The sequence below is a fragment of the Kitasatospora sp. NPDC058406 genome (genome assembly GCF_042722765.1).
Classification (GTDB): Bacteria; Actinomycetota; Actinomycetes; order Streptomycetales; family Streptomycetaceae; genus Kitasatospora.
The window spans coordinates 1-57671 of sequence record NZ_JBHXKE010000020.1 but is presented as its reverse complement, the minus strand read 5'-3'; the positions used below and the strand labels follow the sequence as shown (position 1 = coordinate 57671).

51 protein-coding genes, 1 pseudogene and 1 riboswitch are annotated in these 57671 nt (G+C 72.9%); of the genes and pseudogenes, 43 read left to right on the top strand and 9 right to left on the bottom strand.

The window, feature by feature from the left end; all coding sequences use genetic code 11:
• Positions 1-42: 42 nt before the first annotated feature.
• Positions 43-810 carry an exonuclease domain-containing protein gene (locus ACFWOG_RS06570; protein WP_380355403.1) on the bottom strand — a complete coding sequence of 256 codons (768 nt, stop codon included), beginning with the start codon at positions 808-810 and terminating at the stop codon, positions 43-45.
• Positions 811-963: 153 nt separating this feature from the next.
• Between ACFWOG_RS06570 and ACFWOG_RS06565 the strand changes: the two genes are divergently transcribed.
• From ACFWOG_RS06565 to ACFWOG_RS06550, 4 genes are all read left to right on the top strand, one after another.
• A complete protein-coding gene (locus ACFWOG_RS06565; protein ID WP_329949827.1) occupies positions 964-1518 on the top strand; it encodes a DUF4365 domain-containing protein in 555 nt (184 codons plus the stop codon).
• A gap of 32 nt (positions 1519-1550) precedes the next feature.
• Positions 1551-2723, top strand: coding sequence for a hypothetical protein (locus ACFWOG_RS06560; RefSeq protein WP_380355400.1), 1173 nt, complete (start codon positions 1551-1553; stop codon positions 2721-2723).
• A 99-nt stretch (positions 2724-2822) separates the two neighbouring features.
• On the top strand, positions 2823-4802 hold the full coding sequence (gene thrS / locus ACFWOG_RS06555) for a threonine--tRNA ligase (RefSeq protein WP_355404251.1): 1980 nt from the start codon (positions 2823-2825) through the stop codon (positions 4800-4802).
• 79 nt (positions 4803-4881) lie between these two features.
• Positions 4882-5442, top strand: coding sequence for an HIT domain-containing protein (locus ACFWOG_RS06550; RefSeq protein ID WP_329882271.1), 561 nt, complete (start codon positions 4882-4884; stop codon positions 5440-5442).
• Positions 5443-5509: 67 nt separating this feature from the next.
• Here ACFWOG_RS06550 and ACFWOG_RS06545 read toward each other — a convergent pair whose 3' ends face one another.
• Positions 5510-7156 (bottom strand): hypothetical protein, encoded by a 1647-nt coding sequence (locus ACFWOG_RS06545; protein ID WP_329882270.1) that lies wholly within the window; start codon positions 7154-7156, stop codon positions 5510-5512.
• Positions 7157-7360: 204 nt separating this feature from the next.
• Between ACFWOG_RS06545 and ACFWOG_RS06540 the strand changes: the two genes are divergently transcribed.
• The gene (locus ACFWOG_RS06540; protein ID WP_329949830.1) at positions 7361-7828 is read left to right on the top strand and encodes a DUF393 domain-containing protein; all 468 of its coding nucleotides are present in this window, start codon (positions 7361-7363) and stop codon (positions 7826-7828) included.
• A gap of 75 nt (positions 7829-7903) precedes the next feature.
• On the opposite strand, the gene ACFWOG_RS06535 is transcribed toward ACFWOG_RS06540, so the two are convergent.
• Entirely contained in the window at positions 7904-9958 is a 2055-nt protein-coding gene (locus ACFWOG_RS06535) for an elongation factor G-like protein EF-G2 (RefSeq protein WP_380355395.1), read from the bottom strand.
• Positions 9959-10215: 257 nt separating this feature from the next.
• On the opposite strand from ACFWOG_RS06535, the gene pgsA reads away from it, so the two are divergent.
• The 16 genes and pseudogenes from pgsA to ACFWOG_RS06455 all read left to right on the top strand — a co-directional run.
• The gene (gene pgsA / locus ACFWOG_RS06530) at positions 10216-10863 is read left to right on the top strand and encodes a phosphatidylinositol phosphate synthase (RefSeq protein WP_327683718.1); all 648 of its coding nucleotides are present in this window, start codon (positions 10216-10218) and stop codon (positions 10861-10863) included.
• A 15-nt stretch (positions 10864-10878) separates the two neighbouring features.
• On the top strand, positions 10879-11841 hold the full coding sequence (locus ACFWOG_RS06525; RefSeq protein WP_380355391.1) for a phosphatidylinositol mannoside acyltransferase: 963 nt from the start codon (positions 10879-10881) through the stop codon (positions 11839-11841).
• Positions 11842-11883: 42 nt separating this feature from the next.
• Positions 11884-13068 (top strand): glycosyltransferase family 4 protein, encoded by a 1185-nt coding sequence (locus ACFWOG_RS06520; RefSeq protein WP_380355408.1) that lies wholly within the window; start codon positions 11884-11886, stop codon positions 13066-13068.
• Positions 13069-13171: 103 nt separating this feature from the next.
• A complete protein-coding gene (locus ACFWOG_RS06515) occupies positions 13172-13540 on the top strand; it encodes a 5-carboxymethyl-2-hydroxymuconate Delta-isomerase (RefSeq protein WP_380355388.1) in 369 nt (122 codons plus the stop codon).
• Positions 13541-13569: 29 nt separating this feature from the next.
• Positions 13570-14115: a hypothetical protein gene (locus ACFWOG_RS06510; RefSeq protein WP_329882264.1), complete on the top strand. Its 546-nt coding sequence runs from the start codon at positions 13570-13572 to the stop codon at positions 14113-14115.
• 323 nt (positions 14116-14438) lie between these two features.
• Positions 14439-15350 carry a pyridoxal 5'-phosphate synthase lyase subunit PdxS gene (gene pdxS, locus ACFWOG_RS06505; protein WP_329882263.1) on the top strand — a complete coding sequence of 304 codons (912 nt, stop codon included), beginning with the start codon at positions 14439-14441 and terminating at the stop codon, positions 15348-15350.
• Positions 15351-15439: 89 nt separating this feature from the next.
• A complete protein-coding gene (gene pdxT / locus ACFWOG_RS06500) occupies positions 15440-16057 on the top strand; it encodes a pyridoxal 5'-phosphate synthase glutaminase subunit PdxT (RefSeq protein WP_329882262.1) in 618 nt (205 codons plus the stop codon).
• 107 nt (positions 16058-16164) lie between these two features.
• On the top strand, positions 16165-16923 hold the full coding sequence (locus ACFWOG_RS06495; protein WP_329882261.1) for a YebC/PmpR family DNA-binding transcriptional regulator: 759 nt from the start codon (positions 16165-16167) through the stop codon (positions 16921-16923).
• A 157-nt stretch (positions 16924-17080) separates the two neighbouring features.
• Positions 17081-17680: a crossover junction endodeoxyribonuclease RuvC gene (gene ruvC, locus ACFWOG_RS06490; RefSeq protein WP_329949835.1), complete on the top strand. Its 600-nt coding sequence runs from the start codon at positions 17081-17083 to the stop codon at positions 17678-17680.
• A complete protein-coding gene (gene ruvA, locus ACFWOG_RS06485) occupies positions 17677-18288 on the top strand; it encodes a Holliday junction branch migration protein RuvA (protein ID WP_329949836.1) in 612 nt (203 codons plus the stop codon). Before ruvC ends, ruvA begins: the two co-directional genes overlap by 4 nt.
• A 183-nt stretch (positions 18289-18471) precedes the next feature.
• Complete coding sequence (gene ruvB, locus ACFWOG_RS06480; protein ID WP_329882258.1) at positions 18472-19548, top strand: Holliday junction branch migration DNA helicase RuvB; 1077 nt, start codon at positions 18472-18474, stop codon at positions 19546-19548.
• Positions 19549-19795: 247 nt separating this feature from the next.
• On the top strand, positions 19796-20203 hold the full coding sequence (yajC, locus tag ACFWOG_RS06475; RefSeq protein WP_329882256.1) for a preprotein translocase subunit YajC: 408 nt from the start codon (positions 19796-19798) through the stop codon (positions 20201-20203).
• Between the two features lie 144 nt (positions 20204-20347).
• Positions 20348-22177: a protein translocase subunit SecD gene (secD, locus tag ACFWOG_RS06470; RefSeq protein WP_380355381.1), complete on the top strand. Its 1830-nt coding sequence runs from the start codon at positions 20348-20350 to the stop codon at positions 22175-22177.
• A 4-nt stretch (positions 22178-22181) separates the two neighbouring features.
• Positions 22182-23288, top strand: a complete 1107-nt coding sequence (gene secF, locus ACFWOG_RS06465; RefSeq protein WP_329882255.1) for a protein translocase subunit SecF — start codon at positions 22182-22184, stop codon at positions 23286-23288.
• A gap of 26 nt (positions 23289-23314) precedes the next feature.
• The gene (locus ACFWOG_RS06460; protein ID WP_329949838.1) at positions 23315-23866 is read left to right on the top strand and encodes an adenine phosphoribosyltransferase; all 552 of its coding nucleotides are present in this window, start codon (positions 23315-23317) and stop codon (positions 23864-23866) included.
• 368 nt (positions 23867-24234) lie between these two features.
• Positions 24235-26559 (top strand): annotated as a pseudogene (locus ACFWOG_RS06455) (RelA/SpoT family protein); the annotation flags it as partial.
• Between the two features lie 101 nt (positions 26560-26660).
• On the opposite strand, the gene ACFWOG_RS06450 reads toward ACFWOG_RS06455, so the two are convergent.
• On the bottom strand, positions 26661-27890 hold the full coding sequence (locus tag ACFWOG_RS06450; protein ID WP_329882253.1) for a DUF349 domain-containing protein: 1230 nt from the start codon (positions 27888-27890) through the stop codon (positions 26661-26663).
• Between the two features lie 264 nt (positions 27891-28154).
• Positions 28155-28991 carry a peptidylprolyl isomerase gene (locus ACFWOG_RS06445; protein ID WP_329949839.1) on the bottom strand — a complete coding sequence of 279 codons (837 nt, stop codon included), beginning with the start codon at positions 28989-28991 and terminating at the stop codon, positions 28155-28157.
• A gap of 273 nt (positions 28992-29264) precedes the next feature.
• Between ACFWOG_RS06445 and ACFWOG_RS06440 the strand changes: the two genes are divergently transcribed.
• From ACFWOG_RS06440 to ACFWOG_RS06425, 4 genes are all read left to right on the top strand, one after another.
• A complete protein-coding gene (locus ACFWOG_RS06440; protein WP_329949840.1) occupies positions 29265-29972 on the top strand; it encodes an MBL fold metallo-hydrolase in 708 nt (235 codons plus the stop codon).
• An 11-nt stretch (positions 29973-29983) separates the two neighbouring features.
• Positions 29984-31246, top strand: a complete 1263-nt coding sequence (hisS, locus tag ACFWOG_RS06435) for a histidine--tRNA ligase (protein WP_329949841.1) — start codon at positions 29984-29986, stop codon at positions 31244-31246.
• Entirely contained in the window at positions 31243-33033 is a 1791-nt protein-coding gene (gene aspS / locus ACFWOG_RS06430; protein WP_329949842.1) for an aspartate--tRNA ligase, read from the top strand. The genes hisS and aspS overlap by 4 nt, the downstream gene beginning before the upstream one ends.
• Before the next feature lie 102 nt (positions 33034-33135).
• Positions 33136-33642 carry an N-acetyltransferase gene (locus tag ACFWOG_RS06425; RefSeq protein ID WP_329882246.1) on the top strand — a complete coding sequence of 169 codons (507 nt, stop codon included), beginning with the start codon at positions 33136-33138 and terminating at the stop codon, positions 33640-33642.
• A gap of 90 nt (positions 33643-33732) precedes the next feature.
• Here the strand turns inward: ACFWOG_RS06425 and ACFWOG_RS06420 are convergent, their stop codons facing one another.
• Positions 33733-34638 (bottom strand): LysR family transcriptional regulator, encoded by a 906-nt coding sequence (locus ACFWOG_RS06420; RefSeq protein ID WP_329949843.1) that lies wholly within the window; start codon positions 34636-34638, stop codon positions 33733-33735.
• Between the two features lie 295 nt (positions 34639-34933).
• Between ACFWOG_RS06420 and ppk2 the strand changes: the two genes are divergently transcribed.
• The 4 genes from ppk2 to rpsD all read left to right on the top strand — a co-directional run bounded on the left by ppk2 (position 34934) and on the right by rpsD (position 38928).
• Positions 34934-35722 carry a polyphosphate kinase 2 gene (gene ppk2 / locus ACFWOG_RS06415; protein WP_329882375.1) on the top strand — a complete coding sequence of 263 codons (789 nt, stop codon included), beginning with the start codon at positions 34934-34936 and terminating at the stop codon, positions 35720-35722.
• 200 nt (positions 35723-35922) lie between these two features.
• On the top strand, positions 35923-36543 hold the full coding sequence (locus ACFWOG_RS06410) for a hypothetical protein (RefSeq protein ID WP_380355374.1): 621 nt from the start codon (positions 35923-35925) through the stop codon (positions 36541-36543).
• Between the two features lie 105 nt (positions 36544-36648).
• Positions 36649-37998, top strand: a complete 1350-nt coding sequence (locus ACFWOG_RS06405) for a replication-associated recombination protein A (protein ID WP_329882243.1) — start codon at positions 36649-36651, stop codon at positions 37996-37998.
• Between the two features lie 315 nt (positions 37999-38313).
• The gene (gene rpsD / locus ACFWOG_RS06400; RefSeq protein WP_063346792.1) at positions 38314-38928 is read left to right on the top strand and encodes a 30S ribosomal protein S4; all 615 of its coding nucleotides are present in this window, start codon (positions 38314-38316) and stop codon (positions 38926-38928) included.
• A 108-nt stretch (positions 38929-39036) separates the two neighbouring features.
• Here rpsD and ACFWOG_RS06395 read toward each other — a convergent pair whose 3' ends face one another.
• Positions 39037-39330: a tetratricopeptide repeat protein gene (locus tag ACFWOG_RS06395; RefSeq protein WP_329882373.1), complete on the bottom strand. Its 294-nt coding sequence runs from the start codon at positions 39328-39330 to the stop codon at positions 39037-39039.
• A gap of 190 nt (positions 39331-39520) precedes the next feature.
• A complete protein-coding gene (locus ACFWOG_RS06390; RefSeq protein WP_329949845.1) occupies positions 39521-41713 on the bottom strand; it encodes an AAA family ATPase in 2193 nt (730 codons plus the stop codon).
• A gap of 229 nt (positions 41714-41942) precedes the next feature.
• Between ACFWOG_RS06390 and ACFWOG_RS06385 the strand changes: the two genes are divergently transcribed.
• The 13 genes from ACFWOG_RS06385 (at position 41943) to ACFWOG_RS06325 (ending at position 55626) form a co-directional block, all read left to right on the top strand.
• The gene (locus tag ACFWOG_RS06385) at positions 41943-42419 is read left to right on the top strand and encodes a DUF948 domain-containing protein (RefSeq protein WP_329882241.1); all 477 of its coding nucleotides are present in this window, start codon (positions 41943-41945) and stop codon (positions 42417-42419) included.
• Positions 42420-42423: 4 nt separating this feature from the next.
• Complete coding sequence (locus ACFWOG_RS06380) at positions 42424-42864, top strand: DUF6167 family protein (protein ID WP_329882240.1); 441 nt, start codon at positions 42424-42426, stop codon at positions 42862-42864.
• Positions 42864-45533: an alanine--tRNA ligase gene (alaS, locus tag ACFWOG_RS06375; RefSeq protein ID WP_329882239.1), complete on the top strand. Its 2670-nt coding sequence runs from the start codon at positions 42864-42866 to the stop codon at positions 45531-45533. Before ACFWOG_RS06380 ends, alaS begins: the two co-directional genes overlap by 1 nt.
• Positions 45533-46018, top strand: coding sequence for a Holliday junction resolvase RuvX (ruvX, locus tag ACFWOG_RS06370; RefSeq protein WP_329949847.1), 486 nt, complete (start codon positions 45533-45535; stop codon positions 46016-46018). Before alaS ends, ruvX begins: the two co-directional genes overlap by 1 nt.
• 107 nt (positions 46019-46125) lie before the next feature.
• Positions 46126-47367, top strand: a complete 1242-nt coding sequence (mltG, locus tag ACFWOG_RS06365) for an endolytic transglycosylase MltG (protein WP_329949848.1) — start codon at positions 46126-46128, stop codon at positions 47365-47367.
• A gap of 285 nt (positions 47368-47652) precedes the next feature.
• Positions 47653-49446 (top strand): endolytic transglycosylase MltG, encoded by a 1794-nt coding sequence (gene mltG, locus ACFWOG_RS06360; protein WP_380355369.1) that lies wholly within the window; start codon positions 47653-47655, stop codon positions 49444-49446.
• Between the two features lie 23 nt (positions 49447-49469).
• Positions 49470-50300 carry a shikimate dehydrogenase gene (locus ACFWOG_RS06355; protein WP_380355366.1) on the top strand — a complete coding sequence of 277 codons (831 nt, stop codon included), beginning with the start codon at positions 49470-49472 and terminating at the stop codon, positions 50298-50300.
• Between the two features lie 164 nt (positions 50301-50464).
• Complete coding sequence (gene aroC, locus ACFWOG_RS06350; protein ID WP_355404217.1) at positions 50465-51649, top strand: chorismate synthase; 1185 nt, start codon at positions 50465-50467, stop codon at positions 51647-51649.
• Positions 51646-52167, top strand: coding sequence for a shikimate kinase (locus ACFWOG_RS06345; protein WP_329882232.1), 522 nt, complete (start codon positions 51646-51648; stop codon positions 52165-52167). Before aroC ends, ACFWOG_RS06345 begins: the two co-directional genes overlap by 4 nt.
• Positions 52160-53248: a 3-dehydroquinate synthase gene (aroB, locus tag ACFWOG_RS06340; RefSeq protein ID WP_329882231.1), complete on the top strand. Its 1089-nt coding sequence runs from the start codon at positions 52160-52162 to the stop codon at positions 53246-53248. The genes ACFWOG_RS06345 and aroB overlap by 8 nt, the downstream gene beginning before the upstream one ends.
• Before the next feature lie 8 nt (positions 53249-53256).
• Positions 53257-53685 carry a type II 3-dehydroquinate dehydratase gene (gene aroQ, locus ACFWOG_RS06335; RefSeq protein WP_329882371.1) on the top strand — a complete coding sequence of 143 codons (429 nt, stop codon included), beginning with the start codon at positions 53257-53259 and terminating at the stop codon, positions 53683-53685.
• Between the two features lie 98 nt (positions 53686-53783).
• Positions 53784-54707, top strand: coding sequence for an AAA family ATPase (locus tag ACFWOG_RS06330; RefSeq protein ID WP_380355406.1), 924 nt, complete (start codon positions 53784-53786; stop codon positions 54705-54707).
• Positions 54708-54816: 109 nt separating this feature from the next.
• Entirely contained in the window at positions 54817-55626 is an 810-nt protein-coding gene (locus ACFWOG_RS06325; RefSeq protein ID WP_380355362.1) for an Fpg/Nei family DNA glycosylase, read from the top strand.
• Positions 55627-55742: 116 nt separating this feature from the next.
• Here ACFWOG_RS06325 and ACFWOG_RS06320 read toward each other — a convergent pair whose 3' ends face one another.
• Positions 55743-56162 carry a metalloregulator ArsR/SmtB family transcription factor gene (locus tag ACFWOG_RS06320; protein ID WP_329949852.1) on the bottom strand — a complete coding sequence of 140 codons (420 nt, stop codon included), beginning with the start codon at positions 56160-56162 and terminating at the stop codon, positions 55743-55745.
• Between the two features lie 81 nt (positions 56163-56243).
• Positions 56244-56435, top strand: a riboswitch (cobalamin riboswitch).
• Positions 56436-56466: 31 nt separating this feature from the next.
• Between ACFWOG_RS06320 and ACFWOG_RS06315 the strand changes: the two genes are divergently transcribed.
• Positions 56467-57627, top strand: a complete 1161-nt coding sequence (locus ACFWOG_RS06315; protein ID WP_380355359.1) for a HoxN/HupN/NixA family nickel/cobalt transporter — start codon at positions 56467-56469, stop codon at positions 57625-57627.
• The last annotated feature ends 44 nt before the right edge of the window (positions 57628-57671 follow it).

Sequence of the window (57671 nt, the reverse complement as noted above, 5' to 3'; positions counted from 1 at the left end):
CGCGCACACCGAACGCCGGGCGCCCGGACCGGCCCCGCCGCGCTACGCCGCCATCTCGCACCTGTGGTCCGGGGACAGCCGTCGCCCGCATCCGCACCGGGCCGGCCGCAGCGGCCAGGACAGGTCCACCCGCTCGTCCGCCCCCGACCGGTCGAACCACGCCTGCAACCCCCGGGCCTGTGCCGCGTGCCAGACCGCCTGCCGCAGGTGCAGCTCCGCCACCGTCAGCCCGCCCAGCGCGGCCGGATGGCGCGCACCGATCGTCCGGACCACCGCCAGCGTCGCCGCCGCGTCCTCCGCCGCGTCGTGCGCCCCGGCCAGCTGCACCCCGTAGTGCGTGCACAGGTCGGTCAGCGTCCGGCGGCCCTTGCGGTACCGGTCCACGTGCTTGTCCAGCACCCGGGGATCCAGTATCAGCAGGCCGGCCGGGCCCACCGCGTCCGTCAGCGTGACCCCGCGGTGCCGGCGCAACTCCCGGTCGAGCAGGGTCAGATCGTAGGGCGCGTTCATCACCGCGACCGGGCGGCCGGCCCGGGCCTGCGCCGCCAGCGCGGCGGCGATCTCCGCCACCACCGTCCGCGCCGGGCGGCCGAATGCCCGGACCCGTTCGTCGGTGATGCCGTGCACGGCGCGGGCACCGTCCGGTATCGGCACGCCGGGGTCGGCCAGCCAGGTGGTCGCCTGCGGGGCGGCGCCCGGGGCGAGTTGGACCACCAGGGCGGCCGACACGATGCGGTCGGTCTCGACGTCCACGCCGGTGGTCTCGGTGTCGAAGGAGGCGATCGGGCCGGTGAACCAGTGCTGCTGCATGACTGCCCCTCGGATACAGCGCGTTCCCGCCCTGGTGATACCCGCTCCTGACGTCCCCTCAACCGTTTGGCGCACCACCGGCCGGGCACCCTGCCGACAGGTGCCCTGTTCGAATCGGGACGGGCCCGGGGGGACGGGGGGAGGAACCCGGCGATGGCACTGACCCAGCCGCAGCCCGACGAGGCGGAGGCCGCCCTGCGGGGCAACCTGGCGGTGACCGCCTGCATGGAGACCCTGCAGGTCGGCTACCTGCACGCGGTCGCCGCCGCGGCCGGCTGCTCGCTCTCCCAGCCGTTCCCCGACAACGGCATCGACTGGCAGGTCAGTCACGGCTCCCGGGTCCACGAGATCGACGACGAGGTGACCGTCAAGATCCAGCTGAAGGCCACCCAGCAGATCGCCCCCCATCCGCGCGGCCCGTACTTCAGCTTCACCCTCGACAACGACCACCTGCGCAAGCTCGCCCGCCCCCGGGTCGCGGTGCCCCGCATCCTCGTCGTCATGCTGCTGCCCCGCCGGGTCGACCACTGGCTCGCGGCCCGGCCGGACGCGCTGGAGCTGCGGCACTGCTGCTACTGGGTCAACCTGGCCGGCCACCCGGTCACCGGGCAGCGCCGGACCAACGTCCGGGTACCCACCGCGAAGGTCTTCGACGACCGCGCACTGTGCGACATCATGGCCAGGGTCGGCGCGGGCGGCAGCCCGTGACGGCCCGGCCCCCGGCCGGGAGGAGCCGCACCATGACACTGCCCCACGGGCCACTGCGCCCCGGTCCCGGCGAGCCGCAGGCCCGGGCGCTGCCCGACCCGGCCGCCGTCGACCCCGCGGTGCTCGCCACCCTGCTGGCCCGGCACGGCTGGGTCCGGCGCGGCGGGCCCTCCGCCCGGTACGGCCGCTGGACGCCCCCCGACGGCACCGACCCCGGCACCAGCCTGATCGTCCCCGCCGGTGACGGCTTCGACGACGCCGTCGACCTCCTCACCGACGCCGTCACCGCGCTCTCCCGCTCCGCCAGCCCCTCCGCCCGCGCGATCCTGCTCGCCCTGGCCGTCCCCGGCGACGAGCTCCAGTGGCACCGCGACCTCGCCGGCCCGCCGGGCTCCGCTCCCGCGACGGTGCCCTGGGACGACACCGAACGGCTTCAGCGGGCGGCGCGCGCCATGCTCGCGGCCGGCGCCAAGGCCGGCCGCACCCGGGCCGCGTACTTCGGAGCCCGCCTCGACAGCTGGGCCGGGGACTTCCTCGACCGCGTCCTGGTGGTCTCCGGCGGCCCCGGCCTCACCGCCTACACCCCCGCCCCCGAGGGCCGGGCCGCGGTCACCACCCTGGTCCGCGCCCTGGAGGCGCTGCGCGACGCCGTCGACTACCGCCGGGTCAGCGGCGGTGCGGAGGCCTTCGAGAACGCCGTCCAGTCCGGCGTCAGCCGCGAGCTGGTCGAATCCGTCGAGGAGCTGGTGCGCGGCGCCACCGCGAGCCGGCTCACCGTCGCCTGGTCGGCCGCCGCCGGGACCCCCGGCGGTTTCGGCGACCGCCGGATCGCCCTGGAGTTCTCGCCCGGCGACCTGCCCGCCCTAGCGGAGGCCGCGGAGCTGCTCGAACGCATCGAGCCCGCCGTCGCCGTCACCGTCGTCGGCGTCGTCGTCCGGCTCAAGCGCGCCGACCCGGCGGGCCCCGGCAGCGTCCGCCTGCGGGTGCTCGGCGGCGCCGAAGTCGACGAGGTCAAGGTCCGCCTGCCCGATCCCGCCTACCGGCTGGCCGCCGAGGCCCACCTGGCCGGCACCCCGGTCAAGGTCAGCGGCCGGCTCGAACGGCGCGGCGGCTTCCGCCGGCTCACCCGGCCCACCGGCCTGGAGCCCTGCGGGCTGGAGGAGGCGGAGCGGGAGCGGCTGCTCAAGACCCTGGGCGACGGGTAGGGAGGATACGGAGGTGACGGCGGGGCCACCGGTCTCGGTACCATCGTCACGCGCAGCGAAGTGTTGCGTCCTATGAATCCAGCACGTCAGGAGAGACCGGTGACGGACGTCCGGGTAATCATCAGCCGCGAACCCGATCGGGAAGAGCGCGTGGTGACCACGGGCACTACGGCCGCCGAGCTCTTCGCCGACGACCGTTCGATCATCGCCGCCCGCGTCGGCGGCCAGCTCAAGGACCTCGCGTACGCCGTCCAGGACGGCGACGAGGTCGAGCCGGTCGAGATCGGCAGCAAGGACGGCCTCGACATCCTGCGCCACTCCACCGCGCACGTCATGGCGCAGGCCGTGCAGCAGCTCTTCCCGGAGGCCAAGCTCGGCATCGGCCCGCCGGTCAAGGACGGCTTCTACTACGACTTCGACGTCGAGAAGCCGTTCCACCCCGACGACCTCAAGGCCGTCGAGAAGAAGATGCAGGAGATCATCAAGCGCGGGCAGAAGTTCTCCCGCCGGGTGGTCACCGACGAGGCCGCCCGCGAGGAGCTGGCCGGCGAGCCGTACAAGCTGGAGCTGATCGGCCTCAAGGGCTCCGCCGCCACCGCCGGCGAGGGTGCCGACGTCGAGGTCGGCGCCGGCGAGCTGAGCATCTACGACAACCTGGACCCGAAGTCCGGCGAGCTGTGCTGGGGCGACCTCTGCCGCGGCCCGCACCTGCCGTCGACCCGGATGATCCCGGCGTTCAAGATCATGCGCTCGGCCGCCGCCTACTGGCGCGGCAGCGAGAAGAACCCCATGCTCCAGCGCCTCTACGGCACCGCCTGGCCGACCAAGGACGCGCTCAAGGCGCACCTGGAGTTCCTGGAGGAGGCCGCCAAGCGCGACCACCGCAAGCTCGGCAGCGAGCTCGACCTCTTCTCCATCCCCGAGGAGATCGGCTCCGGCCTCGCCGTCTTCCACCCCAGGGGCGGCATCATCCGCCGCGCCATGGAGGACTACTCGCGCCGCCGGCACGAGGAGGAGGGCTACGAGTTCGTCTACACCCCGCACGCCACCAAGGGGAAGCTCTTCGAGAAGAGCGGCCACCTCGACTGGTACGCGGACGGCATGTACCCGCCCATGCAGCTCGACGAGGGCGTGGACTACTACCTCAAGCCGATGAACTGCCCGATGCACAACCTGATCTTCGACGCGCGCGGCCGCTCGTACCGCGAACTGCCGCTGCGTCTCTTCGAGTTCGGCACGGTGTACCGGTACGAGAAGTCCGGCGTGGTGCACGGCCTGACCCGCGCCCGCGGCTTCACCCAGGACGACGCGCACATCTACTGCACCCGTGAGCAGATGGCCGACGAGCTCGACTCGACGCTCACCTTCGTGCTCAACCTGCTGCGCGACTACGGCCTGAACGACTTCTACCTGGAGCTGTCCACCAAGGACCCGGAGAAGTTCGTCGGCTCGGACGACGCGTGGGAGGAGGCCACCGCCGTCCTCGCCGCCGTGGCCGAGAAGCAGGGCCTGCCGCTGGTGCCGGACCCGGGCGGCGCGGCCTTCTACGGCCCGAAGATCTCGGTGCAGGCGAAGGACGCCATCGGCCGCACCTGGCAGATGAGCACCATCCAGCTGGACTTCAACCTGCCCGACCGCTTCGACCTGGAGTTCACCGCGGCGGACGGCTCGCGCCAGCGGCCGGTCATGATCCACCGGGCGCTGTTCGGCTCGATCGAGCGGTTCTTCGCGGTGCTGCTGGAGCACTACGCCGGTGCCATGCCGCCGTGGCTGGCCCCGGTCACGGTGACCGGCATCCCGATCACCGACGAGCACGTGCCGTACCTGCTGGAGGTCGCGGCCGAGCTGAAGAAGCGCGGCATCCGGGTCGAGGTCGACACCTCGGACGACCGGATGCAGAAGAAGATCCGCAACGCCCAGAAGAGCAAGACCCCGTTCATGCTGATCGCCGGCAACGACGACGTCGAGGCGGGTGCGGTGTCCTTCCGCTACCGCAACGGCGAGCAGAAGAACGGCGTCCCGGTGGCCGACGCGGTCGCCGAGATCGTGGACGCCGTGGAGCGCCGCATCCAGGTGTGACACCACGGTCACGCGTGAGCGCGGGGCGGGCTCCTCGGGAGTCTGCCCCGCGCTGCTTTGCAAGAACGGCCGGGCGAATATGCTGATCAGCATGACGACTGAGCCGGAACTGCAGCGGGGCGTCGGCGAGCCGGACGGCTTCCGCCGCCTGTGGACCCCCCATCGGATGGCCTACATCCAGGGCGAGAACAAGCCCACCGGCCCGGCTCCGGACGACGGTTGCCCGTTCTGCTCGATTCCGTCGCTGAGTGACGAGGACGGGCTGGTCGTCGCACGCGGCGGCTCCGTGTACGCGGTGCTCAACCTCTACCCGTACAACGGCGGTCACCTGATGGTGGTCCCGTACCGGCACGCGGCGGACTACACCGAGCTGGACGAGGCGGAGACGGCCGAGCTGGCGGTGTTCACCAAGAAGGCGATGACGGCGCTGCGCGCGGCCTCGGGCGCGCACGGCTTCAACATCGGGATGAACCAGGGGACGGCGGCAGGTGCCGGGATCGCGGCGCACCTGCACCAGCACGTGGTGCCCCGCTGGGGCGGGGACACCAACTTCATGCCGGTGGTCGGCCACACCAAGGTGCTGCCGCAACTGCTGGCGGACACCCGCAAGATGCTGGCGGAGGCCTGGCCGCAGGACTGAGCCGGGACGGACCGGGGCCCCTGCCGACCGTGTGTCGGCAGGGGCCCCGTCGTGCCCGGTGCGGCCGTCAGCCGGCGTCGTAGTGGTCGACCTTGAACGGGCGGCTGCCCTGGGCCTCGGCCTTGAGCCCGGCGGCGCGGCCCTTGAAGGCGCGGTCGGTGTCCAGGTCGTGCTCGGCGAGGAACTCCAGGGTGGCGGTGTGGACGGCGCCGAGCACCGGGTGGGCCGAGTTGAGCGCGTTGTCGGCCATGGTGCGGGTGCCCCACGGCAGGCCGGCCCAGATGTGCCGCAGGCCGAAGGGCTCGGGCAGGCCGAGGCCGCCGCCGAGCCAGCCGAGCAGGGCGGGCATCCGGTAGAAGGGCGCGCGGACGGCCTGCCGGACGACCTCGTCGTTGTCGATCAGCGGGAGCTTGACCGTGCGCTCCTCCCAGAACCGCACGGTCTTGGCGACCGACTTCTCCTTGGCCTTGGGCTTGTCGAAGAAGAAGCCGTTGATCGGGCCGAGGGCGTAGCCGGCGACGGTGATGTTGAGGGTGTTGGCGAGCAGCACCACGGTGACGGTGAAGGTCAGGACGAGCTTGCCGTCGTGGGTGATGAACTGGGTGGCGAGGTAGTGGCGGGGGCCGCCGCCGAAGGTCTGCTTGTCGGCGACCGCCTGGACGGCGAAGTCGCGCATGTGGTCGCCGTCCATGTCGGCGCCGCCGGGGCGGCTGATCTCGTCCGCGCTCTCGCCGACCTCGAAGACGACCCACTGCTTGACCCGGACGCCGGGCATCCCGCTGTTGGCGACCTCGCTGATGCCGAGCGATTTGAGGTGTCCGGAGATCTTCCGGACGAGGTCCCAGGGGTGGAACTGGCGGAAGTCGATCTGGCCCTCGGCGGGGCGCAGGGTGTCGATGAGCTTCCACTCGCCCCAGCGGCGGCCGACGCCGAGGATGCCCTTGGGGCCGGCGTAGTGCTGGATGTTGGTCTCCTGCTCGGAGTCCAGCCGGCCGAGCTTGGCCCGCAGGTCGGCGGCCTTCTTGTCGAGGTCGTCGCGCGGGACGGCCATCGGGACGGTCGCGGCGACGGCGTTGCCCTCGACCAGCTGCAGCCAGCGGGCGCGCAGGTCGACGGCGGTGCGTTCGACGATGCGCTTCGCGAGGTACCAGCCGATGACCGGGGCGAGCATGACCAGGCGCAGGTAGATGCCGAGGACGCCGCCGACCGGGGGCTTGATCGCGAGCAGGGCGGCGAGGGCGGCGACGAGGACGAGGACGACGGCCCCGTACACGCCGGCGTTCTTGGGGTTGTCGCGCCGGAGCCAGGCACGGAGCTGGAAGGCGCCCAGCCAGACGAGGGCGCCGGGCAGGCAGAGCACGCCGGTGACGACGGAGATGGTGGACAGCTGCCGGTCGCGGTTGCGGCGGATCTCCTCGGCGGCGAGGCAGTGCTCGACGACCTGGCGGGTCTCGACGCCGAAGGCGGGGACCAGGGGCTTGCGGTCGCCGCCGAGCGCGCGGGAGATGAGCGCCTTGCTGAAGGCCTCGCCGAAGTTGGGGGCGAAGAGGGCGAAGCGGCCCTTCTTCGCGGTGGCTCCGTCGAGCTTGCCGGCGTCGTCGGCGAGCTTGCCGTCGCGGTACGCGGCCGAGGAGAGTGCCTGCGTGCCGGCGGTCTGCGGGCCGACGTCGGTCCGGGGTATCTGCGCACCCGGGGTCATGTCGAGTGTCGTCACGGTGGCGTCCCCTCCTCCCCTTGTCCTGCGGCAGATTACCGTGCCGTGGTGCCGCTGTGTGGATGATCGTCTGAAGTGCCGTCACGATCGGGCCACGGTGGACCTGTGGGGCATGATGCCCAGGTTTCGGGAGCGCGATGCGCCGGGGCGGACCCCGGCTGCCCTGTCCGCCGGCGGCGGCGTCGGATGGTGCACGATGACGGTATGGACAACGTGGTGGTGAGGGATCCGGTGCTGGTCTTCGACGGGGACTGCGCGTTCTGCACGACCTGCAAGAACTGGGCCGAGCGGTACCTGCGGCAGACCCTGGCGTCGGGCGGCTGGGACGCGGTGCCGTTCCAGTTCGCGGACCTCGCCGGCCTGGACGGGGCGGCCGGGGGGCGCGGGGAGGTGTCCTGGGAGCGCGCGGAGCGCGAGCTGCTCTGGGTGACCCCGGCCGGCCGCGTCTACGGCGGGGCGCAGGCGGTGGCGCGGCTGCTGCTGCGCTCGGGCGGGGCGTGGGCCTACCTGGGCGGAGTCCTGGCGTCGGCGCCGGTGCGGCCGGTCGCGGCGCTGGCCTACCGGTGGGTGGCGAGGAACCGGCACCGGATGCCGGGCGGGACGCCGGCCTGCGCACTGCCGCAGCGCCCGGCCGCCGCCGCGCCCGACGGGCGGGGCGACACCGACGCCTGACGGGCCGACGGCCGGCGGACCGGGGCGGCCCGCCGGGGCGCTCGGCCCGCCGGGGCGACCGGCGCGTTCCGGTGGTCAGTCCTTCCCGGTGAAGCGGGCGGCGAGCGCGGCGGGCATCGGTTCGTGGCGCAGGTGGGCGCGGCTGAACCCGGCGGTGCCGTGGGTGAGCGAGCGCAGGTCGACGGGGTAGCGGGCGAGTTCGAGCTCGGGGACCTCGGCGCGGAGCAGGGTGACGCCGGGGCCCGCGGTCTCGGTGCCGAGGACGCGGCCGCGGCGGGCCGAGAGGTCGCCGAGGACGGCGCCGAGGTAGTCGTCGGGGAGCAGGATGCCGACCGCGGCGACGGGTTCGAGCAGCCGGATGACGGCGTGCTCGGCGGCGTCGCGCAGGGCGAGGGCGGCGGCGGTCTGGAAGGCCGAGTCGGAGGAGTCGACGGAGTGCGCCTTGCCGTCGGTGAGGGTGACCCGGATGTCGACGAGCGGGTGCCCGGTGGAGACGCCCTTGGCGAGCTGGGCGCGGACGCCCTTCTCCACGGAGGGGATGAAGTGCCGGGGGACGGCGCCGCCGACGACGTGCTCCTTGAACTCGAAGCCGGAACCGGCCGGCAGGGGTTCGACCTCCAGCTCGCAGATGGCGTACTGGCCGTGGCCGCCGGACTGCTTGACGAGGCGGCCGTGGCCGGCGGCGGCGGTGCCGAAGGTCTCGCGCAGGGCCACCCGGTGTTCCACGGTGTCGACGTGGACGTTGTGCCGGGTGCGGAGGCGGTCGAGGACGACCTCGGCGTGGGCCTCGCCGGTGCACCAGAGGACGAGCTGGTGGGTGTCGGGGTTCTGCTCCAGCCTGAGGGCCTGGTCCTCGGCGGCGAGCCGGGTGAGCGCCTGGGAGAGCTTGTCGTCGTCGGCCTTGCTGTGGGCCTCGACGGCGATCGGGAGCAGCGGTTCGGGGAGGGTCCAGCCGTCGAGCTTCACGGGGTGGCCGGGGTCGTGGGCGGTGTCGCCGGCCCGGGCGGTGGTCAGCTTGGCGGCGCAGACGAGGTCCCCGGCGACGGCGTGCGGGACGGGGCGCTGGAGTTTGCCGAAGGGGCTGGTGAGGGCGGTGACGCGTTCCTCGGTGTCCTGGTCGGCGGGGTGGTCGGGGCCGGCGAGGTGGATCCGGGTGTCGGGGCGCAGGGTGCCGGCGTAGAGCCGGAGGAGGCTGATCCGGCCGACGTAGGCGTCGCCGGTGACGCGGACGACCTGGGCGGCGAGGGGGGCGTCGGGGTCGCACTCGGGGGCGGGGCGGGTGCGTTCGGTGGGGTCCGGGAAGGACGCGGCGATCAGGTCCAGGAGTTCGGTGGCACCGAGGCCGTTCTCGCTGGTGGGGACGGCGGGGTGGAGGGCGCACGCGAGGACTTCGCGGCGCAGGCCCGCTTCGAGGGCGTCGGTGTCGAGGGGGTCGCCGGAGAGGTAGCGCTCCATGAGGGTGTCGTCCTGGCCGGAGATGGCCTCGACGAGGCTCTCGCGGGCCGGGGCGGTGTCCGGCAGCGGCTCGGTCCGTCCGTAGGTGTGGCCGGTGAGCAGGTCGACGCTGCCGTCGGGGTGCCCGTCGTGGTGGACGGGCAGGAAGAGCGGCCGGAGGGTGTCGGGTCCGAGACCGAAGGCGTCGTGGCATGCGGCGAGGATGTCCTCGAAGCTGCTGCGGGCGACGTCGAGCTTGGCGACGGCGATGGCGCGGGGGATGCCCTCGGCGGCGCACTCGCGCCAGAGGGCGCGGGTGGGGGCGGTGACCGGGTCGGTGGCGGAGACGACGAACACGGCGGCGTCGGCCGCGTGCACGGCGGCGTGCAGCTCGGCGGCGAAGTCGGGGTGGCCGGGCGGGTCGATCAGGTTGATCTTGACGCCGTTCCAGGCGAGGGGGAGGACCGAGAGCTGGACGGAGCGCTGCTGCTGGTGCTCGACGGGCTCGTGGTCGGCGACGGTGGTGCCGTCGGCGACGCGGCCGGGGCGCCCGACGGAGCCCGCGGCGTGGGCGAGGGATTCGGCGAGGGTGGTCTTGCCCACGCCGGCGCAGCCGATGAGGACGACGTTGCGCAGGTCGCGAGGTCCGGTCACGGCGGGTGCCTGGCCGGCTCGGGCGGTGCTGCGGTCGGGCATCGGGGTCTCCTCCCGTCGCGCCGAGACTGACGGTGAAAGTCTAGGTGCGACGGTCCGCGCGCGCCGGGTCGGCGGGGTGCGGGCGCCGGGACGGCCGGTGCCGGGGGCACGCGGGGGCCGGTCGGGCGGTGCGTGGGCGGGGTCGGTTCCCCGGCGTGGCTACCATGGGTGCGCCGGGTGGGCTGATCCATTCGGTCGTCTGCCGCGCACTGTGGCCGCAGGCGGGTACCAGGCAGATCGGAGCGGTCCGGAAGGCCATGCTGAACAAATACGCGCGTGCCTTCTTCACACGTGTCCTGACCCCGTTCGCCGCGTTCCTGATCCGGCTGGGTGTGAGTCCCGACACGGTGACGCTGGTCGGTACGGCCGGTTCGGTGACGGGTGCGCTGGTGTTCTTCCCGCGGGGGGAGTTCTTCTGGGGCACCGTCACGATCACGCTGTTCATCTTCTCGGACCTGGTCGACGGGAACATGGCCCGGCAGCTGGGGCGGTCCACCAAGTGGGGGGCGTTCCTGGACTCGACGCTGGACCGGGTCGCCGATGCGGCGGTCTTCGGCGGTCTGGCCATGTGGTACGCGGGCAAGGGTGACAACGACCTGCTCTGCGCGGTGGCGGTGTTCTGCCTGGCGAGCGGGCTGGTGGTGTCGTACACCAAGGCCCGGGCCGAGAGCCAGGGGCTGCCCTGTGACGTCTCGGGACTGGTGGAGCGGGCCGAGCGCCTGGTGATCAGTCTGGTGGCGGCCGGTGTGGCGGGTCTGGCCACGTTCGGGGTGCCGTACGTGGAGTGGCTGCTGCCGGTGGCGCTGTGGCTGGTGGCGGCCGGCAGCCTGGTGACGGTGGTCCAGCGGATGGTGACCGTGCGCCGTGAGGCGTTCGAGGCGGACCGCGTGGCGGCCGGGAGCTGAAGGGGCGGGCCTGCGGTGAAGGACCGACTGGTGTACGCGGCGTACGCGACGGGCTGGGGCGTGCTCAAGCACCTGCCCGAGCCGGTGGCGCGAGGGCTGTTCGACCGGCTGGCGGACTACGCGTGGCGGCGGCGCGGCCCGCGGGTGCTGCAGCTGGAGGCGAATCTGCTGCGGGTGCGCCCGGGGGCGGACGAGGCGCAGCTGCGGGAGCTGTCGCGGGCGGGGATGCGCTCGTACATGCGGTACTGGCTGGAGTCCTTCCGGCTGCCGGTGTGGAGCCGGCAGCGGGTGGCCCGGGACGTCCGGGTGGACGGCTTCGACCAGCTGCGGGAGACGCTGGAGTCGGGGCGCGGCGCGGTGATCACGCTGCCGCACATGGGCAACTGGGACCTGGCGGGCGCCTGGGTGGCGCTGGAGGGCTTCCCGTTCACGACGGTCGCGGAGCGGTTGGAGCCGGAGCGGCTGTTCGACCGGTTCGTGGCGTTCCGCGAGAGCCTGGGCATGGAGGTGCTGGCGCTGACCGGCGGCTCGGTGAACGTGGTCGGCACGCTGGCGCGGCGGCTGCGGGAGGGGAAGCTGGTCTGCCTGGTGGGGGACCGCGACCTGTCCGAGGCCGGCGTTGAGGTGTCGTTCTTCGGCGAGGCGACCAGGATGCCGGCGGGCCCGGCGGCGCTCTGCCAGCGGACCGGTGCGGCGCTGATGCCGGTGTCGCTCTGGTACGAGGGCACGATGCTCCGGGCGCAGATCCACCCGGAGATCGCGGTGCCCGTCGAGGGCGACCGCAAGGAGAAGACCCGGGTGATGACGCAGGCGATGGCGGCGGTCTGGGAGGACGCGATCCGCGAGCACCCCGAGGACTGGCACATGCTGCAACGGTTCTGGCTGGCCGACCTGCCCGTCCGTGAGACGGTGGGGGCACCGGCCCGTCCGGCGGGTCGTCCCGTCGAGGAGCCCACCGCCGAGGCCTCCGGGGCCTGACGGCCCGCCCGGAGGCCCGCCCGAAGGAGCATGAGGAGACCTGTGAAGATCGGCATCGTCTGCCCGTACGACTGGGACGTCCCCGGCGGGGTGCAGTTCCACATCCGGGACCTCGCCGAGCACCTGATCGGCCTGGGCCACGCGGTGTCGGTGCTGGCCCCGGCCGAGGACGACGAGGCGCTGCCGCCGTACGTGGTCTCGGCGGGTCGGGCGATGGCGGTGCCGTACAACGGCTCGGTGGCGCGGCTGAGCTTCGGCCTGCTGTCGGCGGCCCGGGTGCGGCGGTGGCTGCACGAGGAGCGGTTCGACATCCTGCACGTGCACGAGCCGGCCGCGCCGAGCCTGTCGATGCTGGCCGCCTGGTCGGCGTCCGGGCCGATGGTGGGCACCTTCCACACGTCGAACCCGCGGTCGCGGGCGATGATCGCGGCCTCGCCGATCCTCCAGCCCGGGCTGGAGAAGATGCGGGCCCGGATCGCGGTGAGCGAGTACGCGCGCCGGACGCTGGTGGAGCACCTGGGCGGCGACGCGGTGGTGATCCCGAACGGCGTGGACGTGGGGTTCTTCGCCGAGGCGGAGCCGGACGACCGCTGGACCGGCGGGGCGGAGCGCGGGGAGCCCGGCACGATCGGGTTCGTCGGCCGGATCAACGAGCCGCGCAAGGGCCTGCCGACCCTGCTGGCGGCGATGCCGCGGATCCTGGCCGAGCGGCCGGGGGTGCGGCTGCTGGTGGCGGGCAAGGGCGACGAGGAGGAGGCGGCCGCGGGCCTGGCGCCGGAGGTCCGGGCGCAGGTGGAGTTCCTCGGCATGGTGAGCGACCGGGAGAAGGCCCGGCTGCTGCGCAGCGTCGACCTGTACGTGGCGCCGAACACCGGCGGCGAGAGCTTCGGGATCATCCTGGTCGAGGCGATGTCGGCGGGTGCGCCGGTGCTCGCCAGCGACCTGGACGCGTTCAAGCAGGTGCTGGACGGCGGGGACGTCGGCGAGCTGTTCCCGGTGGAGGACGCGGACGCGCTGGCCCGGTCGGCGCTGCGGCTGCTGGCGGATCCGCAGCGGCTGCGGGAGCTGAGCGGGGCGGCGTCCCGGCACGTGCGGCGGTTCGACTGGTCGACGGTGGGCGCGGATATCCTGGCCGTGTACGAGACGGTGGCGTCGGGGGCCGCGGCGGTGGTCGAGGCGGACGAGCGCGGCGGCCGGTGGGGCCGGTTCGGGCTGGCCCGGGACTGAGCCCGGGGCGCCGGGGCCGGTCCCGGGCCCGGTGCGGGGATTGCCCGGGGGCCTGCCGCGGTTAGGGTCTGCCAGACCCGTTCCCGCGTACTGGAGGCATCCGATGCCGCAGATCTCCGTCGACTACTCGCCGAGCCTGGACGGCTCCTTCGACCGCCGGGCGCTGGGCCTGGCGATCAACCGGCTGGCGGTGGAGACGATCGCCGCGAAGCCCGAGGGGTGCAAGACGATCTTCCGCCGGAACGAGCCGGAGGTCGTGGTGGGGGAGAGCGAGCGCCCCGAGGCGCAGGTGTTCGTGCAGTTCGCGATCTTCCCGGGGCGCAGCCCGGAGGCGAAGACGGCGCTCACCGAGGGGGTCCTGGCGCTGCTGGCCGAGCACGTCGCGCCGGCGCCGGGGGAGCGGCTGCACCTGGCGGTGGACGTCCGGGACATGGACCGCGAGGTGTACCGCAACACGGCGATCGAGGGGTGAACCGGGAGCACCCGGTAGCGTAGCGCCCCGTGACTACCTGGATCTGGGCCGGCGTGGCCGTGGTGCTGTTCGGCATGTATCTGAGTTGGACGGCCGGCCGGCTGGACCGGCTGCACGCCCGGATCGACGCCGCCCGCGCGGCGCTGGACGCGCAGCTGGTCCGCCGGGCGTCGGTGGCGGTCGAGCTGGCCACGTCCTCGCTGCTGGACCCGGCGGCCTCGTTGCTGCTGCTGGACGCCGCGCACGCGGCCCGGCAGGCGGAGGACGAGCAGCGCGAGGTGGCGGAGAGCCAGTTGAGTCTGGCGCTGCGGGCGGTGTTCGCCGACCCGGAGCAGGTCGCCGTGCTGGTGGCCGAACCGGGCGGCGAGGAGGCGGTCAAGGACCTGACGGCGGCGGCGCGGCGGGTGCCGATGGCGCGGCGGTTCCACAACGACGCGGTGCGGGCGGCCCGGGCGGTGCGCGAGCACCGGCTGGTGAGGTACTTCCGGCTCGCGGGCAAGGCCCCGTTCCCGATGGCCTTCGAGATGGACGACGCGCCGCCGGCGGCGCTGACGCCGGAGGGCTCGCCCTCGTAGGGCGGGCCGTCGGCGGGGGGCCTCGCGCGCGCCTTCCGGGGCCGGTTCCCCCGGGGCCGGGGCCTCGGGGCGCCCGCGGGAAGGCACCCCGCAGGGGGGCTCCTAGGGGTGTCCCTTTCCGGACACCTCTTCCCGGAGGGTTCTTTGCGGGGCGTGTCGGACACGTCCGGGTGTCCGCTCTTTAGCCCGTCGGAGCGGGGGGCCGGATCCGGCCTGTTTGTCGTAACCCGACGGTCGGGCTGGACCGGGTGGCGCATGGAGGCGCCGTTTCTTCCGCCTACCATAGGGCGATAGCACTGGTTCATCTTCGAGTGAGGTCTCACGTGTCCACCACCCCCACCACCGCAGACCAGCCGCAGATCGGTACCGCCCGGGTCAAGCGCGGCATGGCCGAGCAGCTCAAGGGCGGTGTGATCATGGACGTGGTCAACGCCGAGCAGGCCAAGATCGCCGAGGACGCCGGCGCTGTCGCCGTCATGGCGCTCGAGCGGGTCCCGGCGGACATCCGCAAGGACGGCGGCGTCGCGCGGATGTCGGACCCGAACATGATCGAGGAGATCATCGAGGCGGTCTCCATCCCGGTCATGGCCAAGTCCCGGATCGGCCACTTCGTCGAGGCCCAGGTCCTGCAGTCGCTCGGTGTCGACTACATCGACGAGTCCGAGGTGCTGACCCCGGCCGACGAGGTCAACCACTCCGACAAGTGGGCCTTCACGACCCCCTTCGTCTGTGGTGCCACCAACCTGGGCGAGGCGCTGCGCCGCATCGCCGAGGGCGCGGCCATGATCCGCTCCAAGGGTGAGGCCGGTACCGGCAACGTCGTCGAGGCCGTTCGCCACCTGCGCCAGATCAAGAACGAGATCGCCAGGCTCCGCGGCTTCGACAACAACGAGCTGTTCGCCGCCGCCAAGGACCTGCGCGCCCCGTACGAGCTGGTCAAGGAGGTCGCCGAGCTCGGCAAGCTGCCGGTCGTGCTGTTCTCCGCCGGTGGTGTGGCCACCCCGGCCGACGCCGCGCTGATGCGTCAGCTGGGCGCCGAGGGCGTCTTCGTCGGCTCCGGCATCTTCAAGTCGGGTGACCCGGCGAAGCGTGCCGCCGCGATCGTCAAGGCGACCACCTTCTTCGACGACCCGAAGATCATCGCCGACGCCTCCCGCAACCTGGGCGAGGCCATGGTCGGCATCAACTGCGACACCCTGCCGGAGAGCGAGCGCTACGCCAACCGCGGCTGGTAGTCCCGCCGGACGGCCCGCCGCGCGGTGTGACCATCTGCGCGGCGGGCCGCTGCGCGTCGTCCGAACGAGAGTCTGAAGAGGTAGTGAGAGTGTCCACTCCAGTGATCGGCGTCCTCGCCCTGCAGGGTGACGTCCGCGAGCACCTGGTCGCGCTGGCCGAGGCCGACGCGCTGGCCCGCCCGGTCCGCCGTGCCGAGGAGCTGGCCGGGGTCGACGCCCTGGTGATCCCCGGTGGGGAGTCCACCACGATGTCCAAGCTGGCGCTGCTGTTCGGCGTGATGGACCCGCTGCGCGAGCGCGTGGCCGCCGGCATGCCGGTGTACGGCACCTGCGCGGGCATGATCATGCTGGCCGACAAGATCCTGGACGGGCGCGAGGACCAGGAGACGGTGGGCGGCATCGACATGACCGTGCGCCGCAACGCCTTCGGGCGGCAGAACGAGTCCTTCGAGTCGGGTGTCGTCTTCCAGGGCCTGGACGACGCGCCGGTGCACGGCGTCTTCATCCGCGCCCCCTGGGTGGAGGGGGTCGGCGCCGGCGTTCAGGTGCTGGCCGAGCTGCCCGCCGCCGACGGCCCGGAGAGCCGGATCGTGGCGGTGCGCCAGGGCAACCTGCTGGCCACCTCGTTCCACCCCGAGCTCACCGGCGACCACCGGGTGCACGCCTACTTCGTGCGGATGGTCGAGGAGCACCTCGCCGCCGCGTGACCGCCCGCCGCGTGACGGTCCGCCGGTGACCGTGTGCGAGGGACCGGTGGCGGCACCGGTAAGATCTCATCTGTTCATTTCCCTTTGGCGACGTAAAGGAGCTGGCGATGTCCGGCCACTCTAAGTGGGCTACCACCAAGCACAAGAAGGCCGTGATCGACGCCAAGCGCGGCAAGCTCTTCGCCAAGATGATCAAGAACATCGAGGTGGCGGCGCGCACCGGCGGTCCCGACCCGGCCGGCAACCCGACGCTCTACGACGCCATCCAGAAGGCCAAGAAGAGCTCGGTCCCGATCGACAACATCAACCGCGCCGTCAAGCGCGGCGGTGGCCTGGAGGCCGGCGGCGCCGACTACCAGACGATCATGTACGAGGGCTACGGCCCGAACGGCGTCGCGGTGCTCATCGAGTGCCTCACCGACAACCGCAACCGTGCCGCCTCCGACGTGCGCGTGGCGATGACCCGCAACGGCGGCTCGATGGCCGACCCGAACTCGGTGTCCTACCTGTTCACCCGCAAGGGCGTCGTGATCGTCCCCAAGGCGGACGGCGTGGACGAGGACAAGCTCTTCGAGGTCGTCCTCGACCAGGAGCCCGAGGAGATCAACGACCTCGGCGACTCCTTCGAGATCGTCTCCGAGGCCTCCAAGATGGTCGCCGTCCGCACCGCCCTGGTGGACGCGGGCGTCGACTACGACTCGGCCGAGGCCAACTTCCTCCCGAGCATGCAGGTCGAGGTGGACGTCGAGGGCGCCCGCAAGATCCTGAAGCTGATCGACGCCCTGGAGGACAGCGACGACGTGCAGAACGTCTTCGCCAACTTCGACATCAGCGACGAGGTCGGTGCGCAGCTCGACGCCGAGTGATCGGACCCACGTCCCGGCCCGGTGGTCCCACGACCACCGGGCCGGTGTCGTTCGAGCCGTTGTCCGACCCGGGCGGTAGCCTTCGCAGGTTGCCGCCGGTCGCGGCGGGTCGCAGTGCCCGAGGACGAGCGGCGGGTTAGCGAGAGGCGGGGCAGGAGTGCGGGTACTGGGTGTGGACCCGGGGCTGACCAGGTGCGGGGTCGGCGTGGTCGACGGCGCGCCCGGCCGGCCGCTGCGGATGGTCGGGGTCGGGGTGGTGCGCACGCCGGCCGACGCCGAGATCGGGCACCGGTTGCTGCTGGTCGAGCAGGGCATCGAGAGCTGGCTCGACGAGCACCGGCCCGACCTGGTCGCCGTCGAGCGGGTCTTCGCCCAGCACAACGTGCGCACCGTGATGGGCACCGCGCAGGCCAGCGCGGTCGCCATGCTCTGCGCCACCCGGCGCGGCATACCGGTCACCCTGCACACGCCGAGCGAGGTCAAGGCCGCCGTGACCGGCTCCGGCCGGGCCGACAAGGCCCAGGTCACGGCCATGGTGCAGCGGCTGCTGCGGTTGGACGCCCCGCCCAAACCGGCCGACGCCGCCGACGCGCTGGCGCTGGCCATCTGCCACATCTGGCGCGGCGGCGCCACCGACCGGATCGCCGCCGCGCTCGCCAAGGCGGCCCCGAAGGCGCCCGCCGCCGGGGCGGCGCCCGCGAAGGCGCCCGCCGCCCGCCCGTACTCCGCCCGTCCCACCCGAGGAGCCGCCCGATGATCGCCTTCGTCCAGGGACCGGTGGCCGTGATCAGCGGCTCCACCGTCGTCGTCGAGGTCGGCGGCGTGGGGATGGCCGTCCAGGTCACCCCGGCCACCGCAGCCGGACTGCGTCCCGGGGAGCCCGCACGGCTCGCCACCTCGCTGGTCGTCCGGGAGGACTCGCTCACCCTCTACGGCTTCGCCGACGACGACGAGCGCGCGGTCTTCGAGATCCTCCAGGCCGCGCCCGGTGTCGGACCCCGGCTCGCCCAGGCGATGCTCGGCGTGCACAGCCCGGACGCGCTGCGCACCGCCGTCGCCGCGGGCAACGAGAAGGCGCTGATCGCCGTCCCCGGTATCGGCAAGGCCAAGGCCGCCAAGCTGCTGCTGGAGTACAAGGACAAGCTGGGCGCCCCGCACGGCAGCGTCCCGGCGCAGAAGCCGATCGCCACCGGGCCCGCGCCGTGGGGCGAGCAGCTGCACGCGGCCCTGGTCGGCCTCGGCTACGCGCCGCGCGAGGCGGACGAGGCGGTCATCGTCGTCACCCCGGAGGCCGAGGCGCAGGCCGTCCCGGACGTCGGCACCCTGCTGCGGTCCGCCCTGCGCTCGCTCAACCGGGCGCGCTGACCGGGGACGCCGACCGGGGGTGCCGACCGGGGACCCGCGGTCGTCCTGCCGCCCTACTGCCCTACCGCCCTACCGATCTGACCACCTGTCACCTTGTCGACATTGGAGCCCGCACCAAGTGAGCGCGCGAACCACCCAGAGGGGCGCCGGTGACACCGCCGGCGAGCGGAGCGGGGAGAGGGCATGAGCCCGTACGACTCCGACCCGACCGACCGGCTCGTGGCGGGCGCCGCCGACGGCGAGGACCAGGCCGTCGAGGCGGCGCTGCGGCCCCGGCAGCTCGACGAGTTCATCGGCCAGGAGCGGGTGCGCGAGCAGCTGTCACTGGTGCTCCAGGCCGCCCGTCAGCGTGGCGCCGCCCCTGACCACGTGCTGCTCAGCGGTCCGCCCGGGCTGGGCAAGACCACCCTGTCGATGATCATCGCCGCCGAGCTGGGCGCACCGATCCGGATCACCTCCGGCCCGGCGATCCAGCACGCCGGCGACCTCGCGGCGATCCTCTCCTCGCTGACCGAGGGCGAGGTGCTCTTCCTCGACGAGATCCACCGGATGTCCCGGCCCGCCGAGGAGATGCTCTACATGGCGATGGAGGACTTCCGGGTCGACGTGATCGTCGGCAAGGGCCCGGGCGCCACCGCCATCCCGCTGGAGCTGCCGCCGTTCACCCTGGTCGGCGCCACCACCCGGGCCGGACTGCTGCCGCCGCCGCTGCGCGACCGGTTCGGCTTCACCGGGCACATGGAGTTCTACGCCCCGGCCGAGCTCCAGCGCGTGGTGCACCGCTCGGCCGCCCTGCTGGACGTCGAGATCGACACGGCCGGCGCCGCCGAGATCGCCGGCCGCTCCCGGGGCACCCCGCGCATCGCCAACCGGCTGCTGCGCCGGGTCCGCGACTACGCCCAGGTCCGGCACGACGGCGTCGTCACCGTGGAGATCGCCCGCCACGCGCTGGACGTCTACGAGGTCGACGCCCGCGGGCTGGACCGGCTTGACCGTGCGGTGCTGGACGCGCTGCTGCGGCTGTTCGGCGGCGGCCCGGTCGGGCTGTCGACCCTGGCCGTCGCGGTGGGGGAGGAGTCCGAGACGGTCGAGGAGGTGGCCGAACCCTTCCTGGTCCGCGAGGGTCTGCTGGCCCGGACGCCGCGCGGTCGGATCGCCACCGCCGCCGCCTGGCAGCACCTCGGTCTCACCCCGCCGGTCCAGACCACCAGGGGGGCCGTACCGGCACAACCGGACCTTTTCCGGCCGGAACAGGGCTGAACGGGTGAGGTCGGAGCGTGTGTGCACCGTGCACGCCCGCGCCGGGGGCAGTCGGAGAAGTCGTGAGGGAAGTCCCGGGAAACAGTGCAGGCGGAGGGTCGCCACTTTCGGCGGCAGGATGCGATGCTTGGCGTTGTCCGATCAGTTCGGGGTCGCCTAGACTCCGCCGGACCGCCCCTCTCACCCGACGGGACGACCAATACCACACAGGCCGCCGGCCGGCGGCCCGCTAAGGACCCTGGCTGCAGTGAACCTCATCATCCTTCTCCTCCCGATCATCGCGATCGTGCTCATGTTCCGGTCGCAGAAGAAGCGCCAGCAGCAGATGCAGAAGATGCAGACCGCGCTGGAGCCAGGGGCGGGGGTGCGCACCATCGGCGGCCTGTACGCCCAGGTGAAGGCGGTCAACGACGAGACCGTCGAGCTGGAGATCGCGCCCGGCGTGGTCGCCTACTTCACCAAGAGCGCGATCGCCGCCGTGCTGGACCCCGCGGAGTACGACGCGATCATCAACGGCCGCCCGGTCGACGACGAGCTGTCCGAGGCCTCCGACGAGGACGCCGAGATCGAGCCGGCGGACGAGAAGCCGCTGTCGCTCAGCAAGGACGGCGCCGAGAAGGCCGAGGCCGAGGGCGGGGCTCCCGCGAGCAAGTAGTACGGTCGGGCACCCGCCCGGTCGCGCGGCGAATCGCCGCGAGCCCACAGGACTCAGGGCCGCAGTTCCGCCACACCCCGTCCAGCCACGCGCAGGGCGGGGTCCGGTGGGGGGAAGTGGCATGGACAGGGAGAAACGAGCAAGGTGGCAACACCCAAGTCGCGCCCGCGCGACGGCTACCCAGGGAGGGCGCTGGCCCTCATCCTGGTCGTCACCGTCGGACTGGTCGCCCTCATGTTCGGGACGGGTCACACCAAGCCCCGCCTCGGGATCGACCTCGCAGGCGGCACCAGCATCACGCTGAGCGCGAAGTCGACCGACCCCAAGGCGATCAACAAGTCCAACATGGACATCGCCACCGGGATCATCGAGCAGCGGGTCAACGGGATGGGTGTCTCCGAGGCGGAGGTCCAGACCCAGGGCGACCAGAACATCATCGTCAACATCCCCAAGGGCGGTGACAAGCAGACCGCGGCCGACCAGGTCGGATCCACCGCGAAGCTGTACTTCCGCCCGGTCCTCGCCCTCGCTCCGAGCGGCCTCCAGGCCCCGGCGCCGTCCGCGACCCCCTCGGCGAGCGGCAGCGCCGCCCCGAGCGCCACGGGAACCCCGAGCGCCGCCGCGTCGGCCTCGGCCGGAACCACCGCGGCCGCGCCCAGCGCGAGCGCCACCAAGCAGGGCCGGCCGGTCGGCGAGGCCCTCGCGGCCGACGCCACCCCGACCGCTGCCGCCACCGGCGCCGCGGCCACCGGTACCCCGTCCGCGGCCGCCACGGGCGCCGCCGCGACCGGTACCCCGAGTGCCCCCGCCACCGCCCCCGTCACGCCGGACCTCTCCGCCGCGATGACCTCGGGCACGGTGCCGCCGGAGCTGGCCGCCGAGTTCGCCGCGCTCGACTGCACCAAGCCCGAGCAGCGCCAGAACCACCAGAAGTCCGAGGGTGCGCCGGCCGTCGCCTGCACCCAGAAGGACGAGAACGGGATCTTCTACAAGCTCGCTCTCGGCCCGGTCGCGGTCTTCGGCGCGGACGTCTCCAAGGCGCAGGCCAGCATCGACACCCAGCAGGGCGGCGGCTGGCAGGTCCAGCTGCAGTTCAACGGCAAGGGCACCGACGCGTTCACCGCCGTCACCGGCCAGCTGGCCACCCAGCCCGACCCGACCAACCAGTTCGCCATCGTGCTGGACGGCCAGGTCGTCTCCCACCCGTACGTGCGCAGCGCCATCCCCGGCGGCTCGGCCGTGATCTCGGGCAGCTTCACCCAGTCCGAGGCGCAGGGCCTCGCCAACCAGCTGAGCTTCGGCGCACTGCCGCTGGAGTTCGCCACCAGCGACGTCACCACCGTCTCCCCGCAGCTCGGCGGCGACCAGCTGAAGGCCGGTCTGGTCGCGGGCCTGATCGGCATGGTCCTGGTGGTCCTCTACTCGCTGGTCTACTACCGGGGTCTGGGCCTGGTCTCGATCGCCGGCCTGCTCGTCTCGGCGGCCCTGACCTACTCGATCATGAGCCTGCTCGGCGCCGGGATCGGCTTCGCGCTGAACCTGCCGGCGATCTGCGGTGCGATCGTCGCGATCGGCATCACCGCCGACTCCTTCATCGTGTACTTCGAGCGCATCCGTGACGAGGTCCGCGAGGGGGCCCCGCTGCGGCCGGCCGTCCAGCGTGCCTGGCCGCGCGCCCGGCGCACCATCCTGGTGTCGGACTTCGTCTCGTTCCTCTGTGCCGCCGTGCTCTACGTGGTCTCGGTCGGCAAGGTGCAGGGCTTCGCGTTCACGCTGGGCCTGACCACCGCGCTCGACGTCGTGGTGATCTTCCTCTTCACCAAGCCGCTGATCACGCTGCTGGCGCGCCGGAAGTTCTTCTCCGACGGCCACCCGTGGTCCGGCCTGGACCCGAAGCGGCTGGGTGCCCGCCCGCCGCTGCGCAGCACCCGTCGTCGCACCCCCTCGTCCTCCGCCGCCGTGAAGGGGGCCTGACACCGTGTCACGCTTCTCCAATCTGGGCCACAAGCTCTACCAGGGCGAGGTCAGCTTCGACTTCGTCGGGCGCCGCAAGCTCTGGTACAGCATCTCCGGGGTGATCGTCCTGGTCGCCGCGATCGGCCTGGCGATGGGCCTCCACCTCGGCATCGAGTTCAAGGGCGGCTCGGTCTACACCGTGTCCAAGCCCGGGCTCTCGGTCTCGCAGGCTCAGGAGTCGGTCGACAAGATCGTCGAGTCGCACCCGCTGGTGCAGTCGACCGAGAACGGCAAGATCCGCATCCAGGTCTCCTCCGAGGAGAAGGTCAGCTCCTCGGTCATCACCGAGAACCTGGCGAAGGAACTCGGTGTCCCGGTCCAGGAGATCGAGGCCCAGGTGATCGGCCCCAGCTGGGGTGAGCAGATCTCCAACAAGGCCCTCACCGGTCTGGTCATCTTCATGATCCTGGTGACGATCTACCTGGCGATCGCCTTCGAGTGGCGGATGGCGGTGGCCGCCCTGGTCGCCCTCATCCACGACCTCCTGATCACCATCGGCGTCTACGCCCTGGTCGGCTTCGAGGTCACCCCGGGCACCGTGATCGGCTTCCTGACCATCCTCGGGTACTCCCTCTACGACACGGTCGTCGTCTTCGACACCGTGAAGGAGAACACCAAGGACCTCACGAAGCAGAACAAGATCACCTACAGCGAGGCGGCCAACGCGGGCCTCAACCAGACCCTGGTCCGCTCGCTCAACACCACGGTGGTCGCCCTGCTCCCGGTGGCGGCGCTGCTGTTCATCGGCGGCGGCTTCCTCGGGGCCGGCACGCTGAACGACATCTCGCTCGCGCTGTTCATCGGCCTCGCGGCCGGTGCCTACTCCTCGATCTGCGTCGCCACTCCGCTGCTGGCGCAGCTGAAGGAGGAGCAGCCGGAGATGAAGGCCCTCGCCAAGCGGGTCGCCCAGCGGCGCGCCGCGGAGGCCAAGGCGGAGGCGGCCAAGGACGCCGTCGTCGAGGACGGGGAGCCCTTCTCCGACGAGGACCAGCCGGCGGGTATGGTCGGTCAGCGCGGCCGGGCGGCCGGCACCACGCGTGCCAAGGGCCGTCCGTCCACCAAGCGCTGATCCCCGCTGACCCCTAAGGACCCTTCGTGACCACCGCCGACACCGCACTGGCCGAGCTGTTGAACAGCCGGATCAGGGACGTCCCGGACTACCCGAAGCCGGGCGTGCTGTTCAAGGACATCGCGCCGCTGCTCGCCGACGCCGAGGCCTTCGCGGCGCTCACCCGGGCGCTGGCGGACCGGGCCAGGGAGCTCGGGGCGACCAAGGTGGTCGGCCTGGAGGCGCGCGGTTTCGTGCTGGCGGCCCCGGCGGCCTTCGCGGCCGGGCTCGGCTTCGTGCCGATCCGCAAGCAGGGCAAGCTCCCCGGCGAGGTGTACCGCCGCTCGTACGAGCTGGAGTACGGCTCGGCGACGCTGGAGGTGCAGTGCGACGCCTTCGCGCCCGGCGAGCGGGTGCTGGTGGTGGACGACGTGCTGGCCACCGGCGGGACGATCAGTGCCTCGCTGGACCTGGTGAAGGAGGCCGGCGCCGAGCTCGTGGGCGTCGTGGTCCTGATGGAGCTGGGCTTCCTGGACGGGCGCGAGCGGTTGGCCCCGCACCTGGGCGGCGCTCCGCTGGAGACGCTGGTCACGGTCTGAGGTCCTCCTCGGTCAACGCTGCGACGGGCGGCGGTCGGAATCATCCGGCCGCCGCCCGTCGGCGTTCCGGGCCGGGCAGGACCGGACAGGACCGGACAGGACCGGGCCGTTCGTGTCGGTCGTGTGTCCGGTGCGTGTCCGGGGGCGGCCGACCGAACGCCCCGGCGCCCGGCTCGGTACCATGAAGATTCATCCCCTCCCGGTTGTGCGAGTCGCGCGATCCGCGCGGAGGGGCAGGCCGAGCGCCCCGAGGAGTGTCCTTGCCCGACGAGGTTGTGCCCACGGCCGCTGCGGCCGCCCCCGAGAACCGGCCCACGCCCTCGGGGGCCACCCCGGCACGCCCGGCGTCGACCCCGTCCCGCCAGGTCGCCCCGGCGGGTCGCCCGTCCACCGCCGGTGGCATGCGCGCGCGCCTCGCCCGGCTCGGCGGCCAGCGCTCCAGCGTGCTCAACCCGGTGCTGGAGCCGCTCTTCCGGTCCATCCGGGCCAACGACCCGAAGGCCGACCCGGCGCTGCTGCGCGACATCGAGAAGGCGTACGCGGTCGCCGAGAAGTGGCACCGGGGGCAGAAGCGCAAGAGCGGCGACCCGTACATCACCCACCCGCTGGCCGTGGCCACCATCCTGGCCGAGCTGGGCATGGACGCCCCGACCCTGATGGCCGGGCTGCTGCACGACACCGTCGAGGACACCGACTACGGGCTGGAGACCCTGCGCAAGGACTTCGGCGACTCGGTGGCCCTGCTGGTGGACGGCGTCACCAAGCTGGACCGGGTGAAGTTCGGCGAGGCCGCGCAGGCCGAGACGGTCCGCAAGATGGTCGTCGCGATGGCCAAGGACCCCCGGGTCCTGGTGATCAAGCTGGCCGACCGCCTGCACAACATGCGCACCATGCGCTACCTCAAGCGGGAGAAGCAGGAGAAGAAGGCCCGCGAGACGCTGGAGATCTACGCCCCGCTGGCGCACCGGCTGGGCATGAACACCATCAAGTGGGAGCTGGAGGACCTCGCCTTCGCGATCCTCTACCCCAAGATGTACGACGAGATCGTCCGGCTGGTCGCCGAGCGCGCCCCCAAGCGGGACGAGTACCTGGCCACCGTCATCGACCAGGTCCAGGGCGACCTGCGCGGTGCCCGGATCACCGCCTCCGTCACCGGCCGGCCGAAGCACTACTACTCGGTCTACCAGAAGATGATCGTCCGGGGCCGGGACTTCGCCGAGATCTACGACCTGGTGGGCATCCGGGTCCTGGTCGACACCGTCCGCGACTGCTACGCGGCGCTGGGCACCATCCACGCGCGGTGGAACCCGGTGCCGGGGCGGTTCAAGGACTACATCGCGATGCCCAAGTTCAACATGTACCAGTCGCTGCACACCACGGTGATCGGTCCCGGCGGCAAGCCCGTCGAGCTGCAGATCCGCACCTTCGACATGCACCGCCGGGCCGAGTACGGCATCGCGGCGCACTGGAAGTACAAGCAGCGCGCGGTGGCCGGCGCCTCCAAGGTCCGCACCGACACCCCGACCCAGACCCGCAAGGACGACAAGGCCGGCGCCGTCAACGAGATGGCCTGGCTGCGGCAGCTGCTGGACTGGCAGAAGGAGACCGCGGACCCGAGCGAGTTCCTGGAGTCGCTCCGCTTCGACCTGGCCAGCAACGAGGTCTTCGTCTTCACGCCCAAGGGCGACGTCATAGCGCTGCCGGCCGGCGCCACCCCGGTGGACTTCGCCTTCGCGGTGCACACCGAGGTCGGCTACCGGACCATAGGGGCCCGGGTGAACGGGCGGCTGGTGCCGCTGGAGTCGACCCTGGAGAACGGCGACGCCGTCGAGGTCTTCACCTCCAAGGCGGAGAACGCCGGCCCCTCGCGGGACTGGCTCGGCTTCGTCAAGTCGCCGCGGGCCCGCAACAAGATCCGCGCCTGGTTCTCCAAGGAGCGCCGCGAGGAGGCGATCGAGCAGGGCAAGGACGCCATCGCCCGGGCGATGCGCAAGCAGGGCCTGCCGATCCAGCGGATCCTGACCGGCGACTCGCTGGTCACCCTGGCCCACGAGATGCGCTACCCGGACATCTCCTCGCTCTACGCGGCGATCGGCGAGGGCCACGTCGCGGCGCAGAACATCGTCCAGAAGCTGGTGCAGGCGCTGGGCGGCGAGGAGGGCGCGACCGAGGACCTCGCCGAGACGGCGACGCCGACCCACGACAACCGCCGGGCGGCGCGCCGCCGGGCCAAGGGCGACCCCGGCGTGATCGTCAAGGGCGTCGAGGACGTCTGGGTCAAGCTGTCGCGCTGCTGCACCCCGGTACCGGGCGACACCATCGTCGGCTTCGTCACCCGCGGCAACGGCGTCTCGGTGCACCGCGCCGACTGCGTCAACGTGGAGGCGCTCAGCCAGCAGCCCGAGCGGATGATCGACGTCGAGTGGGCGGCCACCCAGTCCTCGGTCTTCCTGGTGGCCATCCAGGTCGAGGCGCTGGACCGCTCCCGGCTGCTCTCGGACGTCACGAGGGTCCTCTCGGACCAGCACGTCAACATCCTGTCGGCGGCGGTGCAGACCTCCCGCGACCGGGTGGCGATGAGCCGGTTCACCTTCGAGATGGGCGACCCGAAGCACCTGGGCCACGTGCTCAAGGCGGTCCGCGGCGTCGAGGGCGTCTACGACGTCTACCGGGTCACCTCGGCCCGCAAGTAGCGGTACGCGCGGCGGCAGCCGCCGCACGGTCGGCGGCGACGGAAAGGCCCCCGGGAACTGGCGAGTTCCCGGGGGCCTTCCTCGTGTCCGGCGGCCTCGGATCAGCCGCTGAACTCCTCCTGGCTCTTGTGCGCCTGCTCCAGCAGGGTCCGGACGCCCGACAGCTCGGACTCCAGCTTGGCGGTCCGGCCGGCGTTGCCGGCCGCGCGGGCCTTGTCCAGGTCGGCCTGGATCTTGTCCGCCTTGGCCTGGAAGAGGCCGACCATGCCGGCGGCACGGGCCTTGGCCTCCGGGTTGGAGCGCTTCCACTCGGAGTCCTCGACCTCGCGGATCGCCCGCTCGACCGTGTTCAGCCGGCCGTCCAGCTTCGGCCGGGCGTCGCGCGGCACGTGACCGATCGCCTCCCAGCGCTCGTTGATCTCGCGCAGGGCCGCCTTGGCGGCCTTGAGGTCGGTGATCGGCAGGATCGCCTCGGCCTCGGAGGCCAGGGCCTCCTTGAGCTTCTGGTTGGCGACCTGCTCGGCGTCACGCTCGCTGAACACCGCCGAGCGCGCCTGGAAGAAGACGTCCTGGGCGCCGCGGAACCGCGCCCACAGCTCGTCCTCGACGTCGCGCTGGGCGCGGCCGGCGGCCTTCCAGCGCGCCATCAGGTCGCGGTAGCGGGCCGCGGTGTCGCCCCACTCGGTGGAGGAGGAGAGCGACTCGGCCTCGACGGCCAGCGCCTCCTTGGTGGCCCGGGCCTGGTCACGCTCGGCGTCCAGGGACGCGAAGTGCGACTTGCGGTGCTTGGAGAACACCGAGCGGGCGTGCGAGAAGCGGTGCCACAGCTCGTCGTCGCTCTTGCGGTCCAGCCGGGGCAGGCCCTTCCAGGTGTCGACCAGGGCGCGCAGGCGGTCGCCGGCCTCCCGCCACTGGGTGGACTCGGCGAGCTGCTCGGCCTCGGCGACCAGCGCCTCCTTGGCGGTGCGGGTCTCGTCCTGGGCCTTGGCCCGGGCGGCCTTGCGCTCCTCGCGGCGGCTCTCGATCTCGCCCGTGAGCGTGTCCAGCCGCTTGGCCAGCGCCGCCAGGTCACCGACCGCGTGCGCCTCGGTGACCTGCTCGCGCAGGTGCTCCAGCGCGGCCTGGGCGTCCTTGGCGGCCAGGTCGGTGGTGCGCACCCGCTTCTCCAGCAGGCCGATCTCCACCTCGATGCCCTGGTACTTGCGCTCGAAGTAGGCGAGCGCCTCCTCGGGCGAGCCGGCCTGCCAGGAACCCACGACGCGTTCGCCGTCGGCCGTCCTGACGTAGACCGTGCCCTGCTCGTCGACACGGCCCCACGGGTCGCTGCTCATAGCGCGTCCTCCACATGACGTCGCGTCCGCGCCGGGGCGGTCCGCATCCGTCGTCCACAGTTGATGTGCGGCGGACCGATGAGTCCGCCGTCCCCGTCCGCCGAGTACTGCTGCCGAGGGTGACGGCCGGCGGGTCTGGGCACCCTATACAAAGCCAACATAGGCGACCAGTCCCGGTGCTGTCCGCATCCGGGCCGGGCGATTTCGGGCCGGGACCGCGCCGGCGCGCCCCTCACGGGCGGCGCCGGGCGGTCCCGGGACCGGTCAACCCTTCGCGGTCGTCACCGTGTTGAAGGTGACGTCGGCCATCGGGTGGCCGTCCCCGCCGCCCTCCAGGGTGCCCGCGGCGGCGATCTTCTGGACCACGTCCAGACCGCCGGTGATCTTGCCGAACGGCGTGTAGTTCGGGCCGAGCTGGGTGTCCTTGTAGACGAGGAAGAACTGGCTGCCGTTGGTCCCCGGGCCGGAGTTGGCCATGGCCACGGTGCCCGCCGGGTAGGTGGCGCCGGTCAGGTTCTCGTCGGCGAACTTGTAGCCCGGGCTGCCGGTGCCGCCGGGCGTGGTGGCGCTGGCGGTCGGGTCGCCGCACTGCAGCACGAAGATGCCGCTCGTGGTCAGGCGGTGGCACTTGGTGTGGTCGAAGAACTGCTCGCCGGAGAGGAAGGCGAAGGAGTTCACCGTGTGCGGGGCCTTGGCCGCGTCCAGGGTGAGCGTCACCTTGCCGCAGTTGGTGTCCAGCGTCGTGGTGTAGGTGGCCGCGGTGTCGATGCTCATGGCCGGCTCGGCCTGCCACTGCTTGCCGTTCGGCGCGCCCGGCGCCGGGTCCGCGCACCCCTCGACCGGCTTGCGGGTCGGGACGGTGGGCTCGGTCGGGGTCGAGGTGGGAGCGGCCTGGGCGGAGGCCGAGTCCTTCTTGTCGTCCGAGTCGAAGGCGCCGGTCGCGATGAGCGTGCCGCCGCCGGCCAGCACGACCACGGCGAGCGAGGCGCCCAGAATCGTGTTGCGGCGCTTGCGCGCGGCCCTCTCGGCGACCCGGCGCTCCATCTGGCGCTCGTACTTGTCGCGGGCGAGCTGCCGCCGCCGCTGTTCGCTGCTGACCACCGGCTCAGTCTCCTACGGATGTGCGGTCTCGGACGTGGGGGCTTCGTGTGCGGATGTCGATGCGGATCATCGCATCCATCGGCGGCCAAGTGTAGGGACCGCGACCGTAAGAACGGGGTGAACCTGTCAGGTCGAGGTGAACCTGTCACGCGGATCTGGTTCGCAACCGGGCCCGCCCCGCCGGTAGGCTGCCCCTACATCACAGTTCGTAGCCGCATCCCGTAGCCGCCGCTGCGACCGACGCCCGAAGACCGACACCCGAAGGACGCGCGCGTGTTCATCGCCGGATTCCCCGCTGGAGCCTGGGGCACCAACTGCTACCTGGTCGCTCCGGCGCCGGGCGAGGAGTGCGTCATCGTCGACCCCGGCCACCAGGCCGCGCAGGGTGTCGAGGAGCTGATCCGCGAGCACCGCCTGAAGCCGGTCGCGGTCCTGCTCACCCACGGCCACATCGACCACGTCGCCTCGGTGGTCCCGGTCTGCGGCGCCAAGGGCGTCCCGGCCTGGATCCACCCCGAGGACCGCTACATGATGAGCGACCCGGAGAAGGCGCTCGGCCGCTCGCTCGGCACCCAGCTGATGGGCGAACTCACCGTCGGCGAGCCCGACGACGTGCGCGAGCTGACCGACGGCAGCGTGCTGGAGCTGGCCGGCCTCGCCCTCACCGTCGACCACGCCCCCGGCCATACCGGGGGGTCGGTGACGTTCCGGACACCCGGCGCCGAGGACCTCCCTCCGGTGCTCTTCTCGGGTGACCTGCTCTTCGCCGGCTCCATAGGGCGAACCGACCTCCCGGGCGGGGACGGCGAGGCGATCATGCGCTCGCTGGCCCGGGTGTGCCTGCCCCTCGACGACGCCACCGTGGTCCTCTCCGGCCACGGCGGACAGACCACCATCGGCCGTGAGCGCGCCACCAACCCCTACCTCCGACAGGCAGCGGGGGCGTCCGGCGCCCCGGCCTTCCCGCGACGAGGAATGTGACGGAAGAGAAGTTGAGCACCTTCACCGCCCCCAAGGGCACCTACGACCTGCTGCCCCCCAGCTCCGCGACCTTCCTGGCGATCCGCGAGGCGATCGCCGCGCCCGCCCGCCGGGCCGGCTACGGCTACGTCGAGACCCCGGTCTTCGAGGACGTGAAGCTCTTCTCCCGCGGCGTCGGCGAGTCCACCGACATCGTCTCCAAGGAGATGTACAGCCTCACCACCAAGGGCGGCGACGAGCTCGCGCTGCGCCCCGAGGGCACGGCCTCGGTGCTCCGCGCCGCGCTCCAGGCGAACCTGCACAAGCAGGGCAACCTCCCGGTCAAGCTCTGGTACTCCGGCTCGTACTACCGCTACGAGCGCGCGCAGAAGGGCCGCTACCGCCAGTTCTCGCAGGTCGGCGCCGAGGCGATCGGCGCGGAGGACCCGGCGCTGGACGCCGAGTTGATCATCCTGGCCGACGACGCCTTCCGGTCGCTGGGCCTGAGCGACTACGCGCTGCTGCTCAACAGCCTCGGCGACAAGCAGTGCCGCCCGGTCTACCGCACCGCGCTGATCGAGTTCCTGGACGGCCTGGACCTCGACGAGGACACCCGCCGCCGCGCCGGGATCAACCCGCTGCGCGTCCTGGACGACAAGCGCGAGTCGGTGCAGGCCCAGCTCGTCGGCGCCCCGATGCTGCGCGACTTCCTCTGCGAGGACTGCAAGGCGTACGACGAGAAGGTGCGCGAGCTGCTCACCGCCAACGGCGTGGCCTTCACCGACGACCCCAAGCTGGTCCGCGGCCTGGACTACTACACCCGCACCACCTTCGAGTTCGTGCACAACGGCCTCGGCGCCCAGTCCGCGATCGGCGGCGGCGGCCGGTACGACGGCCTCTCCGAGATGATCGGCGGCCCCGCGCTGCCGTCCGTCGGCTGGGCCCTGGGCGTGGACCGCACCTTCCTCGCGCTGGAGGCCGAGGGCGTCGCCCTCGACCTGCCCGCCGCGACCTCCGTCTACGCCGTCGCGCTCGGCGAGGAGGCCAAGAACGTCCTCTTCGCCAAGGTGGTCGAGCTGCGCCGGGCCGGCGTCGCCACCGACCTCGCCTTCGGCGTCAAGAGCATCAAGAACGCCATGAAGTCCGCCGACCGGTCCGGCGCACGCTTCGCGCTCGTCGCCGGGGACCGGGACCTCGCCGAAGGCGTCGTCCAGCTCAAGGACCTGACCACCGGCGAGCAGAACCCCGTCGCCCTCGACGCACTCGTCACCACCCTGAAGGAGAAGCAGCTGTGATCCGCACGCACGACGCGGGCACGCTCCGCCCGGAGCACGCAGGCACCACCGTCACCCTGGCCGGCTGGGTCGCCCGCCGCCGCGACCACGGCGGCGTGGCCTTCATCGATCTGCGCGACGCCTCCGGCACCGTGCAGATCGTGGTCCGCGACCTCGACTCGGTGCACGGCCTGCGCGCCGAGTACTGCGTCAAGGTGGTCGGCGACGTCCGCGTGCGGCCCGAGGGCAACGAGAACCCGGACATCCCGACCGGCGCCGTCGAGGTCGTGGTCAGCGGGATCGAGGTCCTCTCCGAGGCCGCGCCGCTGCCCTTCCCGGTCGCCGAGTACGAGCCCGGCACGGTCAACGAGGAGGTCCGCCTCCGGTACCGCTACCTCGACCTGCGCCGCGAGGGCCCGGCCAAGGGCCTGCGCCTGCGCTCCAAGGTCAACAACATCATCCGCCGGGTGATGGAGGACAACGACTACCTCGACATCGAGACGCCGTACCTCACCCGCTCCACCCCCGAGGGCGCCCGCGACTTCCTCGTCCCGGTCCGCCTCCAGCCCGGCCACTGGTACGCGCTGCCGCAGTCGCCCCAGCTGTTCAAGCAGCTGCTGATGGTGGCCGGCATGGAGCGCTACTACCAGATCGCCCGCTGCTTCCGCGACGAGGACTTCCGCGCGGACCGTCAGCCGGAGTTCACCCAGCTGGACATCGAGGCCTCGTTCGTCGACCAGGAGGACATCCTGGCCCTCGGCGAGAAGATCATCGGCTCGATCTGGCGCGAGGTGCACGGCTACGAGGTCCCGAACCCGCTGCCGCGGATGACCTACGCCGACGCCATGGGCCGCTTCGGCTCGGACAAGCCGGACGTCCGCTTCGGCCAGGAACTCACCGACCTCACCGAGTACTTCCAGGGCACCTCGTTCCGGGTCTTCCAGGCCCCGTACGTCGGCGCCGTGGTCATGCCGGGCGGCGCCTCGCAGCCGCGCAAGCAGCTCGACGCGTGGCAGGACTGGGCCAAGGCGCGCGGCGCCAAGGGCCTCGCCTACGTGCTCATCGACGCCGAGACCGGCGAGCTGCGCGGCCCGGTCGCCAAGAACCTGTCCGAGGAGCACCTGGCCGGCCTGGCCGCCGCCGCGGGCGCCAAGAACGGCGACGCGATCTTCTTCGCGGCCGGCAAGCAGCGCCCCTCGCAGGAGCTGCTCGGCGCCGCCCGTCTGGAGATCGGCCGCCGCTGCGAGCTGATCGACGAGTCCCAGTGGGCCTTCCTCTGGGTCGTCGACTTCCCGATGTTCGAGCCCATCGAGGACGACAAGGGCGAGTTCCAGGGCTGGCACGCGGTGCACCACCCGTTCACCGCCCCGACCGCGGAGTCGCTGGCCACCTTCGACACCGACCCGGGCTCGGCGCTCTCCAACGCCTACGACCTGGTGCTCAACGGTTCGGAGCTGGGCGGCGGTTCGATCCGTATCCACCAGCGGGACGTCCAGAAGCGGGCGTTCGACGCGATCGGCCTCTCCGAGGAGGAGACCGCCTCGCAGTTCGGCTTCCTGCTGGACGCCTTCAACTACGGCCCGCCGCCGCACGGCGGCGTCGCCTTCGGCCTGGACCGGATCGTCACCCTGCTCGGTGGGTACGACACGATCCGGGACGTCATCGCGTTCCCGAAGACGTCCACCGGCGGCGACCCGCTGACCGGTGCGCCCACCCCGATCACCCCGGCGCAGCGTCGCGAGGCCGGCGTCGACGCCCAGCCGAAGGTCCGTGAGGACGCCAAGTCCGAGGCCCAGCCGAAGGCCTGACGCCGCATCCGCCGACATCGGCTAACCTTTCACGGCCCCGGACGGCATCACCGTCGTCCGGGGCCGGTCCACAACGGTGTGTGACAGAGAGAGGGTTCCCCCATGAAGGTCAGTACCAGAGTCGAGTGTCCCGAGGACGCACCCGCCACCAGACGCGTCCACATGGCCGCGTTCCCCGGCCCGGACGAGGCCGACCTGGTGGACGCGCTGCGCCGCGATCCCGCCTGGCTGCCCGGCCTGTCCGTGGTCGCGGTCGACGGCTCCGGGCTCGTGGTCGGGCACGCGCTGCTCACCCGGCTGCGGGTCGGCGAGGGCGAGGGCCTCGCGCTCGCGCCGGTCGCGGTCGCCCCGGAGTGGCAGCGCAAGGGAGTCGGCGAGCTGGTGGTCAAAGCGGCGCTGACCGCCGCCGAGGAGGCCGGCGAGACCCTGGTCGTCGTCCTCGGCGACCCGGAGTACTACGCGCGGTTCGGCTTCCTCCCGGCCCAGCGGCACGAGGTCACCGGCCCCTTCGAGGTGCCGGACGCGTACTTCCAGGTGCTCGCCCTGTCCGGGTACGACGGGTCTCCGCGGGGCCTGTGCCGGTACCCGGAGCCCTTCGTGGCCGTCTAGCCTCCCGGCCGCCCAGGGCCTGACGCCTGGGTCCCGATGCCTGCGGGCCGCTGCCGACGGTCCGACGCCCGGGGCCCGGCGCCGACGGTGCTAGGGCCTGGCGCCGAAGCCGACCGTCGCCCGGCAGCTGCGGACGAACGCGGCCATGGCGGGCGTCAGCCTCCGGTCCTTCGGCCAGTACAGCCCGACCTGGCTCGGGCTGAGTCCCCGCACCGGCCGGTACGCGACATCCTCACGCGGTGCCAGCCGGCTCATCGTTCCCGGGGCGAAACCGATGCCCTGGCCGCACACCACCGCGGTCAGCCACTCGTCGGTGTTGTGCGCCACCGCGCCGATCCGCACAGGTCGCCCGCCCCGCTCCCGGACCGCCAGCCAGTAGTCCCGCCAGTGCCCGGACTCGTGCGGAATCGCCACGAAGGGCTCGTCGAGCAGCTCCTCGAAGTCGATGACCGCACGGTCGGCCAGCCGGTGCCCGGCGGGCAGCGCCGCACAGCGCGGCTCCTCGCCCAGCACGGCGACGTTGTACCGCTCGGACAGCGACGGCGGGGCGTGCCAGAGCGTCAGGTCGATCTCGCCGGTCGCCAGGCCCGAGGTGGGGTCGAACCAGTTGTTCTGCCGCAGCTCCACCTGCCAGCCCGGCATCCGCCGGGTGAAGTCGGCGACCGTGCGCTGGGTCATCAGGTTGATGATGCCGCCCTCGAACCCCACCCGCAGCGTCGAGCCCTGCTCCGCCGAGGCCGCCCGGGTCGCGCGCAGCGCCTCGTCCCACCCGGACATGATCGCGCCGGTGTGCGCGGCCAGCGCCCGGCCCGCCCGGGTGGGCGCCATGCCGCGCCTCGACCGTTCGAACAGCTCCACCCCGAGCAGGGCCTCCAGCTGGCGGATCTGCTTGGTCAGCGTCGGCTGGGAGACGAACAGCCGGGCCGCGGCTGCGGTCAGCTGGCCCTCCTCGCAGACCGCGGCGAAGCTGCGCAGCAGCCGGGTGTCCACATCCATGCCCCAAGGTTATGGAACCGGAAATTGGACCCGTCCGGCAGGTCTGGGTCAAGGTTGACCGTCCGGCCTCCGGGCCGGCCCACGGGGGAGCCCGGCAGCGGCGGTTCAGGGGGCCGCCGCTGCCGCGCCGGGCACCCGGACCTGCGGGAGCCGCGTTCACCGCCTACCGTGAGGGGTCATCAGCACCCCGCCGAACGGAGGCACCCAGGTGGCAGCCAAGGCCCAGCGCGAGCAGACCGGTCAGGGCGGGAGGGCCGACAGCGGCGGGCGGCCGGACGCTCCGGCGGCCGGGCGGCTGGAGCGGAAGCCCTACGAGCGGGAGCTGCTCCGGCTCCAGGAGGAGCTGGTGAAGCTCCAGGAGTGGGTGCGGGCCGAGGGCGCCCGGCTGGTCGTGGTCTTCGAGGGGCGGGACGCGGCCGGCAAGGGCGGCGCGATCAAGCGCGTGACGGAGTATCTGAACCCCCGCATCGCCAGGGTCGTCGCCCTGCCCACGCCCACCGAGCGCCAGCGCACCCAGTGGTACTTCCAGCGGTACGTCGAGCACCTGCCGGCCGCCGGGGAGATCGTGCTGTTCGACCGCAGCTGGTACAACCGGGCCGGGGTGGAGAAGGTGATGGGCTTCTGCACCGACGAGGAGTACTGGCAGTTCCTGCACCAGTGCCCGATCTTCGAGCGGATGCTCGCCGAGTCCGGCCTGCTGCTGCGCAAGTACTGGTTCTCGGTCAGCGACACCGAGCAGGAGCGGCGCTTCCGGGACCGGCTGGCGGACCCGATGAAGCGGTGGAAGCTCTCGCCGATGGACGTCGAGTCGGTCGCCCACTGGGAGGACTACTCGCGGGCCAAGGACGAGATGTTCCTCCACACCGACACCCCGGAGTCGCCCTGGCACGTGGTGGAGAGCGACGACAAGCGGCGGGCCCGGATCAACATGATCGCCCACCTGCTCTCCACCGTCCCCTACCGGGAGGTCAGCCCCCGGGAGATCGTCCTGCCGCCCCGGCCCGCCTCGCGCGGCTACCAGCGGCCCCCGCGCGACCTGCAGAAGTACGTCCCGGACCACGCGGCGGGCCTCGGCCGGTCGTAGGGCTCGCCCGGCCGGGGCCCGCCGTGCCCGGCGTGCCCGGCCGGGGACCGCTCCGGGAACGGGGAGGGGCCGGGAGGGGGCCGTACTGCTCCGAACGGCTCCGCGGCGTTGCCGGACTCCCGCCCCCGGCGTGCGATGGACGTGCTCGGGAAGGCGCGGGCGGCCGGCACGGCGCCCGCCGGAGGTCAGGAGACCCGCCCATGTTCGTTCGCACGGTCTACGCCACCGGCGACCCGGCCGCACTGGACCGGACCCTCGACGGCCTCCGCGCCGAGGCCGTCGGGCTGCTCGCCCCGCAGCCCGGCTACCGCGGCTTCGGACTGTTCGCCGACCGGGAGCTCGGCATCCTCACCATGGGCTCCTGGTGGGAGAGCGCCCGGGCGGAACGCGAGAGCGACGAGCGGCTGCGCGGACGGCGGGCCGAACTGCTGGCGCCGTTCGCCGGGACGGTGACCACGGACCTCTGGCAGGCGGTGGTCGCCGCCCGGCCCGTGCAGGCCGGTCCGGGGGCCTGGTTCCGGCTGGCCCGGTTCGACTTCGACCGGGTGCAGGGCGACCGGATCGCCGCCGCCTTCCGCGAGCGGGCGCTGCCCGCGATGCAGCGGATCGACGGGTTCCTCGGCGGCTCCATGCTGTTCGCCGTCGAGGACGAGCGTGGTTCGGTGGGCGGGCTCTTCGCGGACCGGGCCGCGCTGGTGGCCTCCCGCGGCGCGGTCGCGGAGGCCCGGGCCCGGGCGGTGGCCGGCGGCGGGGTGAGGCTGCGCTCGCTGGAGGAGTTCGAGGTGATCCTGCTCGACCTGCCGAAGCAGCCGTCGCCGTAGTCGTACGCCGTGGTCCTGGTCGTGGTCGTACGCCGTCGTCGTGGCCGGGGCGCCCGCGGGCGGCGGGCGGGCCGGGCTGTCGGCGGGCTCGCATAGGCTTCCGGTGTGGACGAACCGGACCTCTTCACCGCCGCCGCCGAGGAACGCCAGGCCAAGGAGCCCGGCCGGGCCCCGCTCGCCGTGCGGATGCGCCCGCGCACCCTCGACGAGGTGGCCGGCCAGCGGCAGCTGCTGAAGCCCGGCTCGCCGCTGCGCCGCCTGGTCTCCGGCTCGCGCGGCCCGGCCGCGACCAGCTCGGTGATCCTCTGGGGCCCGCCCGGCACCGGCAAGACCACGCTGGCGCACGTGATCAGCCAGGCCGTCGAGGGCCGCTTCGTCGAGCTGTCCGCGATCACCGCCGGGGTGAAGGAGGTCCGCGCGGTCATCGACGGCGCCCGCCGCGCCGTCGGCATGACCGGCCGGGAGACGGTGCTCTTCCTGGACGAGATCCACCGCTTCTCCAAGGCCCAGCAGGACTCGCTGCTGCCCGCCGTGGAGAACCGCTGGGTCACCCTGATCGCCGCGACCACCGAGAACCCGTACTTCTCGGTGATCTCCCCGCTGCTCTCCCGCTCGCTGCTGCTCACCCTGGAGTCGCTGACCGACGACGACGTCCGGGCCCTGCTGCACCGCGCGGTGGCCGACGAGCGCGGGCTGGCGGGCGCGGTGGAGCTGACCGCCGAGGCGGAGGACCACCTGGTCCGGCTGGCCGGCGGGGACGCCCGGAAGGCGCTCACGACGCTGGAGGCCGCGGCCGGGGCGGCGCTGGAGAAGGAGGAGGCCGCGATCACGCTGGCCACCACCGAGACCGCCGTCAACCAGGCCGCCGTCCGGTACGACCGGGACGGTGACCAGCACTACGACGTGGCCAGCGCGCTGATCAAGTCGATCCGGGGCAGCGACGTGGACGCCACGCTGCACTACCTGGCCCGGATGATCGAGGCGGGGGAGGACCCGCGGTTCATCGCCCGCCGGCTGATGATCTCGGCGAGCGAGGACGTCGGCCTCGCCGACCCGACGGCGCTCCAGACGGCGGTGGCGGCGGCCCAGGCGGTGGCCCTGATCGGGTTCCCGGAGGCGCGGATCATCCTCTCCCAGGCGGCGATCGCGCTGGCGCTGGCGCCCAAGTCCAACGCCGCCTACCTGGCGATCGACGCGGCGCTGGCGGACGTCCGGCAGGGGATGGCCGGGTCCGTCCCGCCGCACCTGCGGGACGCGCACTACGGCGGCGCCGGCAAGCTGGGGCACGGCCAGGGGTACCAGTACCCGCACGACCTGCCGGAGGGCATCGCGACGCAGCAGTACGCGCCGGACGCGGTGCACGGCAAGGAGTACTACCGGCCGACCCGGCGCGGCGGCGAGGCCCGGTACGCGGACGTCGTGGAGTGGACCAGGGGGCGGCTCAGGGGAGAGTGATCCCCGGGTATACTCGTGCGAAGTGCCATGTCCCGGGACGGCGGCAGGGGAGACCCTGACCGACCGGCCGCACCAGCGGGACACCGGCCACGGCCCTCCTCGGAGGGCCCAGGAGCGTCGCGCACCGTTTCGGTGTCGCGTGCAGCCCACCAGAGCACCGTGGTGGGCCACTCGTGTGCAAGCACTTCCGTGCCCGGCTCCGGAGAGCGGCTGATCGCACTGCCTTCAGGGCGGTGGGGTTGTCTCCGGGTCGCGACGAGCGACCTCCGTCAACACCTGGTGAAGCCGTAGTCGGAAGCAAGGAAGGTTTGGTTCATGGCGAACCAGAAGCGTCCCAAGGTCAAGATCGCGCGTGCGCTCGGCGTGCCGCTGACCCCGAAGTCCGTCAAGTACTTCGAGGCCCGCCCGTACCCGCCCGGCCAGCACGGCCGTGGCCGCAAGCAGAACTCGGACTACAAGGTCCGTCTGCTGGAGAAGCAGCGTCTGCGCGCCCAGTACGACCTGAGCGAGAAGCAGATGGCGCGCGCGTTCGACCGCGCGAAGAAGGCCGAGGGCAAGACCGGTGAGGCGCTCGTCGCCGAGCTGGAGACCCGTCTGGACTCGCTGGTGCTGCGTTCGGGCATCGCCCGCACCATCTACCAGGCCCGCCAGATGGTCGTCCACGGCCACATCGAGGTCAACGGCGGCAAGGTCAACAAGCCGTCGTACCAGATGAAGCCGGGCTTCGTGGTCACCGTCCGCGAGCGCAGCAAGGAGAAGGTCCCGTTCCAGGTCGCCCGTGAGGGTGGCTACGCGGGTGAGGGCCAGACCCCGAAGTACCTCGAGGTCAACCTGAAGGCCCTGGCCTTCCGCCTGGACCGTGCGCCGCAGCGCAAGGAGGTCCCGGTGATCTGTGACGAGCAGCTGGTGGTCGAGTACTACTCGCGCTGACCCGCGAGCGGTACGCCTGTCGTACCCAGCGAGCCCCCGTCGCCTTCGTGGCGACGGGGGCTCGCCCCTTTTCCGGTGCCCCGGGGACGGTGCGTCACCCGGACCGGTTCAGTACTCCTCGCCGGTCATCGCGGCGACGAGCCGCAGGTGCGGGCGGGCCTCCTCGGCGCGGTTCTGGCGCTCCAGGGTGCGCCCGAGCATCAGCCGGGCGTAGTCCTCGGCGGGGTTCGCGTCGAGCACCCGGCGCAGCTCCGCCTCGGCCCGGGACAGCTGGGCGGAGTGGAAGTAGCTGCGGGCCAGGAGCAGCCGGACCGAGAGGTTGGCCGGCTCCTCGGCCAGCACGTCCTCCAGCATCCGGGCGGCGTCCGTGTACGCCTTGGAGTCGAAGTAGAACGTCGCCATGCGGTAGTCGTCGGCGGTGTGGGTGGCCACGGGGTGCTCCTTCCGTACGGGCCGGGTGTCTCTGGCCGCTCCAGCAATGGACAGGATTCAACTATTCCCGCCCGGATCCTCGCCCGCGGCCGACGGCGGCGCCCTGCCCGGCCCGGCGGCGGTGCGGTCGCCGGCCCCCGCCGTCCCGGCCGCCGCGGGCTCAGCGCCAGACCGGTGACGGCCGCGGCGTCGGCGGCATCGGCCCGGGACCCGGCCCCGGGCTCGGCCCCGGGCCCTCCGGACGCCCGCCGCCGAGGGCCCGGCGCACGGCCGCGTCCAGGTCCAGCCGGGCGCCGCTGGCGAAGAAGTCGGTGAACTCCTGCTCGGTCAGCCCCGCGCCGGCCCGCTCCTCGCAGGCCCTGTGCGGACCGTTGAAGGTCCGCGAGCCGAAGAAGGGCTTGCCCACCGTCTGCCAGATCCGGTGCGCCGCGCCCTGCAGCACCCGGGCCTCCCGCAGGTCGCCGGGCTCGCCCGGGCCGCCCGGCTCCGTCTCCAGCAGCGCCAGCAGGTCGATCGCCAGCACGATCCCCAGCAGGTCGTTGAACAGGTGGTTGAGCCGGACGCTCTCGCGGGCCAGGGCCCGGGCCGGCCGCACCTCGCCGTTCAGCCAGTGCGAGTAAGCGAGGGCGTAGAGCGCGTACGCGTACGCCCACTGCTCGCCGTGGTCCTCGCACAGCTCGCGGACCTGCGCCAGCCAGAGCTCGCCGCTCTCGCGGTCGCCCTGGAAGAGGTAGGCGATGCCCAGCTCGAACATCGCCATCAGCACGTTGCTGTTCAGCTCGCCGATGGTCCGGTAGTGCCAGAGCGCCTCCTCGAACAGCTCGGCCGCGCGGACCGGCTCGTCGCCGATCAGCGCCGCGCAGCCCTGCCGGTGCACGGCGTAGGCGAGCGCCCGGTCGTCCCCGGTGGCCAGCGCCTGCCGGCGGCACTGCTCCAGCGCGGGGCGGGCGGCGACCAGGTCCCCCTGGAGGGTGGCCGTGTAGCCGGTGACCCAGAGCGCCTTGGCCCGGGCCTCGGTCGGTTCCGGGTCCAGCGCCAGCGCCCGGTCCAGCCAGTGCCGCCCCTCGCCGAGGTGGCCGCAGCCGACCCAGTAGAACCAGAGGGTGCCGGCCAGCAGCAGCGCGAGCTGCTCCTCCCCGGGCTCGGCCAGGCAGAACTCCAGCGCGGCCCGCAGGTTGGCGTGCGCCAGCTCGGTGCGTTCGGCGGTCTCCGCCTGTCGGGGGCCGAACCACTCGACCTCGCCCCAGGTGGCCACGCCCAGGTACCAGTCACGGTGCCGGCGCAGCAGCCGCTGCTCCTCGCCGGCCGCGCGCAGCCACTGCAGCCCGTACTCGCGGACGGTGTCCAGGAGCCGGAACCGGACACCGAAGGCGCAGTCCTCGCGGAGCACCACGGACTTGGCGACCAGCTCGGTCAGCAGGTCGAGCAGCTCGTCCGGATCGACGCCGCCGCCGGCGCAGACGTACTCGGCGGCGTCCAGGTCGAAACCGCCGGCGAAGACGGAGAGGCGGGCCCAGAGTAAACGTTCCTGCACCGTGCAGAGCTCGTGACTCCAGCCGATCGTCGTGCGTAAGGTCTGATGGCGCGCGAGCGCCGTCCGGTCGCCCCCGGTCAGCAGCCGGAACCGGTCGTCCAGCCGGGCGCCGATCTGCGCCACCGACAGCGTCCGCAGCCGTCCGGCGGCCAGCTCCACCGCCAGCGGGATGCCGTCCAGCCGCCGGCAGAGCTGGGCGATCGTCTCCGCGCTCTCGGCCGTGACCTCGAAGGACGGCACCACCGCCCGGGCCCGGTCCTCGAACAACTGCACCGCGTCCGGCAGCGCCCCCGGGTGCACCGGGCCGACCGGCAGCGGCGCCAGGGTCAGCAGGTGCTCGCCGGCCGTCCGCAGCGCCACCCGGCTCGTGGTCAGCACCCGCAGGCCGGGCAGCGCCCGCAGCAGCGCCCGGACGAGCTCCGCACAGGCCTCCGCCAGGTGCTCGCAGCCGTCCAGCACCAGCAGCAGCCGGCGGCCGACCAGCTGCTCGGTCAGCACGTCCAGCGGTGACCGTGCGGTGCCGTCCGTCAGCCGCAGCGCCTCCAGGACGGCGTGCCCGAGCAACTGCCGGTCCTGGACGGGCGCGACCTCGACCAGCCAGGTGCCGTCCGGGAACGCCCCGCCCGCCCGGGCCGCCGCGCGGAGCGCCAGCCGGCTCTTGCCGACCCCGCCCGGGCCGGTCACCGTCACCAGCCGCTGCCCGGCCAGCAGCCGGGCGAGTTCGGTCAGCTCCGGCTGCCGGCCGACGAAGCTGGTGACCTCCGCCGGCAGCCGCCCCGGTGCGGTCGCCCCGGGCCGCGGTGTGGATTCCCCGTCCAAGCGCTGCTCCCCGTGTGTCCCGGCCCGGGCCTGCGGTCCGGGCGTCCGTCGGGCCGCGTGGATGGCGGCCTGCCTGGCAGAACGAGGTGACCGGCGGGTAGGTTACGCGCGCGGATCGCACACCCGACCGGATCGCCGGGCGGTCCCGTCCCGGCAACCCGGTCCGGAAACCGGGCGTGGTCGCGATAGGGTTCCCCTGGAGAACCGCAAGGCGAGGGAGCGCGTCGAAGTGTCCGTGGGAGAGCTGGCCGGTCTGCTCGTCGCCGTGTTCTGGGCGGTCCTGGTCACCCTGCTCGCGGTCGTGCTGGTCCGGCTCTCGCGGGTGCTCAAGGAGGCCACCGTCCTGGTCTCCGCCGTCACCGAGCAGGCCGTGCCGCTGCTGACCGACGCCGGAGCGGCCGTGCGCAGCGCCAACGAGCAGCTGGAGCGGGTGGACGAGATCACCGCCAACGTGCAGGACGCCGCCGCCAACGCCAACGCGCTCTCCTCCACCGTCGCGGCCACCCTGGGCGGGCCGCTCGTCAAGGTCGCCGCCTTCAGCTACGGCGTGCGCAAGGCCGTCGCCAAGCAGCAGGGCGGACCGGTCCTGCCCACCCAGCCGTCCGAGCGCGAGGAGCTGGCCCGGCTGATCCGGGCCGAGGTGCGCGCCGCGACCGTCCCCAAGAGCGGCCTGCTCGCGCGGGTCCGGCGTGCGGTGAGGAGCTGACGGCATGGTGCGACGCATCTTCTGGATGGCGGTCGGCGCCGGTGCCACCGTCTGGGCCATGAACAAGGCCAACGAGGCGGTCCACCGGCTCACCCCGGACAGCCTCTCCGGCACCGCCGCGCGCGGCGCGCTGAACCTGGGTGACGCGGCCAAGCGGTTCGCGCTGGACGTGAAGGCCGGGATGGCCGAGCGCGAGGAGCAACTGCGCGAGGACCTCGGACTGGACGGCACCGCCGTCGTGGAGCCCCGTCACCGCCGCGTCCTGCGCGGCGAGCCCCAGTACCGAGCTATCTCGGCGGCGCCCGGCAGCCCGGCCGCCGCCCTGCCTCCGTCCAGCAGCGCCCGCGCACCGTCCGACGGTGCCCGCACCACCCCCCAAGCCATCGAAAAGACGCCCCGACGTGCGCTTCCGCCGCGGGGCGGTACTGACCGGAAGGACCACTAATGGAGTCGGCAGAGATCCGCCGCCGCTGGCTGCGCTTCTTCGAGGAGCGCGGCCACACCGTCGTTCCGTCGGCGTCCCTGGTCGCCGACGACCCCACCCTGCTGCTGGTCAACGCCGGCATGGTGCCGTTCAAGCCGTACTTCCTGGGCGAGGTCAAGCCGCAGTTCTCGCGCGCGACCAGCGTGCAGAAGTGCGTCCGCACCCTGGACATCGAGGAGGTCGGGAAGACCACCCGGCACGGCTCCTTCTTCCAGATGTGCGGCAACTTCTCCTTCGGCGACTACTTCAAGGAAGGCGCCATCAAGTTCGCGTGGGAGCTGCTCACCGGCTCCGTCGCGGACGGCGGCTACGGCCTGGAGAAGGAGAAGCTCTGGATCACCGTCTACCAGGACGACGACGAGGCCGAGCAGATCTGGCGTGACGTCATCGGCGTCCCGTCCGAGCGCATCCAGCGGCTCGGCATGAAGGACAACTTCTGGTCGATGGGCGTCCCCGGCCCGTGCGGCCCGTGTTCGGAGATCAACTACGACCGCGGCCCCGCGTACGGCGAGGAGGGCGGCCCGGCCGTCAACGGCGAGCGCTACCTGGAGATCTGGAACCTGGTCTTCATGCAGTACGAGCGCGGCCACGGCGACGGCAAGGACGGTTTCGAGATCCTCGGCGACCTGCCGAGCAAGAACATCGACACCGGCCTCGGCCTGGAGCGCCTCGCCGCCATCCTCCAGGGCGTCGACAACCTCTTCGAGATCGACACCAGCCGGATGATCCTGGACCGGGCGGCCGAGCTGACCGGCCACACCTACGGGGCGGACCGCCGCTCGGACGTCTCGCTGCGCGTGGTCACCGACCACATCCGCACCGCCCTGATGCTGATCGGCGACGGCGTCACCCCCGGCAACGAGGGCCGCGGCTACGTGCTGCGCCGCATCCTGCGCCGCGCCATCCGCAACATGCGGCTGCTGGGCGCCACCGGTGTGGTCGCCAAGGACCTCACCGACGTCGCCATCAAGGCGATGGCTCCGCAGTACCCGGAGCTGGAGGCCGACCGCAAGCGCATCGAGACGGTCGTCGTCGGCGAGGAGGCGGCCTTCCTGCAGACCCTGAAGGCCGGCACCAGCCTGCTGGACGCCGCGGTCACCGAGACCAAGCAGGCCGGCGGCGCGGTGCTCTCCGGCGACCAGGCCTTCAAGCTGCACGACACCTACGGCTTCCCGATCGACCTCACCCTGGAGATGGCCGAGGAGCAGGGCCTCCAGGTCGACGAGAGCGGCTTCCGCCGCCTGATGCAGGAGCAGCGGGACCGCGCCAAGGCGGACGCCAGGGCCAAGAAGATGGGCCACGCCGACGTCGCCGCCTACCGCGAGGTCGCCGACAGCTCCGGTGCCAGCATCTTCACCGGCTACACGCGCACCGAGGGCGAGGCCACCGTGGTCGGCCTGCTGGTGGACGGCGTGCCGTCGCCGGCCGCGTCCGAGGGCGACGAGGTCGAGATCATCCTCGACCGCACCCCGTTCTACGCCGAGGGCGGCGGCCAGCTCGCCGACCACGGCCGGATCCGGCTGGACTCCGGCGCGGTCGTCGAGATCCGTGACGTGCAGCAGCCCGTCCCGGGCGTGGTCGTGCACTCCGGCGGCGTGCTGTTCGGTGAGGTCGTGCTCGGCTCCGCCGCGTACGCCACGATCGACGTCGAGCGCCGCCGGGCCATCGCCCGCGCCCACTCGGCCACCCACCTGACCCACCAGGCGCTGCGCGACGCGCTCGGCCCGACGGCCGCCCAGGCCGGTTCGGAGAACGCGCCGGGCCGCTTCCGCTTCGACTTCGGCTCGCCCGCCGCCGTGCCCGGCAGCGTGCTGGTCGACGTCGAGCAGAAGATCAACGACGTGCTGACCCGCGAGCTGGAGGTCACCGCCGAGGTCATGACGATGGACCAGGCCCGCAAGGCCGGCGCCATCGCCATGTTCGGCGAGAAGTACGGCGACGAGGTCCGGGTCGTCACCATCGGCGACTTCTCCAAGGAGCTGTGCGGCGGCACGCACGTCGGCAACACCGCCCAGCTGGGCCTGGTGAAGCTGCTCGGCGAGTCCTCGATCGGCTCCGGCGTGCGCCGCGTCGAGGCGCTGGTCGGCGCCGACGCGTACCGCTTCCTGGCCCGTGAGCACACCGTGGTCGCCCAGCTCACCGAGCTGGTCAAGGGTCGCCCGGAGGAGCTGCCGGAGAAGATCTCCGGCATGCTCGCCAAGCTCAAGGACGCCGAGAAGGAGATCGACCGCTTCCGCGCCGAGAAGGTGCTCGCGGCTGCCGCGGGCCTCGCCGACTCGGCCGAGGACGTGCGCGGCATCGCCGTGGTGGCCGCCAGGATCGGCGACGGCACCGGCGCGGACGAGCTGCGCAAGCTGGTCCTGGACGTGCGCGGCCGGCTGGGCTCGCGCCCGGCCGTGGTCGCCGCGTTCACCGTGGCGAACGGCCGCCCGCTGACCGTGATCGCCACCAACGAGGACGCCCGCGGGCGCGGCATCAAGGCCGGCGAGCTGGTCCGCACCGCGGCCAAGACCCTCGGCGGCGGCGGTGGCGGCAAGGACGACGTCGCCCAGGGCGGCGGCACCGACCCGGCCGCGGTCGACGCGGCCATCGCCGCCGTGCGCGGCCTGGTCGCGGAGCGCGCCTCCTGATGGACGAGCAGGTCGAGGAGCGGCCCTTCCGGCGCGGGCGGCGGATCGCCGTCGACGTCGGGGACGCCCGGATCGGGGTCGCGTCCTGCGACCCCGACGGGGTGCTCGCCACGCCGGTCGAGACCGTCCCGGCCGGGGCGAAGTCGCAGGCCAGGATCGCCGCGATCGTCGAGGAGTACGAAGCGGTCGAGGTGATCGTCGGACTGCCGCGCTCGCTCAGCGGCAAGGAGGGTCCGGCGGCGGAAAAGGTCCGGGGCTACGCGGCCCGGCTGGCCAACCGGCTCTGGCCGGTACCGGTCCGGCTGGTCGACGAGCGGATGTCCACCGTCACCGCGACCCACGGGCTGCGCGCCTCCGGGGTCAAGGCGAAGAAGGGCCGCTCGGTGGTCGACCAGGCCGCCGCCGTGGTGATCCTGCAGACCGCCCTTGAGTCCGAACGGGTGAGCGGACGCCCGCCCGGTGAGAGCGTCGGGGCGGACGGCTGACCGCCCTGGTCTAACGTCCCGGTGAGGGGCCCGTGCGGACGCGTCCGCACGGGCCCCTCTGCCGTTGCCGACGTGCGCTTTCCGCGCGGGCCCGCCGAGGGGGCGCAGTGACCGACCTGGACTTCACGCCCGGACTCACCCCCGGCCACCTCGGTGCGCCGGTGCTCGAACCGGAGGGCCGCCCGCCGGGCGCGCCCCGCCCGAGACCTGACGCGCCGGACCCGCACCGCCGGCGCAACGGGCTGGCCTGCCTGCTGACCGCGCTCTCGCTGATCGCGGTGTTCGGCGGGGCCGGGCTGGCCGGGTTCAGCTGGATCCAGGGGCAGCGCAAGCCGTCGGTCGCCGCGGACTACGCGGGCGCGGGATCCGGTTCCGTCCAGGTCTCGGTGCCGGAGGGCGCCGGGCTGAGCCAGATCGCCTCGGCGCTGGTGCGCAACGGCGTCGTCGCCAGCTCGACCGCCTTCACCCGGGCGGCCAAGGGCAGCGCCGCCGCCGCCGGGCGCATCCAGCCCGGCACCTACACGCTCCGGCAGAAGATGTCGGCGGCTGCCGCGCTCGCCGTGCTGGTCGACCCGGCCAACGCCAACGGCCTGACCATCCCCGAGGGGTGGCGCGGCAGCCAGATCTACGCGGCGATCGACCGGAAGCTCCAGCTGCCCGAGGGCAGCACCGAGAAGGCCGCGCAGGAGCAGGCCGCCGAACTGGGCCTGCCGGAGTTCACCAACGGCAGCCCCGAGGGGTACCTCTTCCCCGCGACGTACAGCGTCACCGAGGGCACCGACGCGGTCGACCTGCTCCAGCAGATGGTCGAGCGGGCCGGCAAGGAGTTCGCCCGGGACGACGCGGAGGTCGTCGCGCAGAACCTCGGCCAGAGCCTGTACGGGCTGGTGACCATCGCCAGCATGATCCAGGGCGAGGCCGACAACGCCGAGGACATGGGCAAGGTCTCCCGGGTCATCTACAACCGGCTGGCGAAGAACATGCCGCTCCAGCTGGACTCGACGATCAACTACGCGCTCGGGCGGTCGACGCTGAACACCAGCGTCACGGACACCCGGCTCGACTCGCCGTACAACACCTACCGGCACGCCGGGCTGCCGCCGACGCCGATCTCCAACCCGGGGCGGCAGGCGATCATGGCGGCGGTCGACCCGACGGCGGGGGACTGGCTCTACTTCGTCACGGTGAAGCCCGGGGACACCCGGTTCACCGACAGCTTCGAGGTGCAGCAGAAGAACGTGGCGGAGTTCAACGCCACCCGGGTGTCGGCGAGCCCGACGGCCACGGCGTCCGAGTCCTCCTCGGCGTCGGCCGGTGCGTCGGCGCCGTCCGGGGAGGCCGGGCACTGACGGTGTCGTCCCTGCCCCGCGGGGGTGAGGTGACGGTTCGGGGGTGGTGCGGCGCCGGTCCGGTGAAGGTCCGCCGGACCGGCGCGGCGGTCGTTCCCCCGAGGTCCACCGGCCGCGTACGGAGGGCCCCTTCGACGGCCGACGGCTCGGCCGGGAGACGGTCTGCGGTACGGTAGCGTCTCCGTCCAGGTGTTGCGCTAGCACGCCGGTTCGAGAATCAGCCGGGACACCGTCCCGGACGGCCGGGCCGATCCTCCGGTCGTCTCCGTCGGTATAAGGGGATCAATGACCGATCTGGGTCGGGGCTACGGCCCCCAGGGCTCCGAGCCGTGGAATCCGGACGATCCCGGGTACGGCGGTCAGCAGCCGGTCCCCGGCCAGCAGGACGGGCAGTGGCAGCAGCACTCCCAGCAGGCGCAGTACGGCGGCGGTGAACAGGGGTACCCGCAGCAGCAGATGCAGCCCGGCGCGGGCCAGCAGGGCATGGGGCAGCAGGGTTACCCCCACCAGGGTCAGCAGCAGGGGCACCAGCAACAGGGTTACCCGCAGCAGAATCAGCAGCAGGGCTACCCGCAGCAGGGTCAGCAGCAGGGCTACCCGCCGCAGGGGCAGGGCCAGCAGCAGTTCGCCGGCGGCCAGCAGGGTTACCCGCAGCAGCAGATGCCGCAGGGCACGCCGCAGCAGCCCGTACCGCAACAGCCCGTACCCCAGCAGGCAGGGGCCCCGCAGGCCGGACCGCGGCAGCAGAAGGCGCCCGCCGCCGCGCAGCCCTCGGGCCCGGGCCCGGACGGCATCGACTGGGAGGCCGAGGCCGCCGCGCTGGAGGCCGGCGCCGACGGGCCGGAGACCGGCCCCGAGCACGCCGAGGACGAGTGGGACGGCCACGAGGAGGAGTACTCCGAGGACGCCGGCGAAGCGCCCGACGAGCAGGACGGGTTCCTCGGCGACCAGGACCAGTCCCGCGAGGCCAAGAAGAAGCGCAAGGAGAAGGGCAAGAAGTCGGGGCGCCGCAACGGCGGCGCCTGCCTGGTGGTCGCCCTGGTGCTGGTCGGTGCCGTGGGCGGCGCCGGCTGGTGGGGCTACGGCTTCTACCAGGACCACTTCGGCCCGCCGCCGGACTTCGTCGGCCAGGGTTCCGGCTCGACGACGGTCGAGATCAAGCAGGGCGCCGTGGGGGCCCAGATGGGCGCCGCGCTGAAGGCGGCCGGCGTGGTCAAGAGCGTCGACGCCTTCAGCAAGGCGTGCGAGAAGAACCCCAAGTGCACCACCATCCAGTACGGCACCTACACCCTCCCCCGCGAGATGTCCGCCGAGGCCGCGGTCGCGGCCCTCGTGGACGCGAACGGCGGCGAGAAGCTGATCGTCCAGGAGGGGCTGACGTCCACCGCCACCTTCGTGAAGATCGACGACAAGCTGAAGCTGGCCAAGGGCACCACGGCCGAGGTCGCCAAGGCCCAGGTCGGCAGCCTCGGCCTGCCCGCGTACGCCAACGGCAACATCGAGGGCTTCCTCTGGCCGGCCCGCTACTCGATCTCCGAGGGCATGAAGCCCGAGGACCTGCTCAAGCAGATGGTCAAGAACGCCGTCGAGCGCTATGCGAGCCTGGACGCGGAGGCCCCCAAGATCGGCCTCAAGAACGGCTACGAGGTGGTCATCGAGGCGAGCATCCTCCAGGCCGAGGGCAACAACCCGCAGGACTTCGCCAAGATGGCCCGGACCATCCAGAACCGGCTGGCCGACAAGGGCAAGATCGACGGCAAGCTCGGCATGGACACCACGCTGCAGTACGCGCTGGGCCGCAAGGTGCTCGACAAGAAGGACATCAACGACGCGTCCAACAAGTACAACACCTACTACAATCCGGGCCTGCCGCCCGGGCCGATCTCCAACCCGGGCGACGCCGCGCTCAAGGCGACGCTGAACCCGGCGGACGGCAAGTGGCTGTACTTCATCGCGATGTCGCCGGAGCTGACCCTGTTCGCGGACACGGACACCGAGCACGCGACCAACGTCGAGCAGTACTGCAAGGCGAACGGCCAGAAGTTCGACAAGGTGGCCGTCCACTGCACGACGAAGTGACAGTTGCTCAGGGAGACACCAGCGTGACCAGCAAGCACCGGGCCGCCGTCCTCGGCTCGCCGATCGCCCACTCGCTCTCGCCGGACCTGCACCGGGCGGCCTTCGCGGCGCTCGGGCTGGACGGCTGGCGCTACGACCGCTTCGAGGTCGACGAGGAGGGCCTGCCCGCCTTCCTCGACGGGCTGGACGAGACCCAGTGGGCGGGCTTCTCGCTCACGATGCCGCTCAAGCGCGCGGTCATCCCGCTGCTCGACGGGATCAGCGACGCCGCCCGCGCGGTCGAGGCGGTGAACACCGTGGTGTTCACCGCCGACGGGCGGCGGACCGGTGACAACACCGACATCCCCGGGCTGGTCAACGCACTGCGCGAGCGCGGCGTCACCGACGTCCCCTCGGCGGCCGTGCTCGGCGCCGGAGCCACCGCCTCCTCCGCGCTGGCGGCGCTGGCCCTGATCGGCACCCGCGAGGTGACCGTCTACGTGCGCAGCCCCGAGCGGGCCCGGGAGATGGCGGAGCTGGGGGAGCGGCTCGGCGTCGCCGTCCGGACCGCCGACTGGGCGCGCGGTGCGGAGGCGCTGGCCGAACCGCTGACCGTCTCCACCACGCCGGCCGGGGCCACCGACGGCTTCGCCGACGCGCTGCCGGCCGAGCCGGGCGCGCTGTTCGACGTGCTCTACCACCCGTGGCCGACGAAGCTGGCGGCGGTCTGCGCGGAGCGCGGGGCGACCGTGCTGGGCGGGCTGGACCTGCTGGTGCACCAGGCGGTGCTGCAGGACGAGCTCTTCACCGGGCGGGTGCCCGGCCCGCTGGCGGCGGTCCGCGCGGCGGGCGAGGCGGCGCTCGCCGGGCGCTGAGCCCGACCTCCCCCGGTGGTCCCGTCCGCCGTTCGGCCGGTCGCTGTCCGTCACCCGGACCGTGCGTCCGGGTGGTCCCGCGGCATGAAAGGATTCGGGGGAGAAGGCATGCACGCCCGGGCGGGTCGCGGCTGCGCGGCCGGTCCGCTGATGAAGGAGCTCCGTTGGGTACGTTGCGCTGGCTGACGGCGGGGGAGTCGCACGGCCCCGCACTCGTCGCGACGCTGGAGGGCCTGCCCGCCGGTGTACCGGTCACCACGGCCGTGGTGGCCGACGCGCTGGCGCGTCGCCGGCTCGGCTACGGCCGCGGCGCACGGATGAAGTTCGAGCAGGACGAGGTGACCTTCCTCGGCGGCGTCCGGCACGGCGAGACCATGGGCAGCCCGGTGGCGATCATGGTCGGCAACACCGAGTGGCCGAAGTGGGAGCAGGTCATGTCGGCCGACCCGGTCGACCCCGAGGTGCTGGCCGGTCTCGGCCGCAACGAGGCGCTCACCCGCCCCCGCCCCGGCCACGCCGACCTGGCCGGCATGCAGAAGTACTCGCTCGACGAGGCCCGCCCGATCCTGGAGCGCGCCAGCGCCCGTGAGACGGCCGCCCGGGTCGCGCTCGGCGCCGTCGCCCGCGCGTTCCTCAAGGAGACCTGCGGCATCGAGATCGTCAGCCACGTGGTCGAGCTGGCGGCCGCCAAGGCCCCGGCCGGTGTGCTGCCGCTGCCGTCCGACGAGGCGAAGCTGGACGCGGACCCGGTCCGCTGCCTGGACCCCGACGCCTCCGAGGCGATGGTCGCCGAGATCGACCAGGCCCACAAGGACGGCGACACCCTCGGCGGTGTGGTCGAGGTCCTCGCCTACGGCGTGCCGGTCGGCCTCGGCTCCCACGTGCACTGGGACCGCCGGCTGGACGCCCGTCTGGCCGCCGCGCTGATGGGCATCCAGGCGATCAAGGGCGTCGAGGTCGGCGACGGCTTCGACCTGGCCCGGGTGCCTGGCTCCCAGGCGCACGACGAGATCGTCCCGACCCCCGAGGGCGCCCGGCGCACCTCCGGGCGTTCCGGCGGCACCGAGGGCGGCCTCTCCACCGGCGAGCTGCTGCGGGTGCGCGCCGCGATGAAGCCGATCGCGACCGTTCCGCGCGCGCTGCGCACCATCGACGTGCGGACCGGCGAGCCGGCCAAGGCGCACCACCAGCGTTCCGACGTCTGCGCCGTGCCGGCCGCCGGCATCGTCGCGGAGGCGATGGTCGCCCTGGTGCTGGCCGACGCGGTGAGCGAGAAGTTCGGCGGTGACCACGTGTCGGAGACCCGCCGCAACGTGCGGAGCTACCTCGACCACCTGGTCGTCCGATGACCGCACCCGTCGTGGTGCTGGTCGGGCCGCCCGGCAGTGGCAAGTCCACCGTCGGGCAGACCGTCGCCGAGCGGCTCGGCGTCGGGTTCCGGGACACCGACGCGGACGTCGAGGCACAGGCGGGCAAGCCCATCCCCGACATCTTCATCGACGAGGGCGAGCCGCACTTCCGCGCGCTGGAGGCGGCGGCCGTGCGGGCCGCCGCCGCGACCCACGGCGGCGTGCTCGCGCTCGGCGGCGGCGCGGTGATGGCGGACGCCACCCGAGACCTGCTGCGCGGGCTGCCGGTGGTCTTCCTGGAGGTCCCGCTGGCCGACGCGGTCAAGCGGGTCGGCCTCGACGCCCCCCGCCCGCTGCTGGCCGTCAACCCGCGGGCCCGCTGGCGCGAGCTGATGGAGGCCCGTCGTCCCCTCTACCTGGAGGTGGCCACCGCCGTCGTCGACACCGCCGGCCGCACCCCCGGGCAGGTCGCGGACGCCGTACTGGAAGCACTGGAGCTGAAGACCCCCCATGACTGACATCGTCACGATCCACGTCGGCGGCAGTGCCGGCCACGACCCGTACGACGTGCTGATCGGGCACCAGTTGCTCGGCGAGCTGGCGCCGTTGATCGGCGGCCGGGCCCGGCGGGTGGCGATCATCCACCCGGAGGCGCTGGAGGCCACCGCCGAGGCGGTCCGGGAGGACCTGCTCGGTGAGGGCTACGAGGCGATCGCCCTCCAGGTGCCCAACGCCGAGGAGGCCAAGAGCGCCGAGGTCGCCGCCTACTGCTGGTCGGTGCTCGGCCAGACCGGCTTCACCCGCAGCGACGTCGTCGTCGGCCTCGGCGGCGGTGCCACCACCGACCTGGCCGGCTTCGTCGCCGCCACCTGGCTGCGCGGGGTCCGCTGGATCTCGATGCCCACCACGCTGCTCGGCATGGTCGACGCGGCGGTCGGCGGCAAGACCGGCATCAACATCGCCGAGGGCAAGAACATGGTCGGCTCCTTCCACCCGCCGGTGGGCGTGCTGGCCGACCTCGGCACCCTGGAGACGGTTCCGAAGCACGACTACGTGTCCGGCCTCGCCGAGGTCGTCAAGTGCGGCTTCATCGCCGACCCGGCCATCCTCGACCTGATCGAGGCCGACCCGGAGGGCGCCAGGACGCCCGCCGGGCCGCACACCGTCGAGCTGATCCGGCGCGCCATCCAGGTCAAGGCCGACGTGGTCTCCGGCGACCTCAAGGAGTCCGGCCGGCGGGAGATCCTCAACTACGGGCACACCCTCGGTCACGCCATCGAGCGCAACGAGCGGTACAAGTGGCGGCACGGCGCCGCGATCTCGATCGGCATGGTGTTCGCCGCCGAACTGGGCCGGCTGGCCGGGCGGCTGGACGACGAGACCGCCGACCGGCACCGCAGCGTGCTGGCCTCGGTCGGTCTGCCGCTCAGCTACCGCGCGGACGCCTGGCCGAAGCTGTTGGACGCGATGAAGATCGACAAGAAGTCCCGCGGCGACCTGATCCGGTTCATCGTGCTGGACGGCCTCGGCAAGACCTCCGTGCTGGAGGGCCCCGACCCGTCCCTGCTGGTCGCGGCCTACGCGGAGGTCTCCTCGTGACCAGGGTCATGGTGCTCAACGGCCCCAACCTCGGGCGGCTCGGCAGCCGGGAGCCGGACGTCTACGGCTCCACCTCGTACACCGGGCTGGTCGAGCGCTGCACCGCGCTCGGCACGGAGCTGGGCTTCGAGGTCGAGGTGCACGAGACCAACTCCGAGCAGCAGATGGTCGAGTGGCTGCACGAGGCGGCCGACGGCCGGGTCCCGGTGGTGATCAACCCTGGCGCGTTCACCCACTACTCGTACGCGATGCGGGACGCCGCCGCGCAGCGGACCGCGCCGCTGATCGAGGTGCACATCTCCAACCCGTACGCCCGGGAGACCTTCCGGCACACCTCGGTGATCGCCGCGGTGGCGTCCGGCACGATCGCCGGATTCGGGCTCGGCTCGTACGAGCTGGCCCTGCGCGCGCTCGCCGAGCAGCTCACCACGGGCTGACGGGCGGACGGCGCGCGTGTCGGCGGCCCGGCGGCGGACTGTGTCAGCTGCCGGGCCGCCGTGTAGTGTCCCCGCTGAAAAGAAGTCGGGAGGTGACCGTGACGCAGTACACCGGGGATGGCGGGCTCCCCCCACGTCCCGTCGCTCCGCCGGTCCCGCCGGGTCCCGGTAGCGCCGCCGGGCCGGTCTCGTCCGCGTCCTCGCAGGACTCCCTGTCGGGGCCGCCGACCGTACCCGTGCCGGTGGTCCGGCCCGGGCCGCCCACGGGCCCGCCGGCCGGTCCGCCCCCGGTGCCGCCCGCGCCCGGCCCGGCCTCCGTGCCCGCCCCGGGACCCTCAGGTCCGCCGCCGGTGCGGCTGGCCCCCGCCCCGGCCCCGGTACCAGCCGGCGCCACCGGGCACTTCCTGCTGCCCTCCGGCTCGCCCGTCCAGCTCCCGGCGCACCCGCCGCAGCCGCACGCGCCCTCCGGCCCGATCGCGGTCCTGCTGATCGGCCCTGCCGGGGCGGGCAAGACCACCGTCGCGCGGCACTGGGCCGAGCGGCGCCCCAGCCCGACCGCGCACATCAGCCTCGACGACGTCCGCGAGTGGGTGCAGTCCGGCTTCGCCAACCCGCAGTCCGGCTGGAACAACGCCTCCGAGGCGCAGTACCGGCTGGCCCGCCGGACGTGCGGCTTCGCCTGCCGCAACTACCTCGCCAACGGCATCTCCTGCATCATCGACGACGCGGTCTTCCCCGACCGCCCGGCGATCGGCCTCGGCGGCTGGAAGCGGCACATCGGGCCCGGCATGATCCCGGTGGTGCTGCTGCCCAGCCTGGACTCGGTGCTCAGCCGCAACGCCCGGCGGGGCGGCAACCGGCGGCTCGGGGACGAGGAGGTGGCCCGGATCCACGGCCGGATGGCCGGCTGGTACAACTCCGGGCTGCCGATCATCGACAACTCCCACCTGGACGTCGCGGCGACCGCCGCCGAGCTGGACCGGGTGATCCTGGCCCGGCTGCTGGGCATCCCGGTGCGCTGAGCGGCCCGTCCGGCCGGTCCGTGCGGCCCTCCGTCGTCGCGGCCGGCCTGTCGGTGCCGACTGCGATGATGGACGGGTCCTGATCGAACCACCGGGGGGAGCCGCGCCCGTGCCGGAAGGCCACATCATCCACCGTCTCGCCGCCGAGAACCACGGGGCCTTCGGCGGCCGTCCGGTCCGCGCCAGCAGCCCGCAGGGCCGGTTCACCGACAGCGCCGCGCTGATCGACGGCCAGGAGCTGGTCGCGGCGGAGGCCACCGGGAAGCACCTGTTCCTCGGCTTCGCGGACGACGCGTGGGTGCACGTCCACCTCGGGCTGTACGGCGGCTTCACCTTCGGCGACGGGCCCGCTCCGGTGCCGGTCGGCCTGGTCCGGCTGCGCCTGGAGAACGACGACCACTTCGCCGACCTCCGCGGCCCCAACACCTGCGCGCTGATCACCGGTGCGGAGAAGGCGGCCGTCGCCGCCCGGCTCGGCCCCGACCCCCTGCGGGGCGATGCCGATCCGGAGCTCGCCTGGCGGCGGATATCCGGCAGCCGGACGACGGTCGCGGCGCTGCTGATGGACCAGAAGGTGCTGGCGGGGGTCGGCAACGTCTACCGCGCCGAGGTGCTGTTCCGGCACGGCATCGACCCGCACCGGGCCGGCCGCGACCTTCGCCGCGCCGAGTGGGACGCGATCTGGACGGACCTGGTCGCGCTGATGCACGAGGGTGTCGGCGCGGGCCGGATCGACACCGTCCGGCCGGAGCACACCCCGGAGGCGATGGGCCGCCCGCCGCGCGTGGACGACCACGGCGGCGAGGTCTACGTGTACCGGCGGGCCGCGATGCCGTGTCTGGTCTGCGGCACTGACGTCCGGACCGAGGAGCACGCGGCGCGGAACCTCTTCTGGTGCCCGTCCTGCCAGCGGGCGTAGCCGTTCCGGGCAGCTGACGGGGGCTCCGGGGCGGAGCCGCCCGGCCGTCGCCCGGGGTGCCGCTCTGCCGTCGCCCGGGGTGCCGCCCGGGGTCGCCCCCCTGCCCGGCCGGTCGGTCAGCCGGCCGCGGCGGCGCTCCCGGGCTCCACCCCGTCGGCCGGCTGGTCGGGGAACTCGACGTGCTCGTCACCGGCGCACTCGTCGAGCAGGGGGCGCATGGCCTCGTCCACAAGCCGGTAGCGCACCACACGTCCGTCCTTCTCCCCGGCCACCACGGCGGCGGTGCGCAGCAGGCGCAGTGCCTGCGAGACGGCCGGGTCGCGCATGCCGGTGGCGACCGCCAGGTCGCTGACGGCCAGGGGACCGGCCCGGTGCAGGGCGAGCAGCAGGGAGAGCCGCCCGGGGTCGGCGAGCAGGGAGAACCGCTCGGCCCAGGCGCGGACGTGGCCGGTGTCGCCGATCGCCGCGATCGCCTCGCAGACCCGGTGTCCGTCGATGGTGCGATGGCCCGCGCGGTCGGCCGGTACGAGATGCATGCCCGCATTCTTGCAGCCGGCGACCTGTGATCCTTGACACCTGCGCAGGTGCGCAGCCTTGCACGGGTGTTCGGGGACCTCTACGTTGATCCCCGCCGTGGTGCTCGGGAAGACCGGTGGAGGACCCCCAGGGGTCCCAGTCCGGAGCGGCCCTCGCCACTGTGATCGGGGGAGTCGTCCGTGCCCACGACGCCACTGGGTGCCTCGCGCACCTGGGAAGGCGGGTACGGAAGCCCGTAAGCCAGGAGACCGGCCACGGCATCTCACGAGGTATTTCCACGAGGTGCTGGAGCGTGATCCCACGATGACCCTGCCCGAGACCGCCGCCGATCCCGCAGTGTCCGCCGCCCTGCCGACCTTCCGCTGGAGACGGGCGGACACCCTCCGCACGGCCGGCCTGATGGGCGTGATCCTGGCCATGCACGTGGTGGCCTTCGGCACCCTGATCTTCCTGGTCGCGCCGGAGAAGTACGAGGTCGGAACCCAGGTCTTCGGTGTGGGCCTGGGCATCACCGCCTACACCCTCGGTATGCGGCACGCCTTCGACGCCGACCACATCGCGGTGATCGACAACACCACCCGCAAGCTCATGGCGGACGGCAAGCGGCCGGTCTCGGTGGGCTTCTGGTTCGCCCTCGGGCACTCCTCGATGGTCGTGCTGATGGCGGCCCTGGTCGCGGGCGGCGCCCAGCTCGCCGGCACGCTGATGGACGACGAGTCCACCACCCACCAGTGGCTGGGCGTGGTCGGCACCTCGGCCTCCGGCGTCTTCCTCTACCTGATCGGCGCGCTCAACCTGGCCGCGCTGTTCGGCATCCTCAAGGTGTTCCGCTCGATGCGCGCCGGGCGGTACGACGAGGCCGAGCTGGAGGAGCACCTGAACGCGCGGGGCCTCCTGGCCCGGGTGCTCAACCGGGCGACCCGTTCGATCACCCGGCCGGGGCAGATGTTCCCGGTCGGCATGGTGCTGGGCCTGGGCTTCGACACCGCGACCGAGGTGTCGCTGATGGTGATGGCCGGCTCCGGCGCCGCCTCCGGCCTGCCCTGGTACGCGATCATCTGCCTGCCGCTGCTGTTCGCGGCCGGGATGAGCCTGTTCGACACGCTGGACGGCACGTTCATGAACTTCGCCTACCAGTGGGCGTTCTCCAACCCGGTGCGGAAGGTGTACTACAACCTGACCATCACCGGGCTGTCGATCGCGGTGGCGTTCATCATCGGGACGATCGAGCTGGTCGGGGTGCTGCACGAGAAGCTCGACCTCACCGACCCGGTGAGCGGCTGGGTCGCGGAGATCTCGCTGGACAACGTCGGCTACGCGATCGTCGCGCTGTTCGTGGTGGTCTGGGCCGCGGCCATCGCGTACTGGCGGCTGGCGGGTGTCGAGCGGAAGTGGAGCCCGCAGGCGGTCCGGCCGGTGCCGGCCGCCGGACCGGTCGTCGAGCCGGCCCGCGACGGCTCGTAGCCGACGCGGGACCGGACGGCGCCCGCCGGACCCCTCCACGGGTC

What these genes read in the sequence shown, in the direction of transcription:
- rpsD (WP_063346792.1), top strand. Translation starts at nt 38,314, where the DNA reads ATGGCGAACCAGAAGCGTCCCAAGGTCAAGATCGCGCGTGCGCTCGGC.
- ACFWOG_RS06550 (WP_329882271.1), top strand. Translation starts at nt 4,882, where the DNA reads ATGCTGATCAGCATGACGACTGAGCCGGAACTGCAGCGGGGCGTCGGC.
- ACFWOG_RS06495 (WP_329882261.1), top strand. Translation starts at nt 16,165, where the DNA reads ATGTCCGGCCACTCTAAGTGGGCTACCACCAAGCACAAGAAGGCCGTG.
- ACFWOG_RS06560 (WP_380355400.1), top strand. Translation starts at nt 1,551, where the DNA reads ATGACACTGCCCCACGGGCCACTGCGCCCCGGTCCCGGCGAGCCGCAG.
- ruvB (WP_329882258.1), top strand. Translation starts at nt 18,472, where the DNA reads ATGAGCCCGTACGACTCCGACCCGACCGACCGGCTCGTGGCGGGCGCC.
- pgsA (WP_327683718.1), top strand. Translation starts at nt 10,216, where the DNA reads ATGCTGAACAAATACGCGCGTGCCTTCTTCACACGTGTCCTGACCCCG.
- ACFWOG_RS06320 (WP_329949852.1), bottom strand. Translation starts at nt 56,162, where the DNA reads ATGCATCTCGTACCGGCCGACCGCGCGGGCCATCGCACCATCGACGGA.
- ACFWOG_RS06565 (WP_329949827.1), top strand. Translation starts at nt 964, where the DNA reads ATGGCACTGACCCAGCCGCAGCCCGACGAGGCGGAGGCCGCCCTGCGG.
- ACFWOG_RS06410 (WP_380355374.1), top strand. Translation starts at nt 35,923, where the DNA reads ATGTTCGTTCGCACGGTCTACGCCACCGGCGACCCGGCCGCACTGGAC.
- ACFWOG_RS06345 (WP_329882232.1), top strand. Translation starts at nt 51,646, where the DNA reads ATGACCGCACCCGTCGTGGTGCTGGTCGGGCCGCCCGGCAGTGGCAAG.
- aroQ (WP_329882371.1), top strand. Translation starts at nt 53,257, where the DNA reads ATGGTGCTCAACGGCCCCAACCTCGGGCGGCTCGGCAGCCGGGAGCCG.
- ACFWOG_RS06395 (WP_329882373.1), bottom strand. Translation starts at nt 39,330, where the DNA reads ATGGCGACGTTCTACTTCGACTCCAAGGCGTACACGGACGCCGCCCGG.
- ACFWOG_RS06425 (WP_329882246.1), top strand. Translation starts at nt 33,136, where the DNA reads ATGAAGGTCAGTACCAGAGTCGAGTGTCCCGAGGACGCACCCGCCACC.
- ACFWOG_RS06515 (WP_380355388.1), top strand. Translation starts at nt 13,172, where the DNA reads ATGCCGCAGATCTCCGTCGACTACTCGCCGAGCCTGGACGGCTCCTTC.
- aroB (WP_329882231.1), top strand. Translation starts at nt 52,160, where the DNA reads ATGACTGACATCGTCACGATCCACGTCGGCGGCAGTGCCGGCCACGAC.
- ACFWOG_RS06540 (WP_329949830.1), top strand. Translation starts at nt 7,361, where the DNA reads ATGGACAACGTGGTGGTGAGGGATCCGGTGCTGGTCTTCGACGGGGAC.
- ruvA (WP_329949836.1), top strand. Translation starts at nt 17,677, where the DNA reads ATGATCGCCTTCGTCCAGGGACCGGTGGCCGTGATCAGCGGCTCCACC.
- ACFWOG_RS06535 (WP_380355395.1), bottom strand. Translation starts at nt 9,958, where the DNA reads ATGCCCGACCGCAGCACCGCCCGAGCCGGCCAGGCACCCGCCGTGACC.
- ACFWOG_RS06420 (WP_329949843.1), bottom strand. Translation starts at nt 34,638, where the DNA reads ATGGATGTGGACACCCGGCTGCTGCGCAGCTTCGCCGCGGTCTGCGAG.
- ACFWOG_RS06315 (WP_380355359.1), top strand. Translation starts at nt 56,467, where the DNA reads ATGACCCTGCCCGAGACCGCCGCCGATCCCGCAGTGTCCGCCGCCCTG.
- alaS (WP_329882239.1), top strand. Translation starts at nt 42,864, where the DNA reads ATGGAGTCGGCAGAGATCCGCCGCCGCTGGCTGCGCTTCTTCGAGGAG.
- ACFWOG_RS06450 (WP_329882253.1), bottom strand. Translation starts at nt 27,890, where the DNA reads ATGAGCAGCGACCCGTGGGGCCGTGTCGACGAGCAGGGCACGGTCTAC.
- ACFWOG_RS06570 (WP_380355403.1), bottom strand. Translation starts at nt 810, where the DNA reads ATGCAGCAGCACTGGTTCACCGGCCCGATCGCCTCCTTCGACACCGAG.
- ruvX (WP_329949847.1), top strand. Translation starts at nt 45,533, where the DNA reads ATGGACGAGCAGGTCGAGGAGCGGCCCTTCCGGCGCGGGCGGCGGATC.
- mltG (WP_380355369.1), top strand. Translation starts at nt 47,653, where the DNA reads ATGACCGATCTGGGTCGGGGCTACGGCCCCCAGGGCTCCGAGCCGTGG.
- ACFWOG_RS06380 (WP_329882240.1), top strand. Translation starts at nt 42,424, where the DNA reads ATGGTGCGACGCATCTTCTGGATGGCGGTCGGCGCCGGTGCCACCGTC.